This window comes from Corynebacterium sp. LK2537 (genome assembly GCF_040946485.1).
Classification (GTDB): Bacteria; Actinomycetota; Actinomycetes; order Mycobacteriales; family Mycobacteriaceae; genus Corynebacterium.
This window is the reverse complement of record NZ_JAYWLQ010000004.1, coordinates 224383-279352: the sequence shown is the minus strand read 5'-3', so window position 1 is coordinate 279352 and position 54970 is coordinate 224383. Positions and strand designations below refer to the sequence as shown.

The window sequence follows — 54970 nt, the reverse complement described above, 5'->3', positions numbered from 1 at the left end:
CCCACGGTGGCACCTACTTCTACCATTCCCACTCCGGCCTGCAGCTTGATCGCGGCCTCCACGCCCCACTGATCGTCCGTGATCCGCAAGACGCTGAGGACCAGGACGTCGAGTGGACCATCGTGCTCGACGACTGGGTCGATGGCATTCAGGGCACTCCCGACGATGAGCTCGACAAGCTCACCGGAATGGGTTCGGGCGACCATAACGGGAAGGAGGGGATGGGAGGTCACGGCCATATGATGCACGGCACCCCGGACCGGGTACTGGGCGGGGATGCCGGCGATGTGATGTATCCGCACTACCTCATCAACGGACGTATCCCCCGTGCTCACCGGACCTTCGAGGCTCGCCCGGGCGGCAAGGCCCGCCTGCGGTTTATCAACTCCGGCGGTGACACCATCTTCAAGGTGGCCCTCGGTGGTCACCGCATGACCGTCACCCACACCGACGGCTTCCCTGTCCAGCCCCGGGAGACCGAATCGATCTACCTGTCGATGGGCGAGCGTGTCGACGTCGAGGTCATCCTCGGCGACGGCATCTTCCCGCTCACGGCTTTGACGGTGGGTAAGGACGACCGCGCCTTCGCCGTCATCCGCACCGCCGGCGGCCAGGTCCCCCACCCCGATGTCGACTTCCCCGAGTTGTCGTCCACCGGACTGCTTCTGTCCTCCCTGAAGCCAGCAGACCGTGCACTCCTGCCCGAGGACACACCAGACCGAGAAGTCAGCATCGACCTGGGCGGGCAGATGATGCCGTATGAATGGAGCATTCTCACCGACGGCCAATCCTCCTCCGCGACCGTGCAGGGGGGCCAGCGCCTGCGGATGGTCATGCGCAACAGGACCATGATGCCCCATCCCATGCACATCCACGGCCACACGTGGGCGCTGCCCGGCAGCGGCGGGCTACGCAAGGACACCGTCCTTCTCCGCCACGGTGAAACCATGATCGCCGACCTGATCGCTGACAACCCCGGTGAGTGGGCATTTCACTGCCATAACGCCTATCACATGGAAACCGGGATGCTCAGCTCGCTTCGCTACGAGTAACCCCCACAGCAGGGTTGAGTGCCGAGGTGGGCGGGGTGTCCCCCCGAGTAGTGGACACGGCTTTGGTGTCAGGGTTGAGCAATGTGTGCCAGGAGTCGACGGGATTGAAGTATGCGTCAGCGCGCACGGCAGCAAGTTCAATGATGCGGTCGTAGCGCTTGTTAAAGCCGGTGGTTTCGGTATCAATGACCGCAAAGACCGACATGCCCGCCTAAACGCTATCGAACACTGCAAACAACGTGGATTTCTTTGGATAGCCACACTGTGGGGTTACCCGCAAATCGTGGATAGCCACAAATCAAATCAACATGAGAGCCATTGCTTGCTGTGCCGTTGCCGAAGATGCTTTCAACAACGATCTCCAAGGTGTCCCCATCAGGCAAGGAAATATCTGTAAGGAAAGACTTTTCTAGGTTGAGGATGCCGCCTCCAGTTTCTGAAAGCAGCATATTCTAATCACCAGGTAGCTTTTTGCCAAGCTTGTCTTCGATCTCAAGGATGTGCTGATCGCTTGCCGGCTGTGCAGTGTACTCAAAAAAGCTGGCGTAGTTTTTCATGATTACCCTTTAACAATTCGTAACGGACCTGACCCCTTTTAGGTGGACACCTGCTATCCAGCCTAGTCGGGCTAGGAAGAAAGGTAATCTACCATCATGTCCAGGTACTCCGAACAGTTCAAACGCGATGCTGTGGCTCTCTATGAGAACAATGAGGACCTCTCGCTGAACGCAGCATCAGCAGAGCTTTGAAGCACTCACATACGCTACACTGACCAAAGGAGCATAGCTAACCCCCGACGTGTCCACTTTCCGGGGTTCAGGCCCGTACACCAAGGGCCAGGCGAGCCGGACGCCACGATCAGCTCGTCGTGATCCGCAGGTAGTCGACGCAGCGCTCCAAGCCTGATCTGTCAGCGCGGGAGCGGGCAGAGAGCTTTCGAGAAACTCCTTATCTACGGTGCCGATCATCTCGCGCTGGCGGGCCAGGTTCTGGTCGGCACTGAAGACACGGATATAGGAAAATCTCTGACCCACAGCGTATACCTCGGGGTTACCGGCCAGGCGGAGATTACTTGACGGTCATGCCAAATGAGTCCGCGATGGTCCGGGCGGTCTGCTTGGCGTAGGGGCCTACCCCGGTGAGCGTGGCGGATCCGGGGCCGGTCCAGTCGCCGTAACCGACCAGGTGCAGGCCCGGGTATTTTGGGGTCGTGCCGTCCAGGAGCCGGCGCACCGGCCCGAGGGACGGCCGAAACCCGGTACACCAGATCAGATGATCGGCCCGTACTTCGTTGAGGGAGTTAAACATCGGCGTCGCCGCCAACCATCCGGCGTCGCGGGCAGCGCGCACCTCAGGCAGCACGACAATGTCGCCGAGCTCCGAGTCGGCCCCCGGATCGGTCTCGCCGCGCTGGACGGCCAGGGCGCGTTGCCGGTTCCGGCGAAACAGCACCCGCCCGTCGACCTCATCGGGCATCCACCGTGGTGGATGGCGGGTATACCAGGTGACTTCGGCAACACCGGTGAGTTCGGCGGCGATCTGCGCGGCGGAGTTCGCCGCCCCCACCACAGCCACGGTCGACCCCCGGAAGGGGCCCACCCCGGGATAGTTTGCCGAATGCCACTGCGTGCCGGTAAACAATCCCGGGTATGCCGGGACGAAGGGAGTAGACCAGGTACCGGTGGCGGCTACGACATGGGGAGCCGTCCACGATCGATCACCGGCGTAGAGGCGGTAGCCTCCATCCTCCCGGTCGACGCGGTCCACGTGCACGGGGCGCTCGACGGGGATCCGGTAGCGCTGCTCATAGTCAGCAAGGTAGTCGATGACATGGTCCGACGGTGGGAACCCCTCGTAGGCTGGCATGGGCTTGCCCGGCAGGCTGGAAAACTCTGCGGTGGAAAACAACGTCATCGACGGCCACACATGCCGCCACGCCCCACCGGCACCCTCTTGATCGTCGAGGACCAAGGCGTCCACGCCTGCTCGCAGCAGGTAGTAGGCGGTGGACAGGCCCGCCTGGCCACCGCCAATAATGATCGCCTCGAAGTGTTTGCTGGTCACGTGTGTGATCGTCTCCTTCTCGTCGGTGGTGGGTCAGTCCATCTGCAACACGGTGCGCAGCTCCGCGAACAGCTCCGGGCGCACCTGATGAGTCACCGTCCGACCGACCCGGACCTTGTCCAATAACCCGGCCTCGGTCAACCGCTTCAGGTGGTGCGACACGGTCGGCTGACTCAACCCCGACGTCTCTGTCAGCTCCCCGACGCTGGCCGGGCCGCAGCCTTCGGCCGCTAACTGCGATAGCAAACGCAGGCGGGCAGGATCGGCCAACACCTTGAACAACGTGGCGTAGCGCTCGGCCTCACCACTGGTCAAGGGGCCAGCACCCAGTGAGCAACAGGCGGACAAGTCCGCCAGCGGGAGAGTCTGCGAGAATGTCATACCAACCATCCTATATTGACAACCTTCAATATAAAGGCTACTTTTTGTATTGATGCTTGTCAATATTGTGAAAGGCTCGTATGAATATGAATGTTGATAACCGCCCACGCATGACGATTTTGGACCGCTTCCTGCCGGTCTGGATCACTCTCGCCATGGCCGCTGGCCTACTCATCGGACGGGTGGTCCCCGGTATTGGTGACGCCTTGGGCGCTCTGGAGGTCGGTGGGATTTCCCTGCCGATAGCGCTTGGCCTCCTGGTGATGATGTATCCGCCACTGGCGAAGGTTCGCTACGACAAGGCCGTCGAGATCGCCGCCGATAAACGCCTGATGACGGTGTCCATCGTCCTCAACTGGCTGGTCGGTCCGGCTTTCATGTTTGCCTTGGCCTGGATCTTCCTGCCAGATCAGCCGGAACTGCGCACCGGGTTGATCATCGTCGGCCTGGCTCGGTGTATTGCGATGGTGCTCGTCTGGACTGATCTGTCATGTGGTGACCGGGAGGCCACGGCCGTCCTGGTGGCGATCAACTCGGTGTTCCAAGTCATCATGCTCAGCGTACTCGGCTGGTTCTACCTCCAGGTCCTGCCGGCCTGGCTGGGCCTGGAGACTACCTCGGCCGAATTTTCCTTCTGGTCGATCGTGGTTTCCGTGCTCGTATTCCTTGGCATCCCGCTGGCCACCGGAGTGGCCTCCCGGATCATCGGTGAAAAAACCAAGGGCCGTGCCTGGTACGAAAACACCTACCTGCCGAAGATCTCCCCGCTGGCACTGAGCGGCCTGCTCTATACCATCGTGCTGCTGTTTTCCCTGCAGGGCGAGCAGATTACCTCCCAGCCGTGGACCGTGGCCCGCGTGGCTGTGCCGCTGCTGGCCTACTTCGTCGGCATGTTCGCCATCGCACTGATTGCGACGAAGGCGTCGGGAATGAATTACGCCCAGTCGGCGTCGGTGTCGTTTACGGCAGCGGGCAATAACTTCGAGCTGGCCATCGCCGTGGCCATCGGCACCTTCGGGGCGACCTCCGCACAGGCGCTAGCCGGCACGATCGGCCCGTTGATCGAGATCCCGGTTCTTGTCGGCCTAGTCTACACCATGCGGTGGCTGGGACCGAAACTCTTCCCCCAGGATCCGACCCTACCCGTATCCTCGACACCGTCCTCGCAGACTGCTGTATCCGAGAAGGAGACCTTCACCTCATGAGCACCCACCCAACAGTTCTGTTCGTCTGCGTCGGCAACGGCGGAAAGTCCCAAATGGCCGCAGCCCTAGCCGCTAAGCACGCCGGTGACCGGATCGAGATCCACTCCGCCGGCACGACACCCGGCACGAAGCTCAACACCCAATCCGTCGAGGTCATCGCAGAGGCCGGCGCCGACATGTCCGCAGGCCACCCTAAGGGTGTAGATCCACAGCTGTTGCGCGAGGTCGACCGCGTGATCATCCTGGGAGGTGATGCCCAGCTGGAGCTACCCGACGACGCCCACGGAACGTGCGAACGGTGGGTGACTGACGAGCCGTCCACGCGCGGTATCGAGGGGATCGAGCGCATGCGCCTGGTCCGTGACGACATCGACACCCGGGTACGCAGGCTCATCGCCGAGCTGCTTGAGAACTAATCACCCCACCCCACATCAACGACCCCGCGCGATTGTCACGCGGGGTCGTTGGTGTCTGCACCGGCTGTCAGCTCCTCGTCCGAGAGCCAGACACGCTGGTAGAGACCGGATGTGTCGGGTTAGGACGTAGCCTGCGGGTGCTGCTCCTCCTGGTCACTGGTGGTCTCAGTGGTGTCGGTGTCGTCGTCGGCGACGATCTCGACCCCGCAGCAGTCGGAGGTGGAGTTTTTCTTGGTAAACAGGTCTTTGAAGCCCATGAGGGTCTCCTTTCGTTAGAGGTACGTGGTTTAGAGGATGATCGTCATCGCGTAGCCGGCCAGCATGGCCGCCAGCAGAATGGTGATCACGAAGGTGGTCAACAGTTTCGGCTTGAACACCGCCGCCAACATGGAGACCTCCGGCGGAGAGGCCCCCGCCCCGCCGATCATCATCGCGAAGATCGGGCCGATGGCTACCCCGGCACCCGATAAAGCCAGGGCGACCGGCAGCATCGTTTCCAGTCGGACATACAGCGGGATACCGATCACCGCAGCCAGTGGAATCAGCCACCAGACGTTTCCACCGGCCATAAATCCCAGGCCGTCTTCGGGCACGACCCCGTAGATGAATGCACCGATGGCCACGCCGATGATCATCGGAAGGAGCATGGGGCGAAGATCGTCCCATGTTTGACGGATCGTTGCCGGGGTTTCTTGTTTGATTCCACGCCACGGGGTCCCGTCCAGCTGGCGCCCGCCCTTGACCTTGACCTTGCGCAGCTGGTCTTCCATACCCAGCGCGGTCCAGGCCCAGGGTGCTCCCAGCGCCAGCAGCACCATGATCACCGCGTAGCTGATCGCGACCTGCCAGGTAAAGATCAGCCAGATCCCGCCGACGATAACCGGGTTGAGCAGCGGCGAAGCGATCAGGTAGGTCACGGTGGTACGAAAGGCCACCCCGGCTTTGAGCATGCTGACAAACATCGGGATCGTCGAACAGGAACAAAACGGAGTGATCGCCCCCAATGCCAGCCCTTTGACCTGGCCGGGAACCGCTCCACCATCCATCCAGCTCTGCAACCGCTCCGGACCGAAGCGCCGGTTGATCAGCGCGACCGCATAGGAGATCACCAGAAATAGCAGGAGCAGTTCGACCAGGAGGATAGTGAACGTGCCGAGCGCGCTAATCAGCATCAACGACCTCGCTTCTCAGGGAGGTGTCCGTGCAGCAGGCGCGTTGTCCCTCCGGGGTCAACGCCGCCAGGTGCGCCAGCCAGCGCACCGGATCAGCCAGCTGAGCACAACACACCGAATTCAGCGTGGCACGACCCCTCGGCTCCGAGTCCACCAGTCCGGCCTTGCGCAGGGCAGCCAGATGATGGCTAACCAACGCCTGACTCATCCCGGTGACCTCATGGAGCTGGCGGTTGGTCATCGACTTCTCCGCCAAGGTGAGCAGGATCGTCAACCGGTTTTCATCCGACAGCGCGGACAGTGTGGGTGCGAGTAACTGGGCCCGCTCGGCGGGACTGAGATCTGACGCGGGGATGGATAAGGAAATCTCTGTAAGCACACTCCGATATTAACAAGCGAGTACTTGTATTTCAAGCAATAGTTTGAACGTCGGAAAAGGGGCCCCTTCCGGCCTTTCCCGAACGCCTCACTTTCAAGGAAGTGGGACACCATCAATGACAATGGATTGAAAATACACAGTCCCAGGAGGAGTATTTCCCACAAGTCATGCCACAACCATGTCCCATAATGTCCGCTACAGAATAGACTTCCGGCACTATTCTGGTTATGGATACTGGCTACGCTCGGGTGTCGACCGCGAAACAGGATCTTGACCGACAGATCGACGCTCTGCGCCAGGAAGGTATTGCCAGCAAATACATTTACGTTGATAAGAAATCCGGATCCACCACCAACTGAAGCGTCCTGGGTTTAGTTCCGCTTCTTTTACGGCCCTGTGCTGATCGGCTGGGTGAGACAATACTCGGTTTCTATTTCTTGTGGGGTGGTGTAGTCCAATGCTTCGTGAAGTCTCTTGGTGTTCCACCAATGCACTCACCGCAAGGTGGCTAGTTCGACTTCCCCCACCGATGTCCACGGGCCTTGGGCGTGAATGAGTTCAGCTTTGTAGAGTCCGTTGACTGTCTCCGTCAATGCGTTGTCGTAGGAGTCGCCGACTATTCCGACACTCGGGCGGATTCCGGATTCCGCTAGCGCGGTGGAACACTTCAGTGACACGTACTGGCTGCCCCGATCGCTATGGTGTGCCAGCTGGTTTCCATGGATTCGTCCTGCAGTCGTTAACGCATGTTCCAATGCCTCCATGGGCAGCGCATCGGTACGCATCGTCGAGCGTGTCGCAACACCAACAATTTTTCTATTGAAGACATCCACAACAAACGCGGTGTAGGCGAATCCTGACAGGGTGCGAACGTAAGTAATATCAGCAACCCAAAGCCTGCCTGGTGCTTGTGCACGGAAGTCTCGTTGTACAAGATCCGGGCGATGATCCGGTGTCTTCGGGCTGATCGTGGTGACCGGAGTTCGCCCGCGTCTGCGGCCGGAAACACCTGCTAGCTTCATCAGACGTGTGGTCTTGTCACGACCGATATGAAAGCCTTCACGGTTCATCGCGTGCCACATTGTGCGGATACCGTAGACCGAAAAATTCTTAGCATGCACGCGTTGAATCTCTGGGATAAGCAGGCTATCGCTTAACGCTCTCGCACTGGGAACACGTGTGGTGGCTTTTCGGTAGCCGCGTGAGGTGATGAATCCACGATCTGATTGTCGAAGCGCTCTGCAGATGGCCCCAGGCCCCAAACTGATCTTTATACGCGTCGATGTAAGAGATCATGTGGTCGTGGGTCGGTCGAGTTCCGCTGCGAAAAGCTGAAGTAGTCTTGAGAATCCCGTTTGCTCGTTTCAGTTCGCGGTTTTCTCGACGCAGGCGCCCCAAGTTCTTCTTCCATTGTTTCGCTATCCGGCGCTTTGCGGCCGTCTCGTGTAGAGGCGCTGTCGCGGTACCACGCCCGCAATGTGTGGCGTGATGCATCGAGGAGCTCACCGACTTCCTCGTAGGCGCGTTGTAGTGAGCAGGACTCCAAGCGGACCATTTCGATGACCTGATGGACCGCCTACTCCTTGAGCTCGACGGAATATTTTCTAGGCCTAGTGTCTTGTCCTTGCTTAGCTGAGAAAGGACCTAAACTCAGAACGCTTCAGTATGTTAATTAATCTAGCTGACCAAAAGCTCGGGCAAGAGTGAGAGCGAGGACGGTTCTATCGGAAGCCTTCATCTTGCGCAGTAGGACGGACACATGGTTCTTTACGGTGCCTTCGGCCAAGTAGAGAATTTCAGCGATTTCCTTGTTGTTCTTTCCTTCCGCAACAAGGGTCGCGACTTTGCGCTCTGCACGCGTCAAGGTGGTGACTCCCTCCACGGACGCAGGCTTTTTAGATGATGGACTGCAGCACGCGTTTGTTGGTCGGTGCAGCATGCGGGCAATACGGGGATCGAGGACGATGCCGCCGCTGGCGGCGGCATCGATCGCTTCCGCGAGATGATTGGCATCAATGTCTTTGAGTAGATAGCCTGCAGCACCAGCATCGATGAGTGAGCGGACCAGTGTGGCGTCGTCGAAGGTGGTGAGAACCAGTACGGGAACATGAGGGTAATGGGTCGCACACTCGCGTACGACAGCGAGCCCATCGAAGTCAGGCATGACCGCATCAGTGACAACAATGTCGGGAGCAAAAGCATCGATAAGCGAGCTCACCTCTTTTCCATTAGTAGTAGTTGCGACGACCTCGCACTCGTCGATGGTGTCGAAAATTAAGGCGAGACCGCGGAGAAGCAGCTCATGGTCATCGATGAGAATTACTCGGTTAGTCATACGTTGATCTGTCCTTCTGTTAGCAGCTAGTCACAGGCAGTTCGATACTGAGAAGAAACCCATCAGCAATTCCCCCGTGCCCCGAAACGAGGACTCGTCCGCCAAGCGCTCCGGCGCGTTCTTGTAGCGAGCGAATACCAAAGCCAGCCTGCGAGTCATCAGAACCTGGGCCGTTGTCGGAAACCGACATAGTGATGACGTTGAAATCGCTGTCAAAATTCACGGACATGCGTGCCGTGGTGGTGCTTGCACTGTGTCGGACCACGTTGGTTAAGGCCTCCTGTGCCGCAGCGAGAAGAATATTCTCCACGGGAGGTGTGAGTTCTGGGGCGTTTGATGCTACTTCTACCTCAACGGTCAGTGCGGTAGAAGAAAAGGAGTTTCCCAACGCAGTCAGTGCGTCATAAAACCCTTCGGATTCTAAACGAATAGGGTGGAGAGCCCGCACGACAGTGCGCATATCGTCGAGAGCGGCAATTGTTGTATTGCGCGCATGAGCTATCTCTTCGGCGGCACGTTCTGGGTTCTTCGCTATCATGCGTTGGGAAAAATCCAAGCTCATGCTGATGGCCGTGAGCCGATGTCCTAAACCATCATGCAAAGCTGCTGCAATGCGTCCGCGTTCTTCAGAGAGCGTGAGCTCCCGGGCGGTCTCGATAGAGCGCCGTAGCTGTTCATTTGCGACGGCGAGTTCTGCAGCCCGATGGGTCTTCTCTACAGCATCGGTGGCTGCCGTACGGGCAAGGCGTGCAAGAAAGACACCGATTGCTATCAGCGAGAACGACGCTAGAGCTTCGGTAATGATTCTGCCAAGGCTAGAACCGGAGACGACATGGATTCCGACTACGGCTAAAACAGGGAACAGACCGTAGATGATTCCAGCACGCAACGACTGGACAATGACTACGGCCACGACCCCAAGCCAGATTACTACCAGCGAGGACGAGTTATTTGCGGTGAGGAATACAACTAGGGCTGACGCAGCGAAGCACCACGTAGCCGCAGTGAGAGGCAGGCGCTTTTTTACCGCGTGCGACCACCAGATTTCAGTGCCAAGGAAAAGCGTCAGGGCTACGAGTTGAGGGATCATCGCCTGGGGAGTATCCCAGCGAACAATAGCCAGAATCATAAACACCGCTACTGGGCTGAGGAAAGCTAGAAAAGGCTGCGCAAGTATGGCGACGTCGTAGGTCGACGCAACATACGTGGATGGAGCAATGTAGCGAGCTCGGGAAGGCATAGGGCTAATCCTAGATCGCCCGACCCATGACGTGGGTCATATTTTCAGCGACCTGAAGTAATGACTGGAGACACTTAAAAACAGCTCATAGTAGCTGTAATTTTCCTGACATGAACAAACCTCAATTACCTCTTTCCCCACGTCTTCCATTGAACTGGTGGGGACTCTTGGTTCGCATCGTTGCCGCATTCGTCATACTTATGGCCTCTAATATGGTGCGTGTTCCGTTGCACCAGCTTCCCATCGCGAGGCGAGACGACGCTGTGGGTATCGGAGCTAATGCTGCTATCTTTCTGCTGACCCCCCTCGCTGTCGTGATCATGCTGTGGGGATGGTTGCGGTTTGTCGAGCGGAGAAAACTGCGAGCTATCGGGCTTCTCGATATCTCGAAAATCCTCCCTGGGATTCTCGGTGGCACGGCTGTCGTCGCAGTACCGATGGTAGTTGGCTGGGTTTTCTTATCTGCTTTCTCGGAGCCTGTGGCACAGCACGATGCAGACCCCAGCACTGCTCCAGTGGGAGTGATAGTGGCAGGTGTCGTCTTTGTTCTAGTACGTTCTTATTTCCTGCAAGGGATTCCAGAGGAATTGATTTATCGTGGATGGCTGTTTTCTACTACAGATGAGCGACCCGTATTCACGGTAGTGTGGACGACCTTGGCTTTCACTGTTCCGCACCTCTCCTCCTCGGGTGGGCAGCAAAGCACAACAGATTTTCTCTTATACCTCGTTCTTCCCTTAGGCATGGCGGTTCTCGCCGGCGCGGTGGTTGTGTGGAAGAAAAGCGTGTGGTGGGCGGCCGGTACACATGGTGGCATGCACGCGGTGATGACCGTGTTGGGAGGCCTCGTTCCCGTCGTCCTAGATTCGACGGCGTGGATCATACTCGGCGTGACGCAGCTTGTTACGGGGTTTGCCCTACTGGCGTGGTGGCATTCGAGAAAGAAGAGGCCTTAGATTTCCCTTTGAGAATGCTGCATGGTTTGTGTCTGGTTAATTCACAAAACAGTGAACCCAGCAAGTCTGCTGATTCCCTCTGAGTATCGTTGAGTGTGCATAAACCCGAAAGGGTATGAGGTGCAAAGAGTATCTCTTTTCGTGGGAAAGAATGGCTGAGTATGTCGGGGAAAGAAATCCATGGCGTCGACGTGGACGCCCAGGGGCGTTGCGCGCACTGGCATAGCGCGGTGGATGTGGTGGCCAACAAGTGTGCGACGTGCGGGCAGTTTTACGCGTGCTCTATCTGCCATGCGGAGCTTGCCGATCACCCGTTCGGCGCGATGGATAAGCAGGCGGACGCGGTTTTGTGCGGCGTTTGTGGGGAGACGATGAATTACGGGCGTTACCGGCTAGCCACCGCCTGCCCGGCGTGCGGGCACCCGTTTAATCCCGGGTGTCACGCGCACGAGGAGATCTACTTCCAGCTGGGTCCGGTCGACTAGAAGGACGACAGAGAGCCGAACTGCTGCTGCACCTGGGTTAGCGCGGTGCGAGCCAGGGCGGCGAGATCCGGGATGCGGAAGGTCTGACCGGCGAAAGGCACGTCGACGGTCGGCTGGCCGGGCGCGACCGCCAGCTCAATCACGTTCTGGGCGCGGTGGGTGTTCTGCGGAGCGCGGTTCTGATGGGTGTTTTGTGGGGCAGGCTGCTGCTGGTTGCCCGACTGTCCCAGGTTGCAGCGGTTGACCGCGTCGTCCATGCGGGCGATGGCGGAGCGGATCTCCCCGCCGCGCGGGTGGAAGGTGGCCACGGACAGCGCCTGGCTGCGCTTGGACTGGTAGTCGCCGGGGTTGGTCCAGTAGCTGCGGGCCTTTTCGCAAGAGATCTGGCCGGCGGGCACCTTGGCCAGCAGGTCGTCGACGGGATCGGCGGAAGCCACGGCGGGGGTTGCAAGGGTAGCGGTCAACACGAGGGCAGCGAGGCGTTTCTTCATGGGATACATCTTGGCACGAGTTCGCGGTTCGGGAAAGTGTACGCAGGAAACTTTCTAGACGCCCAGGAAGCGCCGCACCAGGCTGCGGTAGGCCCGGACCGTGAGATCGAGATCCTCCAAGTGGAGCGCCTCGTCGTGGCTGTGGAGCTGCGAATTGGCCTCGGCCATGTCCCGGGCCCGTGCGTGGAGGGCAAAGCCGTAGCCGTTGCCGCCGGCGCGCCGGGCGATGCGCAGGTCCGAGCCGCCCGTCGCCAGCACCGGGGTGACGTCCAGGTCGGGGAAGAACTCGTGGGCGGTGGACTCGATGGCCTGCCAGAGCGCGGTGTCGGTGCCCGACTGCGTGGCGTCTTCGGTAATGAGGTGCTCGATGGTGACCTCGTCGGCCAGATCGCCCAGCGCCTGGCGCAGGAACTCGTCCAGGTCCTCCTGGGTCTGGCCGGGGAAGGGACGGATGTCCATCTCCAGGTATGCGTGGGAGGGCAGAACGTTGATAGCGCCGCCGGCTCGCAGGACGGTCTGGGACAAGGTGGTGTGCGAAAAGGCGTGCGCGTAGGCGTCCAGGTTGCCGAAGGCACGGTAATCTTCCGCGGTGCCCTGGCCGCCGATGAGCGCTTGCTCCGTGGCGGGATCGAAGCGGAACGCCTTGACGAAGCCGGTCCAGGTCTCGCTGGTGGCCACGGGCGCGGATGCCTCTGCGATCCGCCGGGCGACCTCGCCGATCTTCACGATGGCGAAGTCCTTGCCGAAGGGCGTCGAGCCGTGCCCGGCGTCGCCGTGCACGTGGAGGCGGCGCTGGCCCGCGCCCTTTTCGCCCACGTTGAAAGCCAGCGAGTTCGGCAGGTGGCTGCCGCCGGTCTCCGACAGGCAGTTGTCCCAGCTCATCGCCTCCGGGTGGTGGGCATACAGCCAGCGCGAGCCCCAGCCGCCGCGGGCCTCCTCGTCCGCCAGGGCGGCGAAGGTGAGATCGCCCGCTGGCTTCCCACGGCGGGCCACCTCGCGGGTCACGGCCGCCATGGTGGCAGTAATGAAGAGCATGTCGACGGCGCCGCGGCCGTAGAGCACGCCGTCCTCGATGACAGCATCGAAAGGTGGCTTGGTCCACTTGTCTTGGTCGACGGGCACGACGTCCGTGTGGCCCATCAGGGTCAGCGGTTCGCCGTCGCCGCCCGGGACCGTAAACAACACCGAGACCCGCCCGGGGTGGGGCTCAAAGCGCTGTACCTGCACGTTAGTGCCGGCAAAGAAGCGCTCCAGCGTGTCTGCGTTGCGGACCTCGTGGCCCGAATCATCGGTCAGATCGTTGACGCAGGCGTTGCGGATAAGCTCCTGGAGTAGCTCCAGGGTGTCGTCGTACAGGCTGGTGTCTTCGCTCATGCACCCCAGCCTAGTGCCGCGGTCCACCCGCGAAAGAAATAAACTTAAAGTTGCAAAATTAAACGCCGTTCAACTTTGTTCGCTACGCTACCCGTATGAGTATTGTTGATATCGCCCGCGAGAAGGCCTTAGAGCAGGGCATCGGCCTGAACGAAGAAGAGCTCCTGCAGGTCCTTTCCGTCCCCGACGAGCAGCTGGAAGAAATCGCCGACATCGCGCATAAAACTCGCCTGCGTTGGTGCGGCCCGGACGTTTCGGTGGAAGGCATCATCTCCATCAAGACGGGCGGCTGCCCGGAAGACTGCCACTTCTGCTCCCAGTCGGGCCTGTTCGCCTCGCCGGTGCGCGCCGCCCGCCTGGATATCGCCGAGCTGGTGGAGGCCGCGAAGAACACCGCCAAGACCGGCGCGACCGAGTTTTGCATCGTCGCCGCGGTCAAGGGCCCGGACGATAACCTCCTGGACCAGGTGGGGGAGGCCATCGCCGCCATCAACGCGGAGGTCGACATTGAGATTTCCTGCTCCCTGGGCACCCTGACCCGCGAGCAGGCGCAGCGCCTGAAGGACATGGGCGCGCAGCGCTACAACCACAACCTGGAGACCGCGCGCAGCTTCTTCCCGCAGGTGGTCACCACCCACACCTGGGAAGAGCGCCGGCAGACCCTCGACTTCGTCCGCGAGGTCGGAATGGAGGTCTGCTGCGGCGGCATCATCGGCATGGGCGAGTCCCTCGAGCAGCGCGCCGAGTTCGCCGCCCAGCTGGCCGAGATCGAGCCCTGCGAGGTGCCCATGAACTTCCTCGACCCGCGGCCGGGCACCCCGTTCGCGGATCGCCCGCTGGTTCCCCTGGGCGAGGGCCTGCGCGCCGTCGCCGCCTTCCGGCTGGCGATGCCCGCTGTCACCCTCCGCTTCGCCGGCGGCCGCGAGCTGTCCCTGGGCGACGACGGCACGGAGAAGGGCCTGCTCGGCGGCATCAACGCCATCATCGCGGGCAACTACCTGACGACCCTGGGCCGCCAGATCGAAAAGGATGTGGACATGCTCGGGCGCATCGACCTGCCCATCAAGGCGCTGTAGATGTCGGGGAAATCTGCGGAAACTAATCACTCCGCGCTCGCCGCGTCCGTCCTCGCCGGCGATCCGCCCGTCTACCACCCGAATACCGGACAGCTCCTGGAAGCGGTCTCCGCCCTGCACCCGGCGGCCGCGGCCGGCCTGGACGTGCCGCGCTACTGCCGCCTGTGTGGGCGGCGGATGGTGGTCCAGGTCCGCCCCGACGGCTGGCACGCGCGGTGCTCGCCCCACGGGGAGCTGGACTCGAGCTGGCTTTTCGTCGAGACCATCCGGGAGTCGGACTAGAGCTGCCGGACGATGGTGCGCACGATGGCGCGCACCCGCCGGTCCACCGGCAGGTCGTGGTGGAGCACCACCGCGCGAGAATCAAAGTCCTGGACGTAGATGTTGCGCACCGTGCCGTCCTTGACCTTGCTGGGGGACAAAAAGCAAGTCTCGGGCGGGACCACCACGGCATCGTGGCGCGTAGCGATGCACGTGTAGGTCACGCCCTCGTCCAAGTCGCCGCCGTCGTTAACGGCGCTCAAGATCTCGCTGCCGACGATCTGCTGCTGGCCGGCGTCGCCGAAGAACGACTGGATGATGGATTTCATGATGGAGTCGTTGCGTTTGCTGGCCATCAGCGGGCTGATGATGCCGCCTTCGGTGGTGCCGTGGTTGGGCGCGCCGATCGAGATGAGGTGGCGGACCTTGCTGGCCCCGCCGAGCACGCGCATCCAGTAGCGGGCCAGCAGCCCGCCCTGCGAGTGGCCCGCGATGATGACCTTCTCCGCGCCCGTCATGGTCAGCACCGCGTCGATATAGGCGCCGACCTGCGCGGCGGACTCGGGCAGCAGGCCCGTCGCCCGCGTGCCGTAATCTGGGGCGAAGACGGCCCAGCCGTCCTCGCGGAGCTCGCCGCCCAGGATCTGCCAGATGCCCTTGGAATCGGCCGTGCCGTGCAACAAGATGATGGGCCAGGGGCGGTCCGGGCTGGGGCGGGCGGTCCAGTCGTCCTCGAAGATGCCGCGGGGTTTCAGCCGCGCGCCCAGCGGGAGCGAGTCCACCGTGGAGCTCGAGCCGGCCGAGTCGACCTCCTCGTTGGACACGGCCATCCGGGTGCGTGAATCCTCGCTCAGCGAGCCGAAATAGCCCTCCTTGGTGGGGTCTTTGCGCAGCATCTCGGCGATCTCCTCGGCGACCTCCTCGCGCAGCGCGTTGGGCGGGGCGGTGTTCTTGACGCCGAAACGGGGGTTGGCCGGGGCATCGTTCGACCAAAAGCGGCGCAGCTGCTTTTCGATTGTGGAGCGCAGTTCCTGTAGTGCATCAGCGGCCACGTACAACCATCTCCTTATACAATCCGGGGCCTTCCAGCCTAGCGAACTAGCAGGTGAGGCGGATTAGGAAAAACTTTTTTAAAAAAAATGTCATCCGAAGGGTTGACGCTCTTTCCAAAGTATCTTAAAGTAAGCCTTGCCTAATCACGGGCGGTTGTTTTGCAGAAGTTGCGCTCCACTCCTTCTGTTTAGCACCGATTAGATTAGTCATGGGGAGAAGGCCCCGCCAGCGTGCAGCCGGCGGGGCCTTCGTTTACGCGGTAGTGTGGCGGCATGCGCAATCAGGTAGAGACAGTGCAGGTGCAGACGGTGGACGAGGCGGTCACGCGCCTCATCGAACTCTACGAGCAGTCCTGTCGGCGCTCCCACGACTTCGCGGACTACGACCAGGTCCGCTACCCCAAAATCACCGTCGCCGTGCGCGAGTGGCACCCCATCGATCGCTCGCAACCCTTCGGCTACGTCAACGAGGCCGGCAACTATTCCGCGGTGATCTCCAAGCCCTACCTGCTGCGCGACTACCTGACCGCCCAGCTGCAGCGTCTAGTGGACAACTACCCGTGCGATATCTACGTCGGCTACTCGGACGTGCGCATCCCGCCCGAGTACATCCGCGGCGCCCCGCCGGCCCCGCAGGACCGCGGGACCACCGTCCCGCGCCCCACGCTCGACGACGTCAACGACGCCATCATCGACGGCGACTGGGACGCCTTCCACGGCGCGGAGAAGCCGCTGTTCCACTTCGGGCCGCAGCGCTTCGACATCGCCTGCGAGCGGATCGAGCACTACACCGGCATCGAGGTCGACACGGTGCAGAAGTACATCCTGTTCACCAACTACGCCATGCACACCACCGAGTTCGTGCAGTTCGGGCTACGCGAGCTCGCCAGCGAGGACTCGCGCTACACCGCGCTGGTGCTGCCCACGGGCGAGACCATCCACCCCAACGACGCGGTGGACCTGGACGTCGACGAGCTGACGCTGACCTCGCGCTACCAAATGCCCCGCTTCGACCTCATCACCGCCGCCGGCGACGGCATCACGATGATCAACATCGGGGTCGGCCCGTCTAACGCGAAGACCATCACGGACTGCCTGGCCGTACTGCGCCCCGAGGCCTGGATCATGATCGGCCACTGCGCGGGCCTGGACGGGCGCATGCGCATTGGCGATCTCATCCTGGGCAACGCCTACCAGCGCGACGACGGGCTCCTGGACGAGCCGGTCACCCCGGCGAACCCGATCCCCGCCATCCCGGAAATCCAGCGCATGCTGGAGGCGAGCGTGGACGAGATCTACGGCGCGGACAACCCCATCATGCGCACCGGCACGGTCTTGTCCACCAACGACCGGAACTGGGAGTGGCGCACCACCCGGCAGCTGTGGGAGTGGCTGCGGGCATCGGCAGCCGTGGCCGTGGACATGGAGTCCTGCACGCTGGCCGCCAACGGTTACCGCTACCGCGTGCCCTACGGCACCCTGCTGGCCGTCAGCGACCTGCCGCTGCACGCGGTGCCCAAGCTGCCGGCCCAGGCGCAGGCCTTCTACTCGAATTCCAAGCAGGCCCACGTCATGTGCGCGGTGCGCGCGGTCGAGCAGCTGGCGGAAAACCCGTCCCGCCTCCACACGCGCAAGCTCCGGCGGGCGCTGGGGGAAGTGCCTTTCCGTTAACGCTAATCCGGCGATAGACTAGACGGAAAGTTTCCCCATACGAGAGTCTGCAACCGTGATAGGAGCACCACGTGACTAATCCCCATAACCCCGACTGGGCGGTACCGGAAAGGGAGAACCTCACTTGGGAGACGTTTGGTGAGGCCAGCCGCAACCTATCGCAGCAGATCATCGACTCGGGCTGGATGCCGGATCTCATCATCGGCGTCGCCCGCGGCGGCCTGATCCCGGCCGGGGCCATCGGCTACGCCATCGGGGTCAAGGCCATGGGGTCCATCAACGTGGAGTTCTACACCGATATCGGCAAGACCCTGCCCGAGCCGGAACTGCTCCCGCCGTACCTGGACGCCTCCGACATGGACGGCAAGAAGGTCCTGGTGGTCGACGACGTCGCGGATTCCGGCAAGACCCTCGACCTGGTCTGCCGCATCCTCGAGCACGAGGATCTGGATCCGGAAAAGCCGAAGCTGAACGTGGACGTGCGCTCGGCGGTCATCTACACCAAGCCGGTGACCATCTTCCACCCGGACTTCGTGTGGCGCGAGACCGACAAGTGGATCAACTTCTGCTGGTCGGTCCTGCCGGTCATCACCGCGGATGGTTCTTTCCAGGAAGGGTCCTAAGACTCCGGTGAATGACACAGGTTCCCTGGGCGTAGCGGATAGCTTCCGCTACGCCTTTTCCTCTGCCCGCCGGCTGCGCATCGAGGTGCTCGGCGGCCTCGCGGTTTCCCTCGCCCTTATCCCGGAGGTGCTGAGCTTTTCCATCCTGGCGGGCCTGGACCCACGGGTGGGCCTTTTCGCCTCCGTGGTGATGGCTATCTCCATCGCCTTTACCGGCGGGCGCCCCGCGATGGTCTCCGCCGCGGCCGGCGCGGTCGCGCTGGTCATCGCCCCGCTCTCGGCCAGCCACGGCCTCGACTACGTGGTCGCGACCATCCTGCTGGCCGGGGTGCTGCAGCTGGTGCTGGCGGCGGTGGGCATCGCCAAGCTCATGCGGTTCATCCCGCGCAGCGTGATGACCGGGTTCGTCAACTCCCTGGGCATCATGATGTTCACCGCGCAGTTGCCGCACCTGCAGGACGTGCCCTGGCTGGTCTACCCGTTGGTCGGGCTAGGCCTGGTGCTCATGCTCGCCGCCCCGCGCCTGCTGCCGGCCATCCCGGCGCCGCTGATTACCATCGTGGTGCTCACCGCCCTGGTCATGATCTCCGGCTGGGAGGTCCCTGACGTGGCTGACCAGGGCGAGCTGCCGGACTCGCTGCCGGGCTTGTTCCTCCCCGATGTGCCGCTGAGCTGGGAGACCCTGCAGATCATCGCGCCCTACGCCCTGGGCGTTGCCCTGGTGGGCCTGATGGAGTCGTTGCTGACGGCCAAGCTGGTCGACGGCATCACCGATACCCACTCGGACAAGACCCGCGAATCCTACGGCCAGGGGATAGGCAATATCCTCTCCGCCCTCATCGGCGGCATGGGCGTGTGCGCGATGATCGGGCAGACGATGATCAACGTCCGCGGCGCCCGCGCACGGACCCGGCTGTCCACGCTCATGGCCGGCGTCTTCCTGCTCATCCTCATCCTGGTGCTGGGCCGGACCGTCGGGCGCATCCCCATGGCGGGCCTGGTGGCGGTAATGATCATCGTGGCGGCGACCACCGTCGACTGGCATTCCCTGCGGCCGCGCACGCTGCGGGCGATGCCCTGGTCCGAGACCCTCGTCATGGGCATTACAATGGCCGGGACCCTGATTACCTCCAACCTGGCAGTCGGCGTGGTGCTGGGCGTGCTGGCGGCGACGGTCAGTTTCGCCCAGCGGGTCTCGCACGTGGTGACCGTCGACCAGACCGGGCCGGGGGAGTACGCGGTGTCCGGCCAGCTCTTCTTCGCTTCCTCGAATGACTTGGTCTATTCCTTCGATTACGCGCCGGGCACGGACAAGGTCTCCATCGACTTTTCGGCCGCGACCCTGTGGGATACCTCCACCATCGCGGCCGTCGATGCCGTGCGCAGCAAGTACGCCTCCCGCGGAATCGAGGTAGAATTTAGGGGACTGGACGACGAAAGCCAGCGGCGGATCGAGAAATTCAACGAAGCATAACGCAGGTTACGTTAACATAACCTTAAATTGGTAAGGATTTCCTGCCTGGAAATAGTTTTTTAAACGCGTATACTTATCAGTAGTTAACCACCGATCCGAGAGAAAGGTCCAGGTCATGGACGAGAAACTGCAAACCGCAATGAACAACCAGGTCAATTCCGAGCACCAGGCGGCGCTCATCTACACCCAGCTGGCTTACGAGATGGATAACCTGTCCTTCCCGGGCATGCGCGACTGGTTCCTGGGTCACGCCGACGAGGAGCGCACCCACGCTCAGAAGTTCGCCGACCACCTGCTGGCCCGCGGCTACCGCGTCGAGCTGACCGACATCGCTATCCCGTCCCTGAAGGCTGCCACCCCGCTGGACGCCTTCGAGGCCGCCTTCAAGCACGAGCAGAAGGTCTCCGCCGAGATCCGCGAGATCGCCCGCATCGCGGACGAGGTCAAGGATCTGGATTCCCGTAGTCTGGTCAACTGGTTCCTGGACGAGCAGATCGAGGAAGAGGACACCGTCTCCGAGATCATCGACCAGGTCAAGCTGGTTGGCAACGACGGCTCCGGCCTGCTGCGCATCGACGCAAACCTGGGCTCTGCCGAATAAAGAATTAGACCAAATAACGGTCCGGTTAAAATAATCACTTTTGTCCCACTGGAGGCTTCTCCGGTGGGACAATTGTATTTTATGACCGCAAAGCAGAAAACGACCGCCGCCATCGCCCTCGGGCTGATGGTTCTCGCTTTGGTCGGGGGACTGGCACTGACGGCGGTAGACATCGCGTGGGGGATCTTCTTCTCCTCGGCCGCCCTCATGCTGAGCCCGTTCGCCGGCATGGCCATGCTCGCCGGCGTGCGCTTCCTGCGCGCCAGCGGCCTCGTCAAGGCCTTCTTCGGGGTCGGCGGCGTCCTGCTCCTGGCGGCCATCGCCCTGTTCTTCGTGAACCCCGCGGGCACGGGCCTGCCGGAGCTCATCGGCGGCGCCACCTGCGGCATCGTCGGCCTGTGCCTGCTCCAGCCCCGGGTGGTCACGCATGGCTAAGGCCAAGCTGCTCTTCGATCTGTACGGCGTGCTCATGCGGCTGCCCTCGGCCGCGGACCGCCGCCTCCTCGAGGAGACGCTCGGGGTGCAGGACAGCGCGCGTTTCTGGGAGACCTACGAGGAGTTGCGCCCGCCCTACGACGCCGGGCTGGTCTCCGACGAGCGCTGGTGGACCGCGCTCGCCCGCCGCAGCGGCCTGGGCGACATCGACACCAGCCAGGCCGTGGCCGCGGACATCGCGGGCTGCCTCGAGGCGGACATGGAGATGGTTGGCTTCGTGCAGTCGCTTATCGATGCCGGCCACCCCGTCGGCGTCCTTTCCAACATCCCGACTGGGCTCGCCGCCGTCGTGCGGCGCGAGCACCCCTGGCTAGAGGATTTCGCGGCCGTCACCCTGTCCTGCGATATCGGGGTGGCCAAGCCGGAGGAGCAGGCCTACCTCGTCGCCGTCGATGCCCTCGGCGGCACCCTCAAGGACACCATCTTCTTCGACGACCGCGACGACTTCGTGCGCGAGGCCCGCGAGGCGGGGTTGCGGGCCGAGCGCTTCGAAGGCATCGATAGCGTGCGGAAGGTGCTTTCTACACCCTGACCTTGCGCAGCTCGAGCGGCACGCGCAGCAGCGGGTCCAGGGCGACGGCGCGCGCGACCGCGCGGACGATCTCGCGGTGGGTGGGGATCATGCGCAGCTGGACCTCGGCATCGGGGGCCTCTTCCCGCACGGCGCTGGCGAAGCGGCGCGGGGCCTGCGGGTCATCCACGAAGGCGGAACCGGCCACCACCACGGTATTCGGGTGGTGCTCGCGCACCAGCCGGGCGGCGACCACGCCGAGATCGTGCGCGCGCTCATCGAGGATGGAGCGTGGGGCATCGGCAATGCTGTCGACCGTCACGCCCTGCTCCGCCGCCTTCTTGAGCACCGCCGCCGTCGACAGGGAATCCTGCGCGGGGCGGCCCTGCGGATCGGTCAGCGGGGTGAGCTGCTGGACCCCGTCGTCGTTGGACAGGGCCGCGCCGATGGAGTCGTCCGCGAAGAGCACTAGGACCTTGTCCTCGGAGGCGATGTCCGCGGCCTGGGTCTCGGAGCCCAGGATGGCCGGGATGGCTGCGGTGACCACGACCGGCACGCTGAACTGGAAGCGCAGGCGCTCGGCGATGTCGACGCCATTCCACCCCAGGTTCGGGGCGTAGACGAGGCCTTCGTCGTCGACCTGGCCGGAGGTGGTCACGCCGACGGAGACCAGCGCCTGGTCCAGGCCCGCGGTCAAGCGGTTGATGCCGGCCATGATGTGCTCGATGAAATCCGCCTCGCTCAGCGATGCCACCGGGGTGGTGATGTCATCCTCCCGAATGGTGCGGCCCTTGGTGTCGTAGAGGCCGATATAGGTCGAGGAGGTGCCGATGGCGATGCCAGCCAGCAGCCAGTTGTTCTCTGCTACCTCCAGCGGCACCGTCGGGCGTCCGCGGCCCTTCGTGCGGGTCAGGTCGGTGCGCTCTTGGATGAGCCCGGCCTGCAGCAGCGCCGTGGTCGCGCGCGTGATGGTGGGCTGGGACAGGCCGGTCGCTTCCACTAGCTCGCTCCGAGTGATGATCGGCTTGAGGCGCACCAGGTGGAGGCACTTGGCGGCGGGTGTGCGTGGGCGAGTGAAGGCCGGTCCTGGCTTGATCATGCAACTTAGTATAAAGAGAACAGACTGCATTGTCTAATTCTATACGTTGACCGGTGGTCGAAATTAGACTGCATGGTCTAGCAATTGTGGTGTTTTGGTGCGGAAATGTCAGATTTTTCGACATCACCCCCTCCGCCCGGCCATTACCTGTTCGACCGTCCGCAACCAATTGCAGGAGCGCCGGGACATCGGACCCTCGGGGCTGGTGGCCTGCCAGGTGCCGTCGTTGAACAGCCAGATGACGTCCGAGGTGTGCGGGTCGATGACGTAGGTCGCGCGCCCGTCGGTCTTGATGTTGTGGTGGTGCTGACACAGGTTGACGAGGTTGTACGCGGCCGTCGGGCCGCCGTCGCCGAAGTCGACGCAATGGTCCTTCTGGCAGCGCTCCGCCTTGACCGTGCAGCCGGGGTAGCGGCACGTGCCGTCGCGGCCGTTGATGAAGGCCTTGATGTCGTTCGGCGTCGCGTAGTTGCGGCTGCGCTTTTCCGCGATATCCGACATGTGGCGGACGGTGGTTGCTGCGTCCGCCAGCTTCTGGCCGCTTTTGTGGCTAATCCAGCCGAAACCGGCGACGAAGATGGGGGCATGGGGGACGTCGCTGGCCTGGTAGAGGTTGAGGACCACTTGCGGGGAGGAGTATTCCCCGAGGATGAGGCCGGCGAGCGCGGCGGCCGGGCTGATGCCGTGTTCTTTGGCGGTGCGGGAAATGGCGTCGTCTAGTTGGGCGGTGGTTGCGGGGTCGTAGTCGGCGTAGATGCCGGCGCGGGATCCTGACTGGGACTCGCAGGAATAGTTGCCGCCGTCTGGGCCGGAGGTATCGGTCGAATCTTTCGACGTGTCTTCGGGCTGTTCCGTGGCCACCAGGCTGTTGAGCTTGCGGCGCAGGTTGGCGTAGGAGGGCAGGCGCTGGCCCGGGCGGGTAGGGCTGAGGTATTTGTTTAATTCAGTATCTATGCGTTCTAGAACGTCCTGGGTGGGCTCGCCCAGGTTATTTAAGACTTGGTCGATCAGGATGAGGTAATTGAAACCGATGTGCTGGAGTCTTTCCACGGTTTCTTCGAGCTGGGGCAGGGTGTCGAGGCGTTCGAGGGCTAAGCAGCGGTTGAGGCAGGCGGTATAAGAAAGGCCGGTGCGGGCGGCGAGGTTGCCGACGGTGGTCTCGCAATCCTCGTTAATGGGCGGGCGGAGGCGTTGCCACAGGTGGTAGTCAACGCGGCGGATCTGGGTGGCCTCGTGGGCGATAGGGCAGTTCGGTGTATTGACGGTGTAATAAGGGTCCATGACATTCTCCCCGAATGAATATGTCGTAACTATGTTCTAACCCAACCCCCATAATAGCAATCCAAACCAGCACCGCAACCCCTGCGCCAAACTTTTTCGAAACTATGTTGCAATTTTCGAAGGGGACTAGTTCGGGAACTGATGCCTAAGTGTTATCTTCCTGCCGGCAGCGGGAAAAGACCTGGTAAGGGCGACTTTGGCGGGGCAGGAGGCATTCAGCGTTCTCACCGCGCCGCGCCAGGTAGCGGTGAAGCGGGGAAAGTGGCTAGACTTCCCAATCATGAGTTCCGAGCATAACGCCGAGCGTCAGCCTTCCCTTCTGGACGCTTCGTGCGATAATTTCGCAGCTGATTTGGCAGCCCTGACCCCTACCGATGCGACGGCGTGGGGCGTTGCGGGCTACGAGGGTGAGTTGCAGGACTTCTCGCCCGAATACTACGAAGCCGTGGCGGACCGTACCCGCGAGATGATTGCGGATCTCGACGCCCTGGATGACTCGACGGACGAGTCGGACGACGAGGACGACTTCGACGACGTCGACTACGTGACCGCAGCCGTGTTGCGCGATCGCCTCTGCCTGGACCTAGACATGCACCACCGCATGGAGGACCTGCGGCTGCTCAACAACATCGCCTCGCCGGTCCAGACCATCCGGGACACCCTCCTGCTCATGCCGCAGGAGACCGAGGAGGACCTGGACGCCATCCGCTCCCGCCTGTCCAAGGTGGGCAGCGCGCTGGCGGGTTATCGGGACTCGCTGACGGAGGCGGCATCGCACGGCTTGGTGGCGGCCAACCGCCAGATCAATGAGGTCATCGGCCAGTGCAACGCGCTGACGGATAGCGACTCGATGCTCGACGAGCTCGGCCTGGCCGAGGACTCCGCCGAGGTGGAGCACGCCAAGCAGGCTTTCGAAGAATTCTCCGCCTGGCTGTCGACGGACCTGCAGCCGCAGGCGCCGACCTCGGACGCTTTCGGCCGCGAGCGCTACGAGCTGTTCTCCCACCTGTTCGTGGGCGACGTCGTGGACGTGGACGAGGCTTATCGCTGGGGCCTGGAGCAGCTGCGCGAGATCAACGCCGAGCAGGAAAAGATCGCCCATAGCCTCTACGGCAACGAATGCACCGTGCGCACGGCGATGCGCAAGTTCAACCAGGAAGAGCGCTACCTCCTGCGTGGCAAGGACGCGCTGGTGGAGTGGATGCAGTCCACGGCCGACCGCGCCATCGAGGAGCTGGACGGCAAGTACTTCGACGTGCCGGAGCAGGTGCGCGAGATTGAGTGCTGCATCGATCCGGCGGGCACCGGCGGGATCTTCTACACCCAGCCGGCGGATGACTTCTCCCGCTCGGGCCGGATGTGGTGGTCGGTGCCGGCCGGCCAGGACGTATTCCACACCTGGCAGGAGTTGACCACGGTCCACCACGAGGGCGTGCCGGGCCACCACCTGCAGATCGGCCAGGCCCTGGTCGAGCCGGATCTGAACCTGTGGCGCCGCAGCGTGTGCTGGAACTCCGGCCACGGCGAGGGCTGGGCCCTCTACGCCGAGGAGCTCATGGCGGAGCTCGGATACATGGACGATCCCGGCTACCGGATGGGCCTTTTGGACGCTAAGCGCCTGCGGGCGGCCCGCGTGGTCGCGGACATCGGCCTGCACCTGGGCAAGAAGATGCCGGACGGCTCCGGCGTCTGGGACAAGTCCCACGTGCACACCTTCATGCGGGAGAACACCGCGATGGACTCGGCGAACCTCTCCTTCGAGGTCAACCGCTACCTGGGCTGGGCCGGCCAGGCGCCATCGTACGCGCTGGGGGCGCGCCTGTGGCGCCAGACCCGCGACGAGGCAGTCGCGCAGGGCATGAGCGAGCGCGAGTTCCACGCCGAGGCGCTGGCGCTGGGCTCGGTGCCGATGTCCATCCTGCGCGAGACCATCCTCGACTAGGTGCTAGCGTTTCCTCCGCGTGAAGAGGCGGATGAGCTGGGGCAGGTAGCCGGCAATCACCAGCACGATGATGAGCCGGATGAGCTGGATGGCCACCACTGCTGGCCCGGCCCCGCCTTCGGAGGACAGCGCCAGGACGGTCTCGAGCGCGCCGGGGCTGGTGGCCAGGTAGGCCTCGAAATAGGTGATGTCCAGCGCCCAGGTCAGCGGCCAAGCAGTTGCCGCGCAGAGGGCGATGACCACGACGATATAGGCCACGGTGGCGGGCAGCTGCGCCGCGAACCGCTGCAGTGCGGGCCACGACAGGCCGCCGCCGCAGACCCAACCGATGCACATGAACGCCAAGATTCGGAAGGGTTCGATGGGCTGGAGGGTGAGCTCACCGGGCAGGAACAACGAGGCCAGCACCGTCAGCAGGAGCGGGCCGATCACGCCCGGGGCGGGCAGGCGGAGAAGCTTGCCGAGGGGCTCGCCGGCGAAGGCGATGGCCAACACGAGCAGGATCATCCACCAGTGCTGATCCGGCTGCGGGGCGTCGACCGGATGGGAGTCGGCCGGGGTGGATAGGAAGCCGACGACGACCGGCAGGGTCATGGACACGGTCAGCAGGCGCAGGTACTGGGTCAGCGCCACGTAGCGGTAGTCCGCGCCGAGGTCGTCGGCGAGCACCGGCATCATGGACGCCCCGCCGGGCAGCATGGACAGGATGCCGGTGTCCCGGCTGACGGCCTTCGGCTGGGCGCGGTGCAGGAGGAGCCCGCCGCCAATGCCGACTAGCACCGTCACCAGGGAGACCACGACGCCCGCGGGCAGGAAGCCGACGATGCGCGACAGCGGCACCGTGGTCAGGGGGATCGCGGCCAGGATGCCGATGAACCCGCGGCTGAGCGCGTAGACGTGGCGGTTGACGGGCAGCTCTTTGCGGGTCGCCAGCGCCATGCCGGCGGAGACCACGATGGCGGCCACGATCCAGGCCGCCGGCACGTTCCAGTGGTCAAAGAGCCAGCCGAGGCCCACGGAGGCGGGCGCGACAATCATCCAGCGCACTGCCAACGGCATGCGGGCACCTCCTTGTAAATTCGATCCCCTTTATACTATTGGCCTTATACTGTTGCCATGGAAATAGGCGCGGGAACCTGGGCACTGCTCGTGGCGGGGGCCGGGGTGGCCGGCTGGATCGACGCGGTCATCGGCGGCGGCGGGCTGGTGCTCATCCCCCTGATCTTGGCGCTGGTTCCCGGCGTGGCCCCGGCCACGGCGCTGGCGACGAATAAGGTGGCGGCGGTCTCGGGCACGGCATCGGCGGCGGTAACGCTGGTGCGCAAGGTGCGGCCGCCCGCGCGGGAGCTGGTGCCGATGGCGGTGTTGGCGGCGGTGGCCTCGGGCGTGGGTGCGCTGATGGCCTCGCTGCTCAACGAGGACGTGATGCGGCCGCTGATCATTGTTCTGCTGCTCGCCGTGGGCACGTTCATCGCCTTCAAGCCGAGCTTCGGCGGCGGCGACAGCGAGGGGATCCACTCTGGCTGGCGGTCCTGGGCGGCGCTGGCAGCGACGGCTGCGGTGGCGTTCTACGACGGCATCTTCGGGCCGGGCACCGGCATGTTTTTGATCATGGCTTTTACCGCCATCTTCTCCCAGAACTTTCTGCGCTCGGCGGCGATGGCGAAGGTGGTCAACACCGCGACGAACCTGGGCGCGCTGGTGGTCTTCATCGTCGGCGGACACGTGTGGTGGACGCTCGGCATCGTCCTGGCGGTGGCCAATATCGTCGGCGCGCAGCTGGGCGCGCGCACGGTGCTGGGCGGGGGCACGAAGCTTATCCGCTACGCCCTGCTGACCCTCGTGGTGGTCATGAGCTGCTACCTCGCGTGGCAGCAGTGGGGCTAGGCCGGGTCTTCCGGCCAGGCGTGCTTGGGGTAGCGCCCGCGCATTTCGGCGCGCACCTGCTGGTAGGGGCCGGACCAGAAGCTGGCCAGGTCGTCGGTGACCGCGAGCGGGCGGCCGGCGGGGGACAGCAGGTGGAACTGGACCGGCAGGCCGGCTATCGCGGGGGAGGAATGCAGCCCGAAGCACTCCTGGAGCTTGACGCGCACGACGGGACGGCCGGTCGCGTAGTCGATGCGCGGGTGCTTGCCCGAGGGGACCGTGAGGCGTTCGGGCGCGGCGGCATCGATGTCGTTGGGCCACGGCAGCAGGCGCTGGAGCGCCGGGTACATGTCGACCTCGCGCGGGGGCTTGCCGCGGACGATGTCGCCGAGCTCTGGGCCCAGCCAGTACTGCGGATCGGCCTTTTGTGGATCCGGCCAGGGATCGCCGAGGCGCGCGTGGAGGAAGGCCAGGCGGTCGAAGAGGCGCTGCGCCTTGTCGGAGAAGTGGAAGATTTCTAAGCCAGTCCGTTCGAGCAGGCGGGCGAGGGCCTCTGCCGCGGCCTCCGGGCTCGGCTGGGTCGGGGTGGAGCTGAGCTCGATCTGCCCGGCCCGGCGGATCTGGCGGGCGCGCAGCTTGCCCTTGACGAAGTCGGTTTCCAGCTCTTCGGTCACGCCGATGATGTCCAGCGCGTCTTCTTCGGAAATGCGGGCGGCGGCGCGGATGGTGCCGCCCTCGGCGGAGCGGGTCACGACCGCGGTGGCCAGCCACTCGGAGCCGTCGAGGCCGAGGTCGTGGGGCAGGCGGGCCCGCGTTCCGGAGGCCAGCAGGTAGGTGTCGTCGTTCACGCGGCGGGCGATCCAGCGGGGGAAGGCCAGCCCGGTGATGGCGCCGGGATCGCTGACGCCGCTGCCGGTGCTCACCAGCTCGGCCAGGCGCTGGGATTCGGACTTCGGCGCGCGCTGGCGGGCGATGTCGCCACGGGGATCGTCGGCCAGCACGGCGACGGTGGCCGCGGCGGACGGCCCGCATTCGATAAGGGCGCGGCCCAGGTGCGGGTCCAGCGGCAGGCGGACCAGGCGTTTGCCTAGCTGGGTCAGGTGGCCGCCCCGCAGGGCGCCGAGGGATTCCAGGTGTTCTCGGGCGCGGGTCAGGTGCTGCGGCTGGGGGCTATCGAGCAGCGGGCAGTCGCCCCAGGCGGCCAGCTGCAGGGCGGCCTGGGTGAGATCCGTGGTGAGGATCTCCGGGGTGATGGCCTCGGCCGCGTGCTCGTAGTCGGCGGCGGAATAGGCGCGCACCACGGTGCCCGGGCCCTCGCGGCCGGCGCGGCCGGCGCGCTGGTCCGCGGTGGACTTGGCCGAGCTGATGGTGACCAGCCCCGTCATGCCGCGGCTGGCATCCAGCCGGGGCACGCGGGACAGGCCGGAGTCGATGACGGTGCACACTCCGGGCACGGTCAGGGAGGACTCGGCCAGGGAGGTCGAGACCACGATCCGCGGGGTGGACGAGGGTTGCAGGGCCGCGTCCTGCTGCCGGGAATCTAGGCGTCCGTGCAGGGGGAAGCTGCCGGGCAGGCGGCCGACGACGTGTTCGACCTCGCGCACGCCCGGCACGAAGACCAGGGCGGAGTGCCCGGTGGCGGAGACCTGCTCCTGCGCCAGCTGGGCCAGGTGGTCCAGGAATTCCCGGGAGCAGCTGCTGCGGTCGGGGTGTGGGCGGTAGGAGATATCCAGCGGGTAGGTCACCGCCGGGGTGCTGAGCGTTTCGGCTCCTAAGAATTCGGTGAGCTTGTCGCGCTCGAGGGTGGCGGACATGGCTACCAGCCGGAAGTCGTCGCGCAGCTCGGCGAGCTCCAGGCACATGCCTAGGATGAGATCGGTATCCAGCTGGCGCTCGTGGACCTCGTCGATGGCGACGGCGGAGATACCCTCCAGATCCGGATCCCGCAGCAGGCGCTGGAGGAGTACGCCCGGGGTCACGAACTCGACGTGGGTGCCGGGCTGGTGCTCGCCCTTGACGCTGAAACCGACGGCCTTCGGGGCTCCGGAGAGGTGGCGCAGCCGGCGGGCGGCGGCGCGCACGACCACGCGGCGGGGCGCGGTGACGATGACCTTGCCCCCGCAGTGGTTGGCCAGGGCGGGCGGGACCAGGGTGGTCTTACCGGTGCCGGGCGGGGCTTGGATGACTAGGCGCCCGGTGGCATCGACAAGCGTGGGCAGGCGGTCAATGACCCCGGCCACGGGCAGGTCGCGGCCGATCCGTGCGATGTCGAACATGTCATCCAAGCTTACGCACGACCCGCCCGGGGAGCCAAGCACCAGGGAATTGTCCGGCACGTCCTTGGTGACCAGGGTGCCGGCGCCGATGACGCAGTTGTCGCCGATGGTGACCCCGGGCAGGACGGTGACGTGAGCGCCGAACCAGCAGTTGGTGCCTACCGTGATGGGGTGGGCGATCTCCCAGCCGGCGGCGCGCATCGTCGCGTCGTCGATCGGGTGGCCGACGGTGATAAAGGAGCAGTGGGGGCCGACCAGGGTGCCCGCGCCTAGCCGGATCTTGGATTGAGCCAGGAAAGTCGCGCCGAAGTTGATGAAGACGTTGTCGCCGCAGATGAGGTTGTAGCCGTATTCCACGTTGGCCGGGGCAAACCACCCGGGGACTGCGGATTCTTCCGGTAAAAGCTCTCGCAGGATGGCTTCGGCGGCGTGCGGTTCGGTGTTGCCCAGGTCGTTGAACTGCTTGATGAGCCGGAAGCCGCGGAGTTGTTCCGTGCGGAGCTCGTCGCTGCCGGGCAGGTGCCACCGCCCGGATTCCATGCGCTCGCGGGTGCCGTAGACCGCGTGATTGTCCTCGCTGTCCTTGATCGTCATGCTGTCTATTGTGCCGACAATCGCGCCGCTGGTTGTGCCAGACTGGGTGTCATGCTTTTCGAGGTGGAGCGCCCCACGGCCAAGGTCGCGCCCGGGGTGGCGCACGTGCCGGGCTACTGGTCGGCGCCGGAGCAGCACGCGTGGGTCGCGCGGTTTAGGGACCTGGCGCGCCGGGCCAACGGCACGCCCTTTGCCATGCAGCGGCCCCAGCTGGCCTCCGGCGGGCGCATGAGCGTGCACATGCTGAACCTGGGGCATTACTTCGACTATGACAGTTACCGCTACGTGGACCGGAAATTCGGACACACCGTCCCGGCCCTGCCCGGGGATCTTCGGCAGGCGGCTATCGATGCCGTCTCCCGCGCCGCCGCCCTCGCCGAGGAGCTGGTCCCGTGGGCGGAAAGCTACTTGCCGGACATGGCCCTGGTGAATTATTACCCGCCGGGCGCGCAGATGGGCATGCACCAGGATCGCTACGAGTCCACGCGGGCGCCCATCGTCTCCTTTTCCATTGGGGAGGAGGCGCTGTTTCGCATCGGCGGCACGGAAAACCGCAACCGGCCCTGGGAGGAGGTGACGCTGGCCTCCGGGGATCTCATCGTCTTCGGCGGCCCGAAGCGTTTTGCTTTCCACGGGGTGCCCGAGGTTCGCCCCGGCACCGCGCCGGAAGGCTGCGGGCTGGCGCAGGGCCGAATCAATGTCACGGTGCGGCAGGTCTTTTCCGGGTAGGCTGTGCCAGAAACACTTAACCGTTAAACTGAAAGGAAGTCCGACATGGCAAAGATCGGCATCATCATTGGCTCTATCCGCGAAGGTCGCCTGGGCGAAGCCGTCGGCCGCTGGGTCGAGGGTATCGCCCGCGACCGCGCTGAGCAGGGCGTGGACTACGAGCTCATCGACCTGGCTGCCTTCAATGTTCCGCTGCTGACCGCCGCCACCGTCCCGGGCGCGGCCAACAAGCAGTACGACGACGCCAACGTGCAGGCGTGGTCCAAGGCTATCGATGCCTGCGATGCCTTCGTCTTCGTCACCCCGGAGTACAACCACTCCGTGCCGGGCGCCTTCAAGAACGCCTACGACTCCTTGGGCGCGGAGTGGGCCGGCAAGCCGGTCGCCTTCGTCGGCTACGGCGCCTCCGGCGCCATCCGCGCGGTCGAGGCCTGGCGCCTGGTGGTCAGCAACTTCCAGATGGCCCAGCTGCGCAACCAGCTGGAGGTCTCCATCTTCTCCGACTTCACCGACGGCGAGTTCACCCCGGACGAGGACAAGACCAAGCGCATGGACAACATCCTGGCCGAGCTCGAGGATGCGCTGGGCAAATAACCCCCCGGCGGAGTATTGCTTCGATTTTATAAAGCCTCAATATAGGCTTCGTTGATACATCAAGGTGTGTGGAATTACCCCCGGTGGGAGAAAGTCGCTGGCGGTCGCGCTGCGGGGTGCCTGGCTGCTTGTTACGGTGTCTGCGGCCGGCGGTGCCCACGGCATTCGCTGGCCCAGGACACCGTTATTTTTGAGTAGAAAGGACTTTCCGTGACCTTCCCGTTCATCCCGAAGAAGGGCATCGCCAGCGCGCTGGCTGCCGCACTGGTGACGACCGGCGCTGCCGCCCCGGCAGCGCCGGCCAACGAGCTGGATTCCAACATCCAGGGCCCGTTGGTGCTGGCCGAAGCGATGTACTACGACGCCGGGGAGGACGAGATCCGGCTCGACGAAGGCAAGATTGACCACGATCGCGTCACCGCCGAAGAGATTGATCAGGTAGAGGCTGGCCTGGCGGATTTGACCGATGAGCAGGTGGACCAGGTGCTGATCGACAACGGCTACGAGCCGGACGAGATGCGCGACTCGGATAACGACAACTCCGGGGTCTCCTTCCGGATCGCGCCCGCCATCATCTGGGGAGGCGTGGCCATCTTGGGTATTCTCACCGGTGGCGGATTGATCTTCTACTCGATGTACACTTCCCATGCAGAAAAGCAGAACCTGATTAACCAGTGCTACCAGAACGGTGGCAGCCCGGTGGTTGACAGCCGCGATTCCGCCGGCGTGGAGGGTACCACCGATTCCGGAGCAGCTAAGAATGAAGGAGGCTACCGCTTCGAATGCCAGAAGTAGAAACGACTCGAAACGCCCCCATGGTGGTTGCCGCGATCGTTGTGGTGGGGCTGTTCCTGCTGCTGCTGTTGTACCTGGGCCTAAGCCGCTACTACAACGCGCAGGAGCTGGACTCCCTCGTGGAGGGCGCCGAGGCTAACGGGCAGAGCTACTCCGTGGAGATCCACAACGGTCTGACGGGTAGCTATTCCTTCCGCGCCCACTAGCCGGCGATGTCCTTGAGTGCCGCCAGGTGCTCACGGAAGGCAGCGCGACCACGCGCGGTGAGGCTTACCCACACGGTGTCCTTGCCGCGCGTGGAGCCGTATTCGCGGAAGCGGCTGACGTATTCTACCTCCTGTAGGGCGCTGAGCTGCTTGGAGAGCGCGGACGGGCTTAAGCCCACCTCCCGGGCCAGCGAGGAAAACTCCATCTCTTGGTTGACTGCTCCCTCGGTCGCGCCGTAGGCGTTGAGTACGGCGCAGATTTTAAACCGGTTGAGAGGGTGGATGACTGGATCGAGCTGGCCGTTCATGAATGATTCCGCTCCCGGGAGCTGAGATCTAGGGCGCCACTGCCTAGGGCCCACCACACGCTGGCAAAGGCCAGGAGGCCAAGAGGTAGCACGACCCAGGCCGGCAGGTCGTGGGCGAAGATGAAGGCGGACATCGGCCAATAGAGGCAGAAAAGCCCCAGCCCGTAGCGCTTGTCCGCGGAGGGTGCGGCGAAGGGATCTTGGCGGTAAGACTGTCGCACCCGCGGGTAGCGCCGGGGCAGGAGGAAGGCGGCGACGAGTATAACGGCAACGACGATGAGGAGCGCCCACCAATGGCGGGGCCGAAACGCCATGAGCACGAAGGCCGCCAGGTAGGTCAACGCCAGGCAAAAAGCGACCCAGGGTGGGAACAGGGCGTTCTTTTTCTTTGCGAGGGATTCGTTAAAGGACAGAGCCTCGGTGGCCTGCTTCTTTTCATTGTTTTCCACAGTGGAAAGTATGACACTTTCCGTACTAGAAAACAAGGGTTTTGTTACACTGCGGGGCATGACTAATCATGACGCGGGTAACAAGAAAGTAGCAATCGTGACGGGTGCCTCCTCCGGGATTGGCGCCGCGAGCGCGCGGGCGCTGGCAGCCGACGGCTGGCACGTGATCGTGGCGGCGCGGCGCAAGGACCGGCTGGACGCCCTCGCGGAAGAAATCGACGGCACCGCCATCGAGCTGGACGTCGCCAGCCAGGAGTCCGTGGACGCGCTCGCCGCGCAGGTGGACCGGGTGGACCTGTTGGTCAACAACGCCGGCGGCGCCAAGGGCCTGGAGCCACTAGTCGACACCAAGATCGGGGACTGGCAGTGGATGTATGACGTGAACGTGCTGGGCACGGTACGCATGCTGCAGGCGCTGGTGCCGAAACTAGAACAAGCCCCGGATAACTCGGGGCTTGTCATCAACATGGGTTCGGTGGCCGGCTGGGGCGTCTACGAAGGCGGCTCCGGCTACAACAGCGCCAAGCACGGCGTGCGGGTGATCTCCCGGGCGCTGCGGCTGGAAAACCACAACATCCGCACCACGGAGATCGACCCGGGCCGCGTGGCCACCGATTTCTCGCTCGTCCGCTTCAGCGGCGACGAAGAGCGCGCCGCTAAGGTCTACGACGGCCAGCTCAACCTCGCCGCCGAGGACATCGCGGAGGCGGTGCGCTGGGTGGCGTCCCTGCCCGCCCACGTCAACATCGACGTGATGACGGTCAAGCCGCGCACCCAGAGCTAGGAGCTAAGAGCCTACTTCTGCAGACCGAACTGGCCGGAAACGGCCGGGGTCAGGTTCTGGTAGACGTGCTTGTGCTCCTGGTACTCTTCCAGACCCGTCGGGCCCAGCTCGCGGCCGTTGCCGGACTGCTTGTAGCCGCCCCACTCGGCCTGCGGCAGGTACGGGTGGAAGTCGTTGATCCAGATGGTGCCGTGGCGCAGGCCGCGGGCGACCTGCTCGGCCTTGCCCGCATCCGTGGTCCACACCGCGCCGGCCAAGCCGTACTCGGTGTCGTTGGCGATCTCGATGGCCTCCTCCTGCGTGGTGAAGGTCTCCACCGTCACGGTCGGGCCGAAGGCCTCGTCGTGGACGCAGTCCATCTCCCGGGTGGTGTCATCGATGATGGTCGGCAGGTAGTAGATGCCGGCGCCCAGGTCCGTGTTGCCGGTGCCGTGCTGGCCGTTGGTGTCCTCGCTGGTGGCCGCGCGGCCGCCGGTGAGGATGGAGGCGCCCTGCTCGCGGGCGCGGTCCACGTACTCGGCGATCTTCTCGCGGTGCTCGGCGGAGATCAGCGGGCCGGTCTCGGCCTTGTCGTCCGTCGGGCCGCCGATCTTGATGTTGTTGGTGCGCTCGACCAGGGCCTCGATGAACTTGTCGTGGATGGATTCCTCCACGATCAGGCGGGAGCCTGCGGAGCAGACCTGGCCGGAGTGGAAGAACGCGGCGTTGAGGGCGTTGTCCACGGCGGCGTCGAAGTCCGCGTCGGCGAAGACGACGTTCGGGTTCTTGCCACCTAGCTCCAGCGCGGTGCGCTTGACGGTCTCCGCGGCGTTCTTGGCGATCAGCTTGCCGGTGACCAGGCCGCCGGTGAAGGAGACCATGTCCACGTCCGGGTGCTGGGACAGCGGGTTACCGCAGTTGGCGCCGGCGCCGGTGATCAGGTTGGCCACACCGTCCGGCAGGCCGGCATCGCGCAGCACGGCCATGAGCAGCATGGCGGTGTGCGGGGTCAGCTCCGCCTGCTTGAGGACGAAGGTGTTACCAGCGGCGATGGCCGGGGCAACCTTCCAGGACACCTGCAGCAGCGGGTAGTTCCACGGGGTGATCAGGCCGCAGACGCCGACCGGCTCGGCGTCGATACGGGAGCGCACGTTCGGGTCCGCCGGGTCGACCACGCGGCCGGCCTGGTGGGAAGCCAGGGTGCCGAAGTAATCGAAAGCGCCGGCGATGTCTTCCATGTCGCCCATGGACTCTTCCAGGCGCTTGCCGGTGTCGGCGGATTCCGCCTTGGCGAAAAGCTCCTGGTTGTCGCGGATGGCCTGGGCCACGCGCAGCAGCAGCTTGCCGCGCTCGATGGCCGGGACGGAGGACCAGGTGCCGGCATCGAAGGTGCGGCGGGCGACTTTGATAGCGCGGATCGTGTCCTCGTCGGTGGCTTCGGAGACCTCGGCGACGACGGTGCCGTCGGCCGGGCAGGTGATGGTGCGGGTGCCGCCCTCAGCAGCGGCCTCCCACTGGCCATCGATGAATAGGGACTTCGGACCGTCGCCCGTGTGGACGCCGGAGAGGAGCTCCGTCGTAGAAGGATCAAACAGTGCGTTCTGGGTGCTCAACAAAGCATCCTTTCTTGTCGGCGCTTTAATAGGGGCCGGCATTCGTATTCAAACAGGGAAGTTGTTCGGTTCCGCTTTCCGGTCTACCAGAACTAATTATCCTCGCGCCAGATCTGCTCGGGCTCTGCGCCATCGGAAACATCGGACTCACCTGGGCGTTCGGACTGCATGTGCAGGAAGGCCAGGTGGCGTTCGTAGAGATCCAGCACGTTGTTGATGAGCTGGTTCTCGCTGTAGCCGTAGACGTCGTAGCCCAAAGAACCGGTGAGATCGTAGACCTCGAGGCGGAAGTATTCCTTCTGATCACCGGCCAGGAACTCCGGGCATTCGGAGGCCACGGGGAAGAGCTGGTAGCGGAACTTGCGCTCGTTGTGCAGCGTGACCTGCAGGTCCAGCTGGGGCAGTTCCAGGTCAGGCAGCTCGCTGGTCAGCAGGATGGCGTCGTAGCCGCGCTGGCGCATCTGGACCGCGACCTTTTCCAGGGCGAACTCGGCGGTGTTCCGCATATAGGTGTCCATGTCCTGCTTGGTCGGGTAGGTATTGGCGCGATCCAGGCGCTGCTTCCAGCTGTCGCCGTCGGCGGCGATCCGGTCGGTGCGGCCGGAGATAACGCCGTGGAGCGCGGTGGTGCGCGCCTCCTTCTGCAGGTTTTCCAGGCGCAGCGACTTCCACAGGGAGAACATCACCAGGTAGATGACCACGGCGAAGGGCAGGCCCATGACCACGGTGGCGGACTGCACCGTGGCGATGCCGTCGATCTGCAGCAGGGCCAGGGTCAACAGACCCACGGCGATGGACCAGAAGATGCGCAGCCAGCGGGTTCCGTCTTGGCGACTGTCGGTGATCTTCGAGGTGAAGTTCGACATCACCAGCGCGCCGGAGTCGGCCGAGGTGATATAAAGCAGCAGGCCGATGCCCGTGGTCAGCAGGATGATGAAGCCCGAGGCCGGGAACTCCTGCAGCATGTCGTAGAAGCCCTGCTCCGGGATGTTGACCGCGTTCTCGGCGAACTCGGGGTAATCACCCGAGCGCACCATGTCCAGGGCGGTGTTGCCGAAGAAGGACATCCACATCAGGATGAACAGGAACGGGAAGGTCAGGGTGCCGAAGATGAACTGGCGCAGGGTGCGCCCGCGGGAGATACGCGCCAGGAACAGGCCCACGAAGGTAGCCCAGGCGATCCACCAGGCCCAGAAGAACAGGGTCCAGGACTGCATCCACTCGGCCGTGGCGGCCGGATCATCCGTGAAGGCCATGGTGTCCATGGTCCAAGACGGGAACTTGGAGACGTAGTCGCCCACGTTCATCACGATGGCGTCGAAGAGGTAGGCCGTCTTGCCGAAGACCACGATGTAGATCATCAGTGCGATGGCCAGGAAGACGTTGAGCTCCGACAAGAAGCGGATGCCCTTGTCCACGCCCGAGACGGCGGACAGGGTAGCGATGGCAATCGCGATGATGATGAGGGCGGACTGCAGGCCGAGGCCCTGGTCGATATCGAAGATGAGGTGGATACCGTAGGACAGCTGCACCACGCCGATGCCCAGGGAGGCGGTCACGCCGAAGACGGTGCCCAGCATGGCGGCGACATCTACGGCGTCGCCGACTGGGCCGTGCACGCGCTTGCCAATGAGCGGGTACAGCGCGGAGCGGATGGCCAGCGGCATGTTCAGGCGGTAGGCGAAGTAGCCGAAGGCCATGCCCATCAGGGCGTAGAGCGCCCAGCCGGTCAGGCCGTAGTGGAACATGGCGTAGACGACGGCCTCCTTGGCCGCCTCCATGGTCTCCGGCTCGCCGGTGGGCGGGGCCAGGTACATGGTCACCGGCTCGGCCACGGCGAAGAACATCAGGTCGACGCCGATACCGGCGGCAAAAAGCATGGAAGCCCACGCGAAGGTGTTGAACTTCGGGCGCGAGTGATCCGGGCCCATCCGGATATTGCCGGAACTGGAAATCGCGATGTAGAGGACGAAAACGACCGCGATGGTCGCGGTCAGGATGTAGAACCAGCCGAGGTTGGTGCTGATCCAGCCGGTGACGCTGGCCAGCGTGTTGGCGGCGTGTTCGCGGCCCAAGCCGGCGTAGAGCGCCATCGCGATGATCAGCACACTGGAAACGGTGAAAACGGGCCAGTTCGTCTTGGGCGGCTCGACCTCGTCGGCACCGACATCGGAGCCGGTCTCCGCCTTGTAGCTGCCTACCAGGGCGCGGACCTGGTAGCGCGATCGACGTTTGGTGCGCGCCTTACCTTCTGAGGAAGGTTCGGCGTTAGTAGGTTGGGGCGATTCAGGATGATGCTGATCGAAATTCGCCATGGATCACTCCTCTGAAGTTATTAGCGCCCTGGCCCGCACCGACGCCCAAACGGACATAGACGGGCTTAAGGCTAAACGCTCAAACATATTTGATTCATATATTCGAAACGGCGCAAAAAACCCGAGCGCATTTAGGGTGGGAAGGGGCAAAGGCACTATCGAAAATACCAGTATGGAACACGTCAAACTTATCCTATTCTGGGCAAAATGCAAGCTTCTCAGGTAGGCTCGTTATGTAAGTAGGAGCGGAATAATGCGTATTTGTCCATGCACTGATTGCATAATATGCATTTCTGAACACCGCGAAGAAAGGAAGTGCTTTCCGTATGGGTCTATTAGACAAGGTGACTAAGAATAACTCGAAGAAGGTAACTGACGAGGTAAGCGACGTGGTTGTTGTCGGCGGCGGCTCCGCCGGCTCCGTGGTCGCTGCTCGACTGACTGAAGATCCCGAAACCCGCGTGCTGGTCCTGGAAGCCGGCCGCAACGACTCCCTGTGGGACCTGTTCGTCCACATGCCGTCGGCGTTCTCTTTCCCGATCGGCGCCAAGCACTACGACTGGATGTACGAGTCCGAGCCGGAACCGGAGATGAACGGCCGCCGCGTCTACCATGCCCGCGGCAAGCTGCTGGGCGGTTCCTCGTCCATCAACGGCATGATTTTCCAGCGCGGTAACCCCATGGACTACGAGAAGTGGGCCGACAACCCGGGCATGGAGCACTGGGACTTCGCCCACTGCCTGCCGTACTTCAAGAAGATGGAGACCGCCACCGGCGCCGACCCGAACGATCCGCGACGCGGCCACAGCGGCCCGCTCTACCTATCCCGCGGTCCGGCCACCAACCCGCTGTTCCAGGCCTTGTTCAAGTCCGTCCAGCAGGCGGGCTACAACCTGACCAACGACGTCAACGGCTACCGCCAGGAGGGCTTCGCGCCGTTCGACCGCAACATCCGCCACGGCAAGCGCTGGTCCGCGGCCCGGGCTTACCTGCACCCGAACAAGCAGCGTAAGAACCTGGAGATCCGCACCCACGCCTTCACCACTAAGGTCCTCTTCGACGGCCAGAAGGCCATCGGCGTGGAATATGAGTGGGAAGGCGGCGTCCACCGCGTCTACGCGGACAAGATCGTGCTGTCTGCCGGCGCCATCAATACCCCGCAGCTGCTGCAGGTCTCCGGCATCGGCGACCGCGAGCTGCTGGAGTCCCACGGCATCGAGGTCGTCAAGCACCTGCCGGGCGTGGGCGAGAACCTGCAGGACCACCTCGAGGTCTACATCCAGTACGAGCTGACCAACAACACGGATTCCTCCCAGCCGTACCTGGATAAGTGGCGCTGGCCGTTCATGGGCCTGGAGTGGCTGCTGACCAAGAAGGGCCCGGTGGGCACCTCCCACTTCGAGGCCGGCGGCTTCGTGCGCTCCAACGACAAGGAAGCGTACCCGAACCTGATGTTCCACTTCCTGCCGATGGCAGTGCGCTACGACGGGCAGAAGGCCGACGTCAAGCACGGCTTCCAGTGGCACGTTGGCCCGATGTTCTCCGACACCAAGGGTTACGTGCGCATCAAGAGCGCCGACATCCACGAGAAGCCGGAGATCCTGTTCAACTACCTGCGCACCGACCAGGACCGCCGCGAGTGGGTCGAGGCCGTGCGCGTGGCCCGCTCCCTGCTGGACACCGAGGCCATGGAGGAAGTCGGCGCCCGTGAGTTCAGCCCGGGCTCCGACGTCCAGACCGACGAGGACATCCTGGAGTGGGTCCGCAACGACGGCGAGACCGCGCTGCACCCGTCCTGCACCACCAAGATGGGCTCCAAGGACGACGAGATGGCTGTCGTCGACCCGGAGACCATGCAGGTCTGGGGCATCGAAGGCCTCTACATCGCCGACGCCGGTGTCTTCCCGAACGTCACCAACGGCAACATCTACGCCCCGACCATGATGGTGGGCGAGAAGGCCGCCGATCTGATTGCCGGCCGCACCCCGTTGGAGCCGGAGTACACCTCCTGGTACAAGGCCGGCGAGGACATGCCGCTCTACGCCGAGGGCGAGAAGGTCCGTGACCACAAGGACGCCATCGAGGGCGCCTGGTAAACCCACGGAAAACGCTCCGTTACACTAAAACCGTCACCTGCCACCCCGGCAGCGTGGCGGTTTTTCAATGACTGCCCCTTTAAATTACGGAAGGTAGAAACCCCATGAGCATGGCCTCCCTGCTGACGCTCATCGGCGTGTGGATAGTCCTGCTGGTAACCCCGGGCCCGGACGTGGTGCAGGTGATCCGCACCGCGCCGCGCTCGCGCCGGGCGGGCCTTTTGTGCGCGGCCGGGATCGCCACCGGCACGGGTGTATGGCTGGCGGCCTCCCTGGCGGGCCTGTCCGCGCTGATTGCCGCCCGCCCGGAGCTGCTCAGCGGCTTGCAGGTCATCGGCGGCGGGGTGCTTATCTACATGGGGCTTAGCTCCCTGCGCGGCGGGCTGCGCACGAGCCAGCCCGAGGCCGCGCAGCCCGAGCGCGTCCAGGGGGTGCTCACCGCCGGCAAGTCCTATCGCCTGGGGCTGATGACCAACCTGTCCAACCCGAAGGCCCTGGTGTTTTTCGGCGCCGTCTTCGCCCAGTTCCTTTCCCCGGGTATGTCCGCGCTGTGGACCGTGGCGGTCGGCCTCATCCTCTTGGCCATCTCTTTCGCCTGGTTCGGCGGCTTTTCCCTCGTCGTGCGCACCGCCGCGCGCTGGTTGGCCCGGCACGGCAACTGGCTGGACATCGTCGCCGGCATCATCTTCACCATCTTCGGGCTTGTCATGGTGGTGGAAGGAGTCATGGGCCTGGTTAATTAGCCCAGTACACAAACCTGTTTCCCACTAGGTGGGATGGAGCGTACCTTCGATGGCGGTATCAACTCCGCCGTTTGCGGAGCCAAAGAGAGCTCATCCAAGGTCCCGATGTGCGGTCGGGGCCTTGCAGTCGTTTCTACAGGAGGTGCGCGTGTCTTTAGTCTCTTTGCTCACGCTGGTGGGGGTGTGGCTGGTGGCCATGGCCTCACCGGGGCCCGACGTCATCCAGATCATCCGGCTGGGGTCCCGCTCCACCCGGGCGGGGCTGTGGGCGGCCCTGGGCAGCTCCACCGGCCTGCTGCTCTGGGTGGTGGCCTCGCTGGCGGGCCTGTCCGCCCTGATCGACTCGCACCCGGGGATTCTCATCACGCTTCAGCTGCTGGGCGGTACCTACCTGCTGTGGATGGCCTACAGCGCTATCAAGTCCGGGCTGGCGCAGCGCCGCGTGCCCGCCCGCGTGGTGCAGACGGAGACCTTCCAAGAGGACAACCCGGATTCGGCGCCGCGGGTGTGGATCACTGCCGGCAAGGCTTACCGGATGGGTTTCATCTGCGATCTGTCGAACCCGAAGGTCGTCATCTTCTTCGGCGCGGTCTTCTCCAATTTCTTAGAGCCGGGCATGAGCCTGGGCTGGTCGGTGCTGCTGGTGGTGTTGCTGGTGGGCGAGTCCCTGGCGCTTTTCGGCGCCGTCGCGCTGACCGTGCGGGCGTTTTCGCGCTGGATGTCGCGCCACTCCTCGTGGGTGGATCTCTTCTCGGGCGTGGTCTTCCTGCTCCTGGCCGCGTTCATCCTCTACGAAGGTGTGCGCGGGGCAATCGGGGTAGCCTAAAGGCATGATTTTCACGACGACGAACACAGTAGAAGGCCGCGAGATCGACACCTACCTGCGGGTCATCGCCGGCGAGACGGTTTCCGGCATCAATTTCTTGAAGGACTTCGGCGCGGGCATCCGCAACATCACTGGCGGGCGCTCCGCCGGCTACGAGGAAGAGGCCGTGCGGGCCCGCGAGTCCGCCCTGAACGAGCTGTGGAACCGCGGCCAGGAGCTGGGCGCGGACGCGGTGATCGGCATCGCCTTCGACTACACGGTGCTGGGCACGTCCAACAACATGCTGATGGTCACGGCCTCGGGCACCGCGGTGACGCTGAAACCCCAGCGGTAGACTGGTCCGCATGGCGGAAATTCTAGTGCCCATTGCGGGCGAGTCCATCAAGATTGGCCAGTTCCTCAAGCTCGCCAGCGCGGTGGCTACCGGCGGCGAGGCCAAGGAGCTCATCGCCGCCGGCGAGGTCACCGTTAACGGTTCGGTGTGCCAGACGCGCGGCGAGAAGATCGTGCCCGGCGACCGAGTGCAGGTAGCCGACGCCGTCTTCGTGGTGGGCCAAGCCGACGACGCGGACGACGACTTTTTCGACGAGGCCACGGCCGATGATGATTTTGACCCCGAGAAGTGGAGGAACCTGTAGATGCCAGCATTCGAGGCCGAGGTAGGCCTGCCCTTCTGGATCGACTTGACCACCGCAGACCATCCGGCCTCGGCGGAGTTTTACCGCTCCGTGCTGGGCTGGGACATCGAGGGCGAGCCGGGCGGTTACCAGACCGTGACGGTCAAGGGGCTGCCGATCGGCGGGTTTATCCCGCAGCCGGAAGGCGCCCAGACCCCGGATACCTGGGTCACGCATTTCCTGTCGGCGGATATCGCGGCCGACTGCGAGCGCGCGGAGCGCCTCGGCGGCAAGGTGATGGCGGATCCGCGCTCCATCGAGCGCGGGCAGATGGCGCTGCTGGTGGATCCCACCGGTGGCCTCTTCGGGCTGATCCAGCCCGCGGCACCCACCAGCTTTACCGCCGGCGGCGAGCCCGGCTGCGCGGTCTGGCACGAGCTGAGCGTCACGCGGGATTTCTCCGCGGCGCTCGACTTCTACGGCGAGCTCTTCGACTGGGAGCTGCGCACCAGCCCGGGCAGCGCAGGGGAGATCGAATACGCCGCCGCGGAGGCCGAGGGCGCGGCCTTTGCCGGCTTCTGGAACGCGCAGGGACAGTTCCCGGACCAGGTCAATAGCTTCTGGCAGACCTTCCTGGGAGTCGCGGACCTCGACGCCGCGGTGGAGCAGGCGCAGGCCCACGGCGGGGAGGTCATCCGGCCGGCCGAAGAGTCCCCGTTCGGCCGCATGTGCCTGCTGGCCGATGCCACCGGCGCGACGGTTACCCTGGTCGAGACCCCGCCGGCGCCGGAGGAAGAGCCGCGCGAGTCCGACGACGTGCTCAACCTCGGCGGCTAAGTGAAAGAGACGGTCCGCAGCGTCTGCGCGGCCATCCCGGCCGGCAACGTCACCTCCTATGGCGAGGTGGGCAAGGTCGCCGGCGTAGGCGCCCGCTACGTCGGCTGGTTCTTGAGCCGGCATGGCGCGCAGTTGCCGTGGTGGCGCGTGGTGCGCGCCGACGGCACCTGCCACGATCCGGACCGCGCGCGGGCCCACTGGCAGGCGGAAGGAATCGCGTTTTCCGCAGGTAGAGTGGATATGCGGCAGTGCGGTATCGCCGCTGAAGAATTACAGTCCATCTGGCAAAGGGGTTGAGTGTTTGCGCGCTGGGTTTTTCCTCCTGCTGGCGATTGCCAGCGAGGTGGTCGCCACCTTAGGACTGAAAATAGCCCTGGATCATCCGTGGGTCTACGCGGTGGTGGTGGCCGGCTACGCGGCGGCCTTCGCGCTGCTGCATAGGGTCCTCAAGCTGGGCATGGCCATCGGGGTGGCCTACGGCATGTGGGCCGCCGGCGGGGTAGTGGCCACCGCCGCGCTGTCGGCGGTGTTGTTCGGGGAGACGCTGACCTGGTTGAAGATTACCGGAATGGCGCTCATCGTGGCCGGCGTCGCCTGCGTGGAGATGGGCGCCAGGCCGCGCCCGCAACCGGCCCCCGTGGAGGTGGGTACCGTATGAGCTGGGCGTATATCATCCTCGCGGTGCTCTGCGAGGTCGCCGGCACGATGAGCCTGCGGATGTCCGCGGTGCGCGGCGGGCGCTGGTGGCTGTTGGCCGTCATCGCGGGCTACCTCGCGGCCTATGTCTTTTTGTCCCTGGCCCTGCTGGAGGGAATGGCCCTAGGCGTGGCCTACGGGATCTGGTCCGCGGTAGGCGTGGCGTTGACGGCGGTGCTGTCCTTCCTCTTTTTCAAAGAGCCTTTCACCTGGCTGAAATCCCTGGGCGTGGCGCTGATTATCGGCGGGGTGCTGCTCGTGGAGATGGGTTCTTAAGCAACCCTGTATTTCCCGCCGGCCGCGTATTAATATCAGGGCATGCGCTATTCCGTCCCCTGCGCTGCGGTGATTATCGCAGCGATCGCCAGCCCCGCCGTCGCCCACGCCGCGCCGTCTTTGACAGGTGTGCCGGAGCGCACCCAGGTCACGGTCCGGCACGCCAGCGGCTGGAGCATCGCCACGCCGAACGCCAACGAGTCCCGGCCGGCGCTGTCGCTGGCCAAGCTGTACCTGGGCTACTGGGTGCTCAAGCACGGCGCCGCGGCGGACAAGGCGCAGGTGGAAGAGATGATCCGGGTCAGCCACGACGGCATCGCCACGGACCTAGACGCCCGCTACCCGCAGGCCATCGACGGCGTGGCCCGCCAGTTCCGCCTGCATGCCACGCACCGCAACGGCTACTGGGGCAACTCCGTGACGTCGACGGAAAACATGGCCAGGTTCATCGACGCCATCCACGGCGACCCGGCGGCGGCGCCGCTGTTTCGGGGCATGAACACTGCTGCGCCGGTGGCGGCCGACGGCTACCGCCAGGACTTCGGCACCGCCACGTTGCCGGGCATGGAAGGCACGAAATTCGGCTGGTCCGACAGCCGACACATCCACGCTAGCGTTTCCCACGGGCACGGTTTCACCGTCGCAGCGCACACCTTCGGCACGGCCGGCGAGCACACCGCCGACGTGCGCCGCGTGGAACCGGCCGCGCAGGCGTGCGGGGCCGTCAACCGGGCGGTAGCGCAGATGGGGTCGTCGCGAGTCTGCTAACTCGCCTAAGCTGGGTGGGTATGAAAGACCTTTACCAGTTTGTCAATGGACCTTGGCTCGACGCACACGTCATCCCGGACGATCGCGGCGTGGACGGTACGTTCCACGGCCTGCGCGATGAGGCCGAGGAGATGGTGCACGAGATCGTGCAAAGCGATGACTCCCGCCCGGGCGCGCTTTACGCCTCCTTCATGGACGTCGACGGCGTCAACGGCGCCGGCCTCGCCCCGTTGGATAAGGACCTAGACCGCCTGGCCGTCGAGGACATGGACGCCCTGGCGGAAGTCCTGGGCCAGCTCGAGCGCGAGGGCGTGGGCGCCCCGGTGACCTTCTGGGTGGAAAAGGATTCCGGCACCGAGGACGCCGTCCCTTACCTCATCCAGTCGGGCCTGGGCCTGCCGGACGAGGCCTACTACCGCGAGGAGGCGCACGCGGACACCCTGCGCGCCTACACCGAGCACGTGGCGCAGATGCTGGGCTTTTTGGATCCGGCCCGCCTCTTCGGTCTGGGCGCGGAGGTCGCCGCGCAGCGCGTGGTGCAGTTGGAGACCGACATCGCCGCCGGCCACTGGGACGTGGTCGCCACCCGCAACGCGGTGGAGACCTACAACCCGGTTGAGCTAAAGGACGTGCCCCGCGTGGCGCAGACCATCGTGCGCGCCGGGGGAATCAAGGACGGCCGCGTGGTCTCCATGATGCCGTCCTACTTCGACCACCTGGCCGGCCTGTTTACCGAGGACCGGATCGCCGACTGGCAGCTGTGGGCCACCTGGCACATCCTGCTCTCCCGCGCCGCCCTGCTGCCGGAGAAGGTGGGGGCGAAGAACTTCGAGTTCTACGGCACCCGCCTGTCCGGGGCCACCCAGCAGCGCGACCGCTGGAAGCGCGCGGTGGGCCTGGCGGAGAGCTTCGTGGGGCAGGAGATCGGCCGCGCCTTCGTGGACAAGCACTTCCCGGCCTCCTCCAAGCGGGAGATGGACGAGCTGGTGGACTACCTGATTGCCGCCTACCGCGAGCGGATTAGCACCCTGGAGTGGATGACCCCGGCCACCCGCGAGCGGGCGCTGGAGAAGCTGGGCCAGTTCAAGGCGAAGATCGGCTACCCGGATACCTGGCGCGACTACGGGGACTTAAGCTTTAGCCCCGCGGGCGCCGACCTGGTGGACAACGCGCGGCGCGGCGCGGCCTTCTCCCACGACTACGAGCTGTCCAAGGTGGGCAAGCCGGCCGACCGCGACGAGTGGGTCACCACCCCGCAGACCGTGAACGCTTTCTACAACCCGGTGGTCAACGACATCACCTTCCCGGCGGCCATCCTGCGCCCGCCGTTCTACAACCCGGAGGCGGACGCCGCGGAGAACTTCGGCGCTATCGGCGCGGTCATCGGCCACGAGATCGGCCACGGCTTCGACGACCAGGGCTCGCAGTACGACGGCCTGGGCAACCTGAACTCCTGGTGGACGGATGAGGACCGCGCCGCGTTTGAGAAGCTCACCGCCCAGCTGGTGGAGCAGTTCGACGGCCAGGTGCCCACGGTGCTCAAGGACAACGGGATCGAGTCCTCCGGCGTCAACGGCAAGTTCACCCTGGGGGAGAACATCGGCGACCTGGGCGGCCTGGGCATCGCCGTGGTGGCCTACCAAAACTACTGCCGCGACAAGGGCATCGATCCGCACGAGAAACTCGCCCCCTTCGAGGTCGATGGCGCCGAGCCGGAGCTCCACGAGCAGAACTACTCCGGCCTGCAGCGCCTGTTCCTGGCCTGGGCGCGAGTCTGGCGTACCGCCATCCGCCCGGAGATGGCCACCCAGTACCTGGCCATTGATCCGCACTCCCCGGCGGAGTTCCGCTGTAACCTGATCGCCGCCAACGTCGCGGAGCTCTACGAAGCCTTCGACGTGCCGGCCGATTCCCCGATGTACGTCGCCCCCGAGCAGCGCGTGACCATCTGGTAGTTATGAGCACTCCGGATAACGCGCGCCCCCTGGACGAGGGCCAAGAATGGTTCATCGGCGGCCAGGACCGGCAGCTGGACGACGACGCCCAGCTCGAACAGCTGGCCTCCTATATCGACGCCCACTACGAGCTGCCGGACTTCACCCCGCCGTGGAAGGGCGGGGCGGGGGATCCGGCCCCGGCGGACAACTACTGCGCCCAGCTGCCCGACCGCGTCACCCACGCGGCCATGATGGTCCTGGGCACCGGGGTGGACCACAGCCTGCCGGGCGTGGCTTTTACCCGCGACGTGGAGCAGACCGACCTGCCCGAGCTCCCCGCCTGCCAGTTCTCCTCCACCCAGGAGACCGCGCATTCGGGCCCCTGGGTGGTCAGCCTGCACTCGGGCGGCTGGTGGCGCGGTTCCGGTAGCGCCCTGGACATGCAGTGGCGCCCGGAGGTCGCCGCCGCGGTCGGGCTGAGCGGGGCTCATGCCGTGGACCTGGACTACCCGCTGGCGCCGCAACACACGGTCGGGCAGATGCTCGAGGCGGTAGCCAAGGCCGTCGAGTACTGCCGCGCCCAGGGCGCGGACAAGGTCGTGGTCTGGGGTTATTCCTCCGGCGCCGCACTGGCCGCACTCGCCGCCCCGCTTGCCGATGCCCTCGTGCTCACCTTCCCGGACTTCGGCGCCCTGGCGGCCCTGCCGGACGAGCTGCGCGCAGGGCACGAGCTCCCCGACCCGGAGAGCTGGCCGACAACCTTCCTCCAGCTCGCCCGGCAGGACGAGGTCGCCGCCCACCCGGACGTTAAGGGCAGCCACATCACCACCCGGGACTACGCCGGGCGGCACCGCTTCCAGACCCCGACCGTCATGCGTCAGCGCATCCGTGACGTTGCGGAGTTCCTCCGCGGGTTGAGCTAACGCAATTAGCTTTCCTGGGTAGCAGGTGCGACATCCATGGTCCGACCATAGAGTTTCACCTGCTTCGCGTTGTTCGGGATGACGAAGGCCCGGTAGATGCGGGACTTCTCGCCCCCGTGCCGGATGACGAACCAATCTTCCGCGCCGTCCGTGGCCATCTGGCAGTCGACGGCGAAGTCGGCTTCCTGGGTGAAGCCCTCGTCGTCGATGATCTCCGGACCCTCGAGCATCGCGCCATTAGCGCTCATGGGGTTGTCCAGCTTCTGGACGTCGAATTCTCCCCACACCTGCAGGTATTGCTTGCCCGAGGCGAGATCGTCCTGCTCGGGAACCCCGTAGGTGCCGTAGTGGCACTCCTCGCCCACGGTGGCGTCGGTGATGGTGAGATAGGCCTCGTTGTCGGGCAGCGAGGAGGTCTCGAAGGGAGTGCCAAACTCGATTGTCTGGGACTCGTTGGTTGGGGCCTTTGTGGTACTGGGCGCTGCGGCGGAGATCGTCTCCCCTGCGTTGTCTGTTTGCTCCCCGCTAGTGCAGGCAGCAGCGCTAAGGGCCGTGGCGGACAGTAGAACAAGGGTGAAGACTCTCTTCATGGTTCCTCCCTAGATGAGACAGTAAAGATGAAAAGAGTGTAGAAAAAGCGCTGGACACCCGGGCGTTTTACTTCGAAACAGTTTTCGATAGCAAATTCATGCCTCTGCTACGCTGGCCCTTGTTCATTGACTAAGCCACAGCAGGAGGACAGCACATGACCCCATATTTCAACGCCTTACTCGCCTTCATGGTGGTCTTTTCCATCGGTGGGGTTGCCTTCGATGGGTTTGCTTCCGTGGAGCGCTCGGTGGTGCTCGTGGCGGTATCCTACGCTGCGGCCATGGGGGTTTATGTCCTGACTAAGCGTTTCCAGAAATAACCCGCCTCAGCCGGGGTTTTAGCTGAGGCGGGTGCGGAGGGCTATTCCTCGCCCTCGGGGCGGACGTTCATCTCGGAGTTCTTCCACCAGCCGGAGCGGGTGATGTCTTCCAGATTGATGTCGGCCTTGTCCGGGGCGATGCCCTCGGAGTTGGTGCGCAACTCGTATTTGTAGATGGAGCCCCAGTCGCGGTCCCAATCGTTGTTGAGGTAGCTGGGGATTTCGTAGGAGTAGTTCACGGCCTCCGAAGTGGACATGGCGCCGCCGCCGCTGAAGGACTGGAAGTCGGTCAGGGAGGTCTGCGCCGGAGCGTCCGGTAGGATGCGGAATTCCGGAATCTCGGTCACGCCGGCGTAGTGGTCGAAGGTGCGCTGGCAGGGGAACTGCAAGGCGGTGGACCAGTCCAGCAGGGCCGGGCGGGAGCTGTCGAAGCGCGAGGTCATGCTGGTCAGCTCCGGCACGCGGGGCGGGGTCACGGCGACCCAGTCGTCCTCGTTGGTGGAGTCGTCCACGGCGACGATGCGCACGACGTTGGCCTCGTCCGGGATGTCGGCCAGCGGGTAGCGCAGGTTGCGCCACTTCGGGGTGGCGCCGACGTCCATCATCTCAATCTCGCCGGTGTTGGAGACGCGCCCGGTCTCGTCCGCGGTGCCGTATTCGAGGGTGACGTCCATGCCCTCCTGCTCCACGCCGTTGACGTCGTGGTGGCGGATCTTACCGGCCACGCCGACGGTGATCAGCGGGGAGTTTTCCTTCTCCTCCGGCAGGTTAAACCACTTGGTGGTCAGCTTCGCGGTCGAGTTCTGGCCCGCGTTGTAGGAGCCTAAGACCGGCACCTGGTGGTAGTCGAAGTTGAACGGCAGGTGCTTGACCGAGCCGTTGACGCCCGTGGTGTCGCGGGAACCGCCCTCGGAGGCGCCGGATTCCTCGGCCGCCTTGCTGGCGGAGTCCTTGTGGCTGGAGTCCTCGGAGTCGTCGGAACCGGTAGCGTCCGAGTCGGAGACGTCCCCGCCGGCGGAACGGTTGCCGCCGGAGGTGGCGGAACCGGCCGAGCCGGAGTCACCGATAGCGCCGACCGACGCGGAGTTCTGCGCCTCCGGCTCGATATCCTCCGGGATGCCGTTGGGGTCGAAACCGTAGTTGTCCTTGTCCGGATCGGTTAAGGAGTCACCCAAGTCGCCGTCTATCGGGGCCAGGAAGGCGTCGTTGGTATTGGTCTCGATCATGGCTTCATCCGACAGCGAGCAGGTCTTGCCCGCCAGGGCCTGGGTGTTGCCCTTGCCCACGCTGTAGGCCGGGTACTGGTCGACATAGGCCTTGGCGAAGGAGGCCACGGAGATACCCACGATGAACGCGCAGGCCAGCGCGATAGGCGCCGACATGACCCCGGCCCAGCGGGACACCCGGGCGGCCTCTTGGCGTGCGAATTCGTCGGTGGCGCCGGCGGCCTCGGCCTTCGCCTTGCGCGAGTTGTGGCGGAAGGACTGCCAGATGCCTATGCCTACGAGGATCAGCCCGATGGCCAGCAGCACGGTGTTGGCCTCGATGGCCCGGAACTGGATGGTGCGGTCCCACCACGGCACGCCGAAGGAGGAGACATACCACCAGGCATTCCAGCCGGCGGTGGAAAAGGCCAGCAGAATTACCACAGCGGCCAGGGAGAAGGTCCTCGCCCGCGGCGACTTTAGCGCGATCTGGGACAAGACCACCGCACCGAGCGCGGCGATGACGCCGGCCACCCCGGCGTAGATGCCGAAGTGGTGGGTCCACTTGGTCGGGGTGAACAGCAGGAAGAACATGGACATGGCCACGATGAGCAACAGGCGCCGGGTGATGTCCTGCGGCGCGCCCGCCACGCGGTGGTCCTTGATGTAGGCGTAGATGATGAGCACCAGGCAGAACAGCATGGTGAACATGGCGAAGCGGCGGGTCATGGAGCCGTCCACGGACTGCTGGAACAGCGTGGAGTAGCGCACGTACTCGGAGTACCACGGCAGCGCCGGGCCGACCTCGGAGCGCACGCGGATGGACTCCATCACCGCGGCTAGGGTCTGGTCGCCGAAGACGGCCACGAAGATCGCCGTGCCGGAGGCCAGGAAGGGAGCGATCATGCTCAGCCAGCCGGTGGCCCCGCCGCCCAGCAGCGGCAGGCGCTCGCGCATGATCTTGAACAGCTGCGGCAGGCAGACCAGGAAAACGCCGACGGCGAACAGGCCGGTCGGGCCCGCGCCCAGGGTCAGCGTGGCGGCGATGGTGCCCACGGCCGCGGGCAGCAGGCGGCGCGTGGCGATGGCGCGCTCAAAGGAGGCCCAGGTGAAAATCACGCCGAGCGCGATGACCGGTTCCGGGCGGACACCGTTGTTGTACGGCAGCCAGAAAGCCAGGAACATCAACGCCGCGGTCCAGTGGGCCACGCGGCGCGAGTCAATCAGCTCGCCGAAGCGGGGGAGCAGTTCGCGCGAGAGGATGAACCAGATGAGAAACGCGGAGACCAGCGCGGGCAGGCGCATGAAGACCGAGGTCGCGGAAATCTGGGACAGGAAGGCCACCAGGTCGTAGTACGGGGAACCGAACGGTGACTCCGGCACGCCGTACCAGCGGTAGTAGTTGGCCATGTAGTCCGCGTTCTCCGAGACCCGCCCCATGGTCAGGATGAAGCCGTCATCGGAGGTGTTGGCGCCGAAGATATGCCAGAAGACCAGCACCGCGGCGACCACACCGTCCAGCGGGCGGATCTTCTTCCAGGACTCCGGCATGAAGCCCGGGCGCTTGCCGTCCAAGCGGTCGATGCGCCACAGCGTGAACAGGCTGACCAGCACCATCGCGAGGCCGCCCCACATGGCCAACGACTTGATCAGGGTGGGCGAAGAGGTAAACCGCGAGTTGATCTCGACCTGGACGTCGAGCCCGTCCGCGCGCAGCTGGGCGAGGTTTTCCGGGGTGTCTTCGATCTCCGAGTAGGCGCCGGTGACCTGCGGGCGCAGGTCGTCGTCATCGATCGACTGGGAGAACGGGCCCACCTTGACGGTGGTCTCGTCCTCGGTCGAGGAGATGTGGATGACGTCCTTGTCGTCCAGGCGCTCCATCTGATCCGGGGTCAGGGAGAGCACGACCTCGTTCAGGGAGCTGACCGACAGGCCGAAGTCGCCCGCGTTGACGAAGAGGCCGCGGTCGGTGGCCTCCTTGGAGGAGGCCGGCAGCGTGCCGAAGAGCTGGGTCTGCCCCTCGCGCAGTTGGTCGATAGCGGAGACCGGGATATCGGCCTCCAGCTGTTCCGGCGCCAAGGAAATGAGCGGCGCGTTGACCGAGTTCAGCGAGTCGTCGCTGGGCCAGCTGAACGAGGACTGGACCTGGTTGACCGGCAGCAGCGGCGTGGCGATAAACAGCACGAAGCCCACCAGGCCCGCCACGATGGCGCTAAGACGGAGCCACCCGGGGGCGGGGGAGCCGTGGCTGGTGGGTTCGGCTGGCGTATACGGAGTTGCGAGGCTATCTGACACGGCGAATAGTTTACGGCACCGCGGCTAAAACTCCATGTCGCGGCATACCTTCCGCCGGCTAATCCGTGCGGACGGCGACCACGAAGGGGCCGACCTGTTCCATCGCCCAGTGCGCCTCGTCGAAGACCTCGGAGTCGAAGAAGACGGCCCGGTAGCGCACGTTCGGCTGGTTCGGGTAGATGTCCTCGGCCAGGTGGGTCTTGAAGCCGTCGGCGGAGTCTTCCAGGCTGCCGCGGAAGAGCATGGCGTCCGGCCCGCGCCAGGGGGCCGAGTCCAGGGCGTCGAGGAACTCCTCCGGGGTCTGGTCCCAGGAGTCGTTGGCCCAGGTCTCGATCTGCTCGTTGCGGGCGTCGAACTGGCCCAGCGGGTTGGCGTAGTGCGAGGTGAAGGCGTTAAAGCCCCAGTAGGGGTGGTAGGCCATGAACAGCTTTTCGTCGGTGAGCATCACGGATTCGTTGGGCACTACCCCGTGGTCTTCCAGGAAGCGCTGGATCTCCTGGTAGTGGCCGGAGGAGTCGCTGGTGTAGCGGTCGGCGCGCTCGCCGTAGCCGTCGGTGTCCGTGTAGGCGTGATCGATGGCGGACTCGTTTTCCTCGGGAATGCGCTGGGCGTAAAAGACCCCGCCCAGCACTAACACGGCCATGAACGCGGCGGTGATGCGGCGGTTGGTGGCGGGGCTAAAGCCCTGCGGCCAGAGCTTGTCGATGCCGTGCATGCGCACCTCGGCCAGCGCCAGGACGCCGGCGGTGGCCATGATGAGGACCACGAGGATTTCCAGGCGGAAGCCGAGCAGCGTGCTGCCCAGCAGGGTCAGCACCATCGATGCCGCGATCCACAGGTAGGCGCCGCCGAGCGCCCAGCCCAGGGTCCGGATGTCGCGGTTGTTCTGGCGCAGGAACAGGTACACCAGGCCGATGAGGCAGAGCAGCCCGATGATGGTCGGGGCCAGGAAGGGCACCGGGATCTGCGTGCCCTCTTCCGGCAGGTAGTGCTGCGCGGTGGAGTTGATGGGGACATCGGAGCGCAGCACGCCGAGGACGTACGGGCCCCAGCAGATGGCGGCCAGGGCCAGCGAGCCGACTCCGATGCAGATCAGGCGCACGATGGGCTCCCAGCGCCGCTCCAGCACCGCGGTAATGATGGCCACGAAGCTGACGACGGTCAGGGAGATCGCGCCGGTGAACAGGGTGTAGAAGGAGGCCGAAGCGCCCAGGAAGAGCGCCAGGCCTAGCGTGGACAGCCAGGAGCCGTGGAAGGCCCGGGAGCACAGGAAGGCCGCCGCCGGCACGCCCATCGCGATGACGGCGGAATAGGGCTCTTCGGCGGCAATGGTCAGCGTCACGGCCGTGGTGGTCAGCGCGATAGCGGTGGCTACGGGCAGGGAGCCGACCAGGCGCTGCCACAGAGGCACCAGGAGGCACCCGCACATGGCCAGGGAGATTAGCGCCCAGGGCTGGAAGACCTCCCAGCCGGGAATGCCCAGCACGTTGGCCAGGCGCCCGCCCAACCAGAACCAGCCCATCGGGTAGAAGGTGGGCAGATCCAGGTAGTTCATGTCCGCGTGCGTGGCGGTATCCGCCATCCGCGTCAGGAACTGCGTGCGGAAGACCTGGTCGACCTGGATGCCGGCCAGCCACAGGCGGCTGGCCGACAGCGGCAAGCCGATGGAGGACAGCACCAGCAGCGCCGGGGAAAGGTAGGACACGACGGTGGTCAGCCAGGCGCGCCAGCGCGGGCGCGGGCCGGCCGAGTGCTCGTCCCGGATCCAGAAAAACAGCAGGACGCCTACCACCACCAGCGTGGCGACAATACCTACCGTGGCCAACGCGCGCGTGACCATCGAGGTCGAAAACGCCGGCAGGGACACCGAGCGGAAGACTGCCCAGCCGGCCAGGGTGACCAGCCCGCCGCCCAGCGCGGCGAGCAGGATGGCCAGCAGCGCCGGCCCACGGCCGAGCTCATCGCGGTGATCGCCGAACTGGGACAGCGGCCGGGCGGAGGCAGGTGCGGAAGGAGTTGTCACGGTGGACTCAGTGGACATGCTCTCTAGTTTCTCATATAGCGCGGCTCGTTCCTCATAGCGCACGCTGCGAACGGGGATACTGGACGAGGCTGCGTACGTCGCTATACAGCACCAGGGATCTTAGGTACGGTGATACGCGGTTACCGTGATCAGAACTAGAGAGAAACTATGAAGCGAGGATACGCAGTCGCAGCGGCGGGCGCGGTCGCGGCGGTGGCTATCGCCGTCCCCGTGGTCGGCCAGTCCTTTGGCGAAGATGAGTCGGAGTCGGTGCCCGCCCAGAAGGTGGGAGTGACCGTCGAATGCGCGGTGGAAGGCCCGGGAGCGGCCGGTGACACGCGCGTTGTGGGCACGGTGATTGGCAACGGCCAGACAGAAAAAGAGGCCCAGCGCGATGCGGGCCTCTACGTCAGCCGTTTCGGCGATGCCGAGGAACAGGAATGTCGCCAGCTGCCCCGGAACGAAAGCTCCGGGGCCTATGACTCAACCGGCGAACCGATTTAGAACGGCAGCTTCCGGAAAACCGGCTGCGGGATGAACTTGAAGGCCAAGCTCACGTACTTGAACAGCGGGTGGACGAAGATGGACTGCTTGCCGTCGAGGACCGCCTGCACGGTGTCCTTCGCGACGTCGGAGACGTTGACGGTCAGCGGGGCATCGCCAGCTTCGGCGGA

The 54970-nt window shown here is 64.5% G+C and carries 58 protein-coding genes and 3 pseudogenes (2 of these 61 running past the window's edge); 35 read left to right on the top strand and 26 right to left on the bottom strand.

Annotation, left to right across the window (positions count from 1 at the left end; translation table 11 throughout):
• Window positions 1–1052: the 3' portion of a multicopper oxidase domain-containing protein gene (locus VVS03_RS07515; RefSeq protein WP_368521442.1), read on the top strand. 430 nt of this gene lie to the left of the window's left edge; only the last 1052 of its 1482 coding nucleotides appear in the window; its start codon lies off the left edge, out of view; it ends in the stop codon at window positions 1050–1052.
• Here VVS03_RS07515 and VVS03_RS07510 read toward each other — a convergent pair.
• The 4 genes from VVS03_RS07510 to VVS03_RS07495 form a co-directional block, all read right to left on the bottom strand.
• The gene (locus tag VVS03_RS07510; RefSeq protein ID WP_052292422.1) at window positions 1030–1257 is read right to left on the bottom strand and encodes a 3'-5' exonuclease; all 228 of its coding nucleotides are present in this window, start codon (window positions 1255–1257) and stop codon (window positions 1030–1032) included. The genes VVS03_RS07515 and VVS03_RS07510 overlap by 23 nt on opposite strands.
• Window positions 1258–1270: 13 nt before the next feature.
• Window positions 1271–1501 (bottom strand): hypothetical protein, encoded by a 231-nt coding sequence (locus VVS03_RS07505; RefSeq protein WP_368520592.1) that lies wholly within the window; start codon window positions 1499–1501, stop codon window positions 1271–1273.
• Between the two features lie 619 nt (window positions 1502–2120).
• On the bottom strand, window positions 2121–3116 hold the full coding sequence (locus VVS03_RS07500) for an ArsO family NAD(P)H-dependent flavin-containing monooxygenase (protein WP_368521443.1): 996 nt from the start codon (window positions 3114–3116) through the stop codon (window positions 2121–2123).
• A gap of 33 nt (window positions 3117–3149) precedes the next feature.
• Entirely contained in the window at window positions 3150–3497 is a 348-nt protein-coding gene (locus tag VVS03_RS07495) for a metalloregulator ArsR/SmtB family transcription factor (RefSeq protein WP_368520591.1), read from the bottom strand.
• An 86-nt stretch (window positions 3498–3583) separates the two neighbouring features.
• On the opposite strand from VVS03_RS07495, the gene arsB reads away from it, so the two are divergent.
• Complete coding sequence (gene arsB / locus VVS03_RS07490; protein WP_368520590.1) at window positions 3584–4702, top strand: ACR3 family arsenite efflux transporter; 1119 nt, start codon at window positions 3584–3586, stop codon at window positions 4700–4702.
• On the top strand, window positions 4699–5118 hold the full coding sequence (locus VVS03_RS07485) for a low molecular weight phosphatase family protein (RefSeq protein WP_368520589.1): 420 nt from the start codon (window positions 4699–4701) through the stop codon (window positions 5116–5118). The genes arsB and VVS03_RS07485 overlap by 4 nt, the downstream gene beginning before the upstream one ends.
• 119 nt (window positions 5119–5237) lie before the next feature.
• On the opposite strand, the gene VVS03_RS07480 is transcribed toward VVS03_RS07485, so the two are convergent.
• The 3 genes from VVS03_RS07480 to VVS03_RS07470 are packed head-to-tail and all read right to left on the bottom strand — an operon-like array spanning window position 5238 to window position 6669.
• Window positions 5238–5375, bottom strand: coding sequence for a hypothetical protein (locus VVS03_RS07480; protein ID WP_169833256.1), 138 nt, complete (start codon window positions 5373–5375; stop codon window positions 5238–5240).
• A gap of 30 nt (window positions 5376–5405) precedes the next feature.
• Window positions 5406–6290 carry a permease gene (locus VVS03_RS07475; protein WP_368520599.1) on the bottom strand — a complete coding sequence of 295 codons (885 nt, stop codon included), beginning with the start codon at window positions 6288–6290 and terminating at the stop codon, window positions 5406–5408.
• Window positions 6280–6669 carry an ArsR/SmtB family transcription factor gene (locus VVS03_RS07470; RefSeq protein ID WP_368520588.1) on the bottom strand — a complete coding sequence of 130 codons (390 nt, stop codon included), beginning with the start codon at window positions 6667–6669 and terminating at the stop codon, window positions 6280–6282. The genes VVS03_RS07475 and VVS03_RS07470 overlap by 11 nt, the downstream gene beginning before the upstream one ends.
• Before the next feature lie 227 nt (window positions 6670–6896).
• Here VVS03_RS07470 and VVS03_RS07465 point away from each other — a divergent pair.
• Window positions 6897–7025 (top strand): annotated as a pseudogene (locus tag VVS03_RS07465) (recombinase family protein); the annotation flags it as partial.
• Window positions 7026–7055: 30 nt separating this feature from the next.
• Here VVS03_RS07465 and VVS03_RS07460 read toward each other — a convergent pair.
• The 3 genes and pseudogenes from VVS03_RS07460 to VVS03_RS07450 form a co-directional block, all read right to left on the bottom strand.
• A pseudogene (locus tag VVS03_RS07460) lies at window positions 7056–8224 on the bottom strand (IS3 family transposase).
• Window positions 8225–8341: 117 nt separating this feature from the next.
• On the bottom strand, window positions 8342–9004 hold the full coding sequence (locus VVS03_RS07455) for a response regulator (protein ID WP_368520587.1): 663 nt from the start codon (window positions 9002–9004) through the stop codon (window positions 8342–8344).
• Window positions 9005–9023: 19 nt separating this feature from the next.
• On the bottom strand, window positions 9024–10244 hold the full coding sequence (locus tag VVS03_RS07450; RefSeq protein ID WP_368520586.1) for a sensor histidine kinase: 1221 nt from the start codon (window positions 10242–10244) through the stop codon (window positions 9024–9026).
• Window positions 10245–10354: 110 nt separating this feature from the next.
• Between VVS03_RS07450 and VVS03_RS07445 the strand changes: the two genes are divergently transcribed.
• Together VVS03_RS07445 and VVS03_RS07440 are read left to right on the top strand one after the other, a co-directional pair.
• Window positions 10355–11200 carry a lysostaphin resistance A-like protein gene (locus VVS03_RS07445; protein ID WP_368520585.1) on the top strand — a complete coding sequence of 282 codons (846 nt, stop codon included), beginning with the start codon at window positions 10355–10357 and terminating at the stop codon, window positions 11198–11200.
• A 161-nt stretch (window positions 11201–11361) separates the two neighbouring features.
• Window positions 11362–11685, top strand: a complete 324-nt coding sequence (locus tag VVS03_RS07440) for a CHY zinc finger protein (RefSeq protein ID WP_368520584.1) — start codon at window positions 11362–11364, stop codon at window positions 11683–11685.
• Here the strand turns inward: VVS03_RS07440 and VVS03_RS07435 are convergent.
• Together VVS03_RS07435 and VVS03_RS07430 are read right to left on the bottom strand one after the other, a co-directional pair.
• Entirely contained in the window at window positions 11682–12176 is a 495-nt protein-coding gene (locus VVS03_RS07435) for a hypothetical protein (RefSeq protein ID WP_368520583.1), read from the bottom strand. The two genes, VVS03_RS07440 and VVS03_RS07435, sit on opposite strands and share 4 nt — an antisense overlap.
• A 54-nt stretch (window positions 12177–12230) precedes the next feature.
• Window positions 12231–13550 carry a M20/M25/M40 family metallo-hydrolase gene (locus tag VVS03_RS07430; RefSeq protein ID WP_368520582.1) on the bottom strand — a complete coding sequence of 440 codons (1320 nt, stop codon included), beginning with the start codon at window positions 13548–13550 and terminating at the stop codon, window positions 12231–12233.
• A gap of 95 nt (window positions 13551–13645) precedes the next feature.
• On the opposite strand from VVS03_RS07430, the gene bioB reads away from it, so the two are divergent.
• Together bioB and VVS03_RS07420 are read left to right on the top strand one after the other, a co-directional pair.
• Window positions 13646–14626: a biotin synthase BioB gene (bioB, locus tag VVS03_RS07425; RefSeq protein ID WP_070768579.1), complete on the top strand. Its 981-nt coding sequence runs from the start codon at window positions 13646–13648 to the stop codon at window positions 14624–14626.
• Complete coding sequence (locus VVS03_RS07420; RefSeq protein WP_368520581.1) at window positions 14627–14908, top strand: hypothetical protein; 282 nt, start codon at window positions 14627–14629, stop codon at window positions 14906–14908.
• Here the strand turns inward: VVS03_RS07420 and VVS03_RS07415 are convergent.
• On the bottom strand, window positions 14905–15939 hold the full coding sequence (locus VVS03_RS07415; RefSeq protein WP_368520580.1) for an esterase/lipase family protein: 1035 nt from the start codon (window positions 15937–15939) through the stop codon (window positions 14905–14907). The genes VVS03_RS07420 and VVS03_RS07415 overlap by 4 nt on opposite strands.
• Window positions 15940–16212: 273 nt before the next feature.
• Between VVS03_RS07415 and amn the strand changes: the two genes are divergently transcribed.
• From amn to VVS03_RS07385, 6 genes are all read left to right on the top strand, one after another.
• Window positions 16213–17610, top strand: coding sequence for an AMP nucleosidase (amn, locus tag VVS03_RS07410; RefSeq protein WP_368520579.1), 1398 nt, complete (start codon window positions 16213–16215; stop codon window positions 17608–17610).
• Between the two features lie 71 nt (window positions 17611–17681).
• Window positions 17682–18233: a phosphoribosyltransferase gene (locus VVS03_RS07405; RefSeq protein WP_368520578.1), complete on the top strand. Its 552-nt coding sequence runs from the start codon at window positions 17682–17684 to the stop codon at window positions 18231–18233.
• Complete coding sequence (locus VVS03_RS07400) at window positions 18208–19707, top strand: SulP family inorganic anion transporter (RefSeq protein WP_409338201.1); 1500 nt, start codon at window positions 18208–18210, stop codon at window positions 19705–19707. The genes VVS03_RS07405 and VVS03_RS07400 overlap by 26 nt, the downstream gene beginning before the upstream one ends.
• Window positions 19708–19822: 115 nt before the next feature.
• Window positions 19823–20308, top strand: coding sequence for a ferritin (locus VVS03_RS07395; RefSeq protein ID WP_368520576.1), 486 nt, complete (start codon window positions 19823–19825; stop codon window positions 20306–20308).
• Between the two features lie 81 nt (window positions 20309–20389).
• Window positions 20390–20743, top strand: coding sequence for a hypothetical protein (locus VVS03_RS07390; RefSeq protein ID WP_368520575.1), 354 nt, complete (start codon window positions 20390–20392; stop codon window positions 20741–20743).
• Window positions 20736–21335, top strand: coding sequence for an HAD family hydrolase (locus VVS03_RS07385; RefSeq protein WP_368520574.1), 600 nt, complete (start codon window positions 20736–20738; stop codon window positions 21333–21335). The genes VVS03_RS07390 and VVS03_RS07385 overlap by 8 nt, the downstream gene beginning before the upstream one ends.
• Here VVS03_RS07385 and VVS03_RS07380 read toward each other — a convergent pair.
• Together VVS03_RS07380 and VVS03_RS07375 are read right to left on the bottom strand one after the other, a co-directional pair.
• A complete protein-coding gene (locus tag VVS03_RS07380) occupies window positions 21325–22413 on the bottom strand; it encodes an ROK family protein (RefSeq protein ID WP_368520573.1) in 1089 nt (362 codons plus the stop codon). The genes VVS03_RS07385 and VVS03_RS07380 overlap by 11 nt on opposite strands.
• A gap of 123 nt (window positions 22414–22536) precedes the next feature.
• Window positions 22537–23694 (bottom strand): HNH endonuclease signature motif containing protein, encoded by a 1158-nt coding sequence (locus VVS03_RS07375; protein ID WP_368520572.1) that lies wholly within the window; start codon window positions 23692–23694, stop codon window positions 22537–22539.
• Window positions 23695–23974: 280 nt separating this feature from the next.
• Here VVS03_RS07375 and VVS03_RS07370 point away from each other — a divergent pair, with 280 nt between their 5' ends.
• Window positions 23975–25636 carry a DUF885 domain-containing protein gene (locus VVS03_RS07370; RefSeq protein ID WP_368520571.1) on the top strand — a complete coding sequence of 554 codons (1662 nt, stop codon included), beginning with the start codon at window positions 23975–23977 and terminating at the stop codon, window positions 25634–25636.
• A gap of 3 nt (window positions 25637–25639) precedes the next feature.
• Here VVS03_RS07370 and VVS03_RS07365 read toward each other — a convergent pair whose 3' ends face one another.
• Window positions 25640–26695 (bottom strand): AbrB family transcriptional regulator, encoded by a 1056-nt coding sequence (locus tag VVS03_RS07365; RefSeq protein ID WP_368521447.1) that lies wholly within the window; start codon window positions 26693–26695, stop codon window positions 25640–25642.
• Window positions 26696–26752: 57 nt separating this feature from the next.
• Between VVS03_RS07365 and VVS03_RS07360 the strand changes: the two genes are divergently transcribed.
• Window positions 26753–27523, top strand: a complete 771-nt coding sequence (locus VVS03_RS07360) for a TSUP family transporter (protein WP_368520569.1) — start codon at window positions 26753–26755, stop codon at window positions 27521–27523.
• Here the strand turns inward: VVS03_RS07360 and VVS03_RS07355 are convergent.
• Both VVS03_RS07355 and VVS03_RS11325 read right to left on the bottom strand, forming a co-directional pair.
• Window positions 27520–29778 carry an ATP-dependent RNA helicase gene (locus VVS03_RS07355; RefSeq protein WP_409338203.1) on the bottom strand — a complete coding sequence of 753 codons (2259 nt, stop codon included), beginning with the start codon at window positions 29776–29778 and terminating at the stop codon, window positions 27520–27522. The two genes, VVS03_RS07360 and VVS03_RS07355, sit on opposite strands and share 4 nt — an antisense overlap.
• A 75-nt stretch (window positions 29779–29853) precedes the next feature.
• Window positions 29854–30318, bottom strand: a pseudogene (locus tag VVS03_RS11325) (DapH/DapD/GlmU-related protein); the annotation flags it as partial.
• 105 nt (window positions 30319–30423) lie between these two features.
• On the opposite strand from VVS03_RS11325, the gene VVS03_RS07350 reads away from it, so the two are divergent.
• The 4 genes from VVS03_RS07350 to VVS03_RS07335 all read left to right on the top strand — a co-directional run bounded on the left by VVS03_RS07350 (window position 30424) and on the right by VVS03_RS07335 (window position 32696).
• On the top strand, window positions 30424–31101 hold the full coding sequence (locus tag VVS03_RS07350) for an alpha-ketoglutarate-dependent dioxygenase AlkB (RefSeq protein ID WP_368520567.1): 678 nt from the start codon (window positions 30424–30426) through the stop codon (window positions 31099–31101).
• A gap of 45 nt (window positions 31102–31146) precedes the next feature.
• Window positions 31147–31695: an NADPH-dependent FMN reductase gene (locus tag VVS03_RS07345; RefSeq protein ID WP_368520566.1), complete on the top strand. Its 549-nt coding sequence runs from the start codon at window positions 31147–31149 to the stop codon at window positions 31693–31695.
• 210 nt (window positions 31696–31905) lie between these two features.
• Window positions 31906–32490, top strand: coding sequence for a chromosome partitioning protein ParB (locus VVS03_RS07340; RefSeq protein ID WP_368520565.1), 585 nt, complete (start codon window positions 31906–31908; stop codon window positions 32488–32490).
• Window positions 32478–32696 carry a hypothetical protein gene (locus tag VVS03_RS07335; protein ID WP_070768564.1) on the top strand — a complete coding sequence of 73 codons (219 nt, stop codon included), beginning with the start codon at window positions 32478–32480 and terminating at the stop codon, window positions 32694–32696. Before VVS03_RS07340 ends, VVS03_RS07335 begins: the two co-directional genes overlap by 13 nt.
• Here the strand turns inward: VVS03_RS07335 and VVS03_RS07330 are convergent.
• The gene (locus tag VVS03_RS07330) at window positions 32693–33004 is read right to left on the bottom strand and encodes a transcriptional regulator (RefSeq protein ID WP_368520564.1); all 312 of its coding nucleotides are present in this window, start codon (window positions 33002–33004) and stop codon (window positions 32693–32695) included. The genes VVS03_RS07335 and VVS03_RS07330 overlap by 4 nt on opposite strands.
• Window positions 33001–33453 carry a hypothetical protein gene (locus tag VVS03_RS07325; protein ID WP_368520563.1) on the bottom strand — a complete coding sequence of 151 codons (453 nt, stop codon included), beginning with the start codon at window positions 33451–33453 and terminating at the stop codon, window positions 33001–33003. Before VVS03_RS07325 ends, VVS03_RS07330 begins: the two co-directional genes overlap by 4 nt.
• A gap of 58 nt (window positions 33454–33511) precedes the next feature.
• Between VVS03_RS07325 and VVS03_RS07320 the strand changes: the two genes are divergently transcribed.
• Complete coding sequence (locus VVS03_RS07320; RefSeq protein ID WP_368520562.1) at window positions 33512–34237, top strand: SDR family oxidoreductase; 726 nt, start codon at window positions 33512–33514, stop codon at window positions 34235–34237.
• 11 nt (window positions 34238–34248) lie between these two features.
• Here the strand turns inward: VVS03_RS07320 and VVS03_RS07315 are convergent, their stop codons facing one another.
• A complete protein-coding gene (locus VVS03_RS07315) occupies window positions 34249–35829 on the bottom strand; it encodes an aldehyde dehydrogenase family protein (protein ID WP_368520561.1) in 1581 nt (526 codons plus the stop codon).
• A gap of 92 nt (window positions 35830–35921) precedes the next feature.
• A complete protein-coding gene (gene betT / locus VVS03_RS07310; RefSeq protein WP_368520560.1) occupies window positions 35922–38144 on the bottom strand; it encodes a choline BCCT transporter BetT in 2223 nt (740 codons plus the stop codon).
• Between the two features lie 326 nt (window positions 38145–38470).
• On the opposite strand from betT, the gene betA reads away from it, so the two are divergent.
• The 12 genes from betA to VVS03_RS07250 all read left to right on the top strand — a co-directional run bounded on the left by betA (window position 38471) and on the right by VVS03_RS07250 (window position 47863).
• Entirely contained in the window at window positions 38471–40240 is a 1770-nt protein-coding gene (gene betA / locus VVS03_RS07305; RefSeq protein WP_368520559.1) for a choline dehydrogenase, read from the top strand.
• Between the two features lie 104 nt (window positions 40241–40344).
• Complete coding sequence (locus tag VVS03_RS07300; protein WP_368534473.1) at window positions 40345–40983, top strand: LysE family translocator; 639 nt, start codon at window positions 40345–40347, stop codon at window positions 40981–40983.
• Window positions 40984–41131: 148 nt separating this feature from the next.
• Window positions 41132–41809 (top strand): LysE family translocator, encoded by a 678-nt coding sequence (locus VVS03_RS07295; protein ID WP_368534474.1) that lies wholly within the window; start codon window positions 41132–41134, stop codon window positions 41807–41809.
• 4 nt (window positions 41810–41813) lie between these two features.
• Window positions 41814–42143 (top strand): YbjQ family protein, encoded by a 330-nt coding sequence (locus VVS03_RS07290; RefSeq protein WP_070768555.1) that lies wholly within the window; start codon window positions 41814–41816, stop codon window positions 42141–42143.
• 10 nt (window positions 42144–42153) lie between these two features.
• Entirely contained in the window at window positions 42154–42447 is a 294-nt protein-coding gene (locus VVS03_RS07285; RefSeq protein ID WP_368520556.1) for an RNA-binding S4 domain-containing protein, read from the top strand.
• Window positions 42448–43263 (top strand): VOC family protein, encoded by an 816-nt coding sequence (locus tag VVS03_RS07280; RefSeq protein ID WP_368534475.1) that lies wholly within the window; start codon window positions 42448–42450, stop codon window positions 43261–43263. It begins immediately after the preceding gene.
• Window positions 43264–43560 carry an MGMT family protein gene (locus tag VVS03_RS07275; protein ID WP_290224161.1) on the top strand — a complete coding sequence of 99 codons (297 nt, stop codon included), beginning with the start codon at window positions 43264–43266 and terminating at the stop codon, window positions 43558–43560.
• A 4-nt stretch (window positions 43561–43564) separates the two neighbouring features.
• On the top strand, window positions 43565–43921 hold the full coding sequence (locus VVS03_RS07270; RefSeq protein WP_368521450.1) for a multidrug efflux SMR transporter: 357 nt from the start codon (window positions 43565–43567) through the stop codon (window positions 43919–43921).
• Complete coding sequence (locus VVS03_RS07265; RefSeq protein WP_368520553.1) at window positions 43918–44235, top strand: multidrug efflux SMR transporter; 318 nt, start codon at window positions 43918–43920, stop codon at window positions 44233–44235. The genes VVS03_RS07270 and VVS03_RS07265 overlap by 4 nt, the downstream gene beginning before the upstream one ends.
• 42 nt (window positions 44236–44277) lie before the next feature.
• Complete coding sequence (locus VVS03_RS07260) at window positions 44278–45003, top strand: hypothetical protein (RefSeq protein ID WP_368520552.1); 726 nt, start codon at window positions 44278–44280, stop codon at window positions 45001–45003.
• A 20-nt stretch (window positions 45004–45023) separates the two neighbouring features.
• A complete protein-coding gene (locus VVS03_RS07255) occupies window positions 45024–46958 on the top strand; it encodes a M13 family metallopeptidase (protein ID WP_368521451.1) in 1935 nt (644 codons plus the stop codon).
• 2 nt (window positions 46959–46960) lie between these two features.
• On the top strand, window positions 46961–47863 hold the full coding sequence (locus tag VVS03_RS07250) for an alpha/beta hydrolase (protein WP_368521452.1): 903 nt from the start codon (window positions 46961–46963) through the stop codon (window positions 47861–47863).
• A 5-nt stretch (window positions 47864–47868) separates the two neighbouring features.
• On the opposite strand, the gene VVS03_RS07245 is transcribed toward VVS03_RS07250, so the two are convergent.
• A complete protein-coding gene (locus VVS03_RS07245; RefSeq protein ID WP_368521453.1) occupies window positions 47869–48453 on the bottom strand; it encodes a hypothetical protein in 585 nt (194 codons plus the stop codon).
• Window positions 48454–48608: 155 nt separating this feature from the next.
• Between VVS03_RS07245 and VVS03_RS07240 the strand changes: the two genes are divergently transcribed.
• The gene (locus tag VVS03_RS07240; RefSeq protein ID WP_368520548.1) at window positions 48609–48773 is read left to right on the top strand and encodes a hypothetical protein; all 165 of its coding nucleotides are present in this window, start codon (window positions 48609–48611) and stop codon (window positions 48771–48773) included.
• Between the two features lie 41 nt (window positions 48774–48814).
• Here the strand turns inward: VVS03_RS07240 and VVS03_RS07235 are convergent, their stop codons facing one another.
• Complete coding sequence (locus tag VVS03_RS07235) at window positions 48815–52273, bottom strand: arabinosyltransferase domain-containing protein (protein ID WP_368521454.1); 3459 nt, start codon at window positions 52271–52273, stop codon at window positions 48815–48817.
• Between the two features lie 58 nt (window positions 52274–52331).
• Window positions 52332–54314, bottom strand: coding sequence for a galactan 5-O-arabinofuranosyltransferase (locus VVS03_RS07230; protein ID WP_368520546.1), 1983 nt, complete (start codon window positions 54312–54314; stop codon window positions 52332–52334).
• 150 nt (window positions 54315–54464) lie between these two features.
• Between VVS03_RS07230 and VVS03_RS07225 the strand changes: the two genes are divergently transcribed.
• Window positions 54465–54800, top strand: a complete 336-nt coding sequence (locus VVS03_RS07225; RefSeq protein ID WP_368520545.1) for a hypothetical protein — start codon at window positions 54465–54467, stop codon at window positions 54798–54800.
• Here the strand turns inward: VVS03_RS07225 and VVS03_RS07220 are convergent.
• A protein-coding gene (locus tag VVS03_RS07220; protein ID WP_368520544.1) for a decaprenylphospho-beta-D-erythro-pentofuranosid-2-ulose 2-reductase crosses the window boundary here: on the bottom strand, window positions 54797–54970 show its final stretch. It continues 585 nt past the right edge of the window; the window shows 174 of its 759 coding nt (coding positions 586–759); its start codon lies beyond the right edge, outside the window — the gene reads right to left on this strand; it ends in the stop codon at window positions 54797–54799. The two genes, VVS03_RS07225 and VVS03_RS07220, sit on opposite strands and share 4 nt — an antisense overlap.

What these genes read in the sequence shown, in the direction of transcription:
- VVS03_RS07330 (WP_368520564.1), bottom strand. Translation starts at nt 33,004, where the DNA reads ATGAACGGCCAGCTCGATCCAGTCATCCACCCTCTCAACCGGTTTAAA.
- VVS03_RS07445 (WP_368520585.1), top strand. Translation starts at nt 10,355, where the DNA reads ATGAACAAACCTCAATTACCTCTTTCCCCACGTCTTCCATTGAACTGG.
- VVS03_RS07505 (WP_368520592.1), bottom strand. Translation starts at nt 1,501, where the DNA reads ATGCTGCTTTCAGAAACTGGAGGCGGCATCCTCAACCTAGAAAAGTCT.
- VVS03_RS07345 (WP_368520566.1), top strand. Translation starts at nt 31,147, where the DNA reads ATGGCAAAGATCGGCATCATCATTGGCTCTATCCGCGAAGGTCGCCTG.
- betA (WP_368520559.1), top strand. Translation starts at nt 38,471, where the DNA reads ATGGGTCTATTAGACAAGGTGACTAAGAATAACTCGAAGAAGGTAACT.
- VVS03_RS07300 (WP_368534473.1), top strand. Translation starts at nt 40,345, where the DNA reads ATGAGCATGGCCTCCCTGCTGACGCTCATCGGCGTGTGGATAGTCCTG.
- amn (WP_368520579.1), top strand. Translation starts at nt 16,213, where the DNA reads ATGCGCAATCAGGTAGAGACAGTGCAGGTGCAGACGGTGGACGAGGCG.
- VVS03_RS07285 (WP_368520556.1), top strand. Translation starts at nt 42,154, where the DNA reads ATGGCGGAAATTCTAGTGCCCATTGCGGGCGAGTCCATCAAGATTGGC.
- betT (WP_368520560.1), bottom strand. Translation starts at nt 38,144, where the DNA reads ATGGCGAATTTCGATCAGCATCATCCTGAATCGCCCCAACCTACTAAC.
- VVS03_RS07255 (WP_368521451.1), top strand. Translation starts at nt 45,024, where the DNA reads ATGAAAGACCTTTACCAGTTTGTCAATGGACCTTGGCTCGACGCACAC.
- VVS03_RS07380 (WP_368520573.1), bottom strand. Translation starts at nt 22,413, where the DNA reads ATGATCAAGCCAGGACCGGCCTTCACTCGCCCACGCACACCCGCCGCC.
- VVS03_RS07390 (WP_368520575.1), top strand. Translation starts at nt 20,390, where the DNA reads ATGACCGCAAAGCAGAAAACGACCGCCGCCATCGCCCTCGGGCTGATG.
- VVS03_RS07230 (WP_368520546.1), bottom strand. Translation starts at nt 54,314, where the DNA reads ATGTCCACTGAGTCCACCGTGACAACTCCTTCCGCACCTGCCTCCGCC.
- VVS03_RS07420 (WP_368520581.1), top strand. Translation starts at nt 14,627, where the DNA reads ATGTCGGGGAAATCTGCGGAAACTAATCACTCCGCGCTCGCCGCGTCC.
- VVS03_RS07440 (WP_368520584.1), top strand. Translation starts at nt 11,362, where the DNA reads ATGTCGGGGAAAGAAATCCATGGCGTCGACGTGGACGCCCAGGGGCGT.
- VVS03_RS07510 (WP_052292422.1), bottom strand. Translation starts at nt 1,257, where the DNA reads ATGTCGGTCTTTGCGGTCATTGATACCGAAACCACCGGCTTTAACAAG.
- VVS03_RS07290 (WP_070768555.1), top strand. Translation starts at nt 41,814, where the DNA reads ATGATTTTCACGACGACGAACACAGTAGAAGGCCGCGAGATCGACACC.
- VVS03_RS07355 (WP_409338203.1), bottom strand. Translation starts at nt 29,778, where the DNA reads ATGTTCGACATCGCACGGATCGGCCGCGACCTGCCCGTGGCCGGGGTC.
- VVS03_RS07395 (WP_368520576.1), top strand. Translation starts at nt 19,823, where the DNA reads ATGGACGAGAAACTGCAAACCGCAATGAACAACCAGGTCAATTCCGAG.
- VVS03_RS07225 (WP_368520545.1), top strand. Translation starts at nt 54,465, where the DNA reads ATGAAGCGAGGATACGCAGTCGCAGCGGCGGGCGCGGTCGCGGCGGTG.
- VVS03_RS07495 (WP_368520591.1), bottom strand. Translation starts at nt 3,497, where the DNA reads ATGACATTCTCGCAGACTCTCCCGCTGGCGGACTTGTCCGCCTGTTGC.
- VVS03_RS07375 (WP_368520572.1), bottom strand. Translation starts at nt 23,694, where the DNA reads ATGGACCCTTATTACACCGTCAATACACCGAACTGCCCTATCGCCCAC.
- VVS03_RS07335 (WP_070768564.1), top strand. Translation starts at nt 32,478, where the DNA reads ATGCCAGAAGTAGAAACGACTCGAAACGCCCCCATGGTGGTTGCCGCG.
- VVS03_RS07455 (WP_368520587.1), bottom strand. Translation starts at nt 9,004, where the DNA reads ATGACTAACCGAGTAATTCTCATCGATGACCATGAGCTGCTTCTCCGC.
- VVS03_RS07450 (WP_368520586.1), bottom strand. Translation starts at nt 10,244, where the DNA reads ATGCCTTCCCGAGCTCGCTACATTGCTCCATCCACGTATGTTGCGTCG.
- VVS03_RS07400 (WP_409338201.1), top strand. Translation starts at nt 18,208, where the DNA reads ATGGTTCTTTCCAGGAAGGGTCCTAAGACTCCGGTGAATGACACAGGT.
- VVS03_RS07370 (WP_368520571.1), top strand. Translation starts at nt 23,975, where the DNA reads ATGAGTTCCGAGCATAACGCCGAGCGTCAGCCTTCCCTTCTGGACGCT.
- bioB (WP_070768579.1), top strand. Translation starts at nt 13,646, where the DNA reads ATGAGTATTGTTGATATCGCCCGCGAGAAGGCCTTAGAGCAGGGCATC.
- VVS03_RS07475 (WP_368520599.1), bottom strand. Translation starts at nt 6,290, where the DNA reads ATGCTGATTAGCGCGCTCGGCACGTTCACTATCCTCCTGGTCGAACTG.
- VVS03_RS07265 (WP_368520553.1), top strand. Translation starts at nt 43,918, where the DNA reads ATGAGCTGGGCGTATATCATCCTCGCGGTGCTCTGCGAGGTCGCCGGC.
- VVS03_RS07365 (WP_368521447.1), bottom strand. Translation starts at nt 26,695, where the DNA reads ATGCCGTTGGCAGTGCGCTGGATGATTGTCGCGCCCGCCTCCGTGGGC.
- VVS03_RS07280 (WP_368534475.1), top strand. Translation starts at nt 42,448, where the DNA reads ATGCCAGCATTCGAGGCCGAGGTAGGCCTGCCCTTCTGGATCGACTTG.
- VVS03_RS07485 (WP_368520589.1), top strand. Translation starts at nt 4,699, where the DNA reads ATGAGCACCCACCCAACAGTTCTGTTCGTCTGCGTCGGCAACGGCGGA.
- arsB (WP_368520590.1), top strand. Translation starts at nt 3,584, where the DNA reads ATGAATGTTGATAACCGCCCACGCATGACGATTTTGGACCGCTTCCTG.
- VVS03_RS07360 (WP_368520569.1), top strand. Translation starts at nt 26,753, where the DNA reads ATGGAAATAGGCGCGGGAACCTGGGCACTGCTCGTGGCGGGGGCCGGG.
- VVS03_RS07240 (WP_368520548.1), top strand. Translation starts at nt 48,609, where the DNA reads ATGACCCCATATTTCAACGCCTTACTCGCCTTCATGGTGGTCTTTTCC.
- VVS03_RS07385 (WP_368520574.1), top strand. Translation starts at nt 20,736, where the DNA reads ATGGCTAAGGCCAAGCTGCTCTTCGATCTGTACGGCGTGCTCATGCGG.
- VVS03_RS07245 (WP_368521453.1), bottom strand. Translation starts at nt 48,453, where the DNA reads ATGAAGAGAGTCTTCACCCTTGTTCTACTGTCCGCCACGGCCCTTAGC.
- VVS03_RS07430 (WP_368520582.1), bottom strand. Translation starts at nt 13,550, where the DNA reads ATGAGCGAAGACACCAGCCTGTACGACGACACCCTGGAGCTACTCCAG.
- VVS03_RS07320 (WP_368520562.1), top strand. Translation starts at nt 33,512, where the DNA reads ATGACTAATCATGACGCGGGTAACAAGAAAGTAGCAATCGTGACGGGT.
- VVS03_RS07260 (WP_368520552.1), top strand. Translation starts at nt 44,278, where the DNA reads ATGCGCTATTCCGTCCCCTGCGCTGCGGTGATTATCGCAGCGATCGCC.
- VVS03_RS07250 (WP_368521452.1), top strand. Translation starts at nt 46,961, where the DNA reads ATGAGCACTCCGGATAACGCGCGCCCCCTGGACGAGGGCCAAGAATGG.
- VVS03_RS07435 (WP_368520583.1), bottom strand. Translation starts at nt 12,176, where the DNA reads ATGAAGAAACGCCTCGCTGCCCTCGTGTTGACCGCTACCCTTGCAACC.
- VVS03_RS07480 (WP_169833256.1), bottom strand. Translation starts at nt 5,375, where the DNA reads ATGGGCTTCAAAGACCTGTTTACCAAGAAAAACTCCACCTCCGACTGC.
- VVS03_RS07350 (WP_368520567.1), top strand. Translation starts at nt 30,424, where the DNA reads ATGCTTTTCGAGGTGGAGCGCCCCACGGCCAAGGTCGCGCCCGGGGTG.